We start from the raw sequence: 57,671 nt of genomic DNA, 5'->3' as shown, positions 1-57,671 counted from the left end.
GGCAGAAATAATCTCTGCTCTTGCGGCTTGTAATGCCGTGTCAGAAAGGTTTACCGAGTCAGTACGCATATAGGTAATGCGTCCGGCCTCGTATAAGCGTTGTGCCACCTGCATGGTACGCGCTACAGAGAAGCCCAGCTTTCTACTGGCCTCTTGTTGCAGGGTTGAGGTCGTAAAAGGCGCTGCCGGTGTTCTTTTTGAAGGCTTTGTTTCTAAACTTGAAACTTCAAAACCAGCATTTATACAATCTTTTAGGAATTGGGCAGCTTCTTCCGAGGTGTTAAAGCGTTGTGGTAGCTCTGCTTTAAACTGTTCACGGCCTTTTCCGGTTAAGAAAATGGCCACTACTTTAAAGGTAGCTTCCGGTTCGAAGCGATTAATATCGCGCTCGCGCTCCACAATTAAGCGAACCGCGACCGACTGCACCCGACCTGCCGATAAGGAAGGCTTCACTTTACGCCATAATACTGGGGAAAGCTCGAAACCTACCAATCTATCTAATACGCGGCGTGCTTGTTGCGCATTTACTAAGTTAAAATCTATTTTCCGAGGGGCTTCAATCGCCTTTAGGATAGCTGGTTTTGTGATTTCATGAAAGACAATGCGTTTGGTGTTTTCATCTTTCAAGCCCAGGGTTTCATATAAATGCCAAGAAATAGCTTCTCCCTCGCGGTCCTCATCGGATGCGAGCCATACTGTTTCTGCAGCTTTTGCTAATTTCTTCAGTTCGCTGACAATCGCCTTCTTATCAGCAGGTACTTCATACTTCTGCTTAAAGTTGTTTTCCGTATCAATTGCATCATCAGTCTTCACCAGATCTCTGATGTGACCGTAGCTGGATTTCACCAAAAAATCCTTCCCTAAATACCCCTCAATTGTTTTCGCTTTTGCCGGAGACTCGACTATCAATAGATTTTTCGCCATTTATTTTAAATAGATTTCATGCAAAGAAAATGATTTCAAAACGGAAAGCAAATTAATTTTTTATTGCTTTCCTAAAAAAGTGAGCAATTTCACGGCTTAAATAAAGCTGATGTCCAACAGGTAGAAGACCATAAAAACCACAGAGGCAATACCATTGGTGGTCATAAATGCACGGTCGACCTTGCTCAAATCTGTTGGGCTCACAATGCGGTGTTGGTAGATCAATAAACTACCATAAAATAACAGGCCTATATAATAGAACCAACCTGTAGGCATTAAGAACACAGGCAAACTAACAAAGATAAACGACAATACGTGCAGGCCCTCGGAAATACGCAGGGCTTTCACGGCGCCGTAGTTCGCCGGAATAGACTGTAGGCCTTGTTCCCGGTCGAATTCTTCGTCTTGTAAAGCATAGATAATATCGAAACCACTAACCCAGGTTAAAACGGCCAAACCGTAACAAATCGGGATGAGGTTAAACGCTCCTGTTACCGCTAGGTATGCCCCAACAGGTGCCAAGCCTAAGCCTAGGCCCAATACCAAATGGCACAATGGCGATATTCGTTTCATATAGGAATAGAATAAAACCACAAATAGGGCTACCGGCGCCAATACCAAACACATGACATTGATAAAATAACAGGCCAGCGTAAATATCACACAATTAATAATGGTAAAAGTCAGCGCCTGCTTGGCCGAAATACGCCCTGCCGGAATATCACGAACAGCCGTTCGCGGATTCAAGGCATCAATATCACGATCTAAGTACCGATTAAAAGCCATTGCCGCATTTCTGGCCGTCACCATACATACAAGCATCAGGGCAAACAAAGACCATTCAAAATGATAATCTGTTGTTTTAATGGCCAAGAAAAAACCGATAATAGCAAAGGGCAATGCAAATATACTATGTGCAAACAGCACCAAAGACATGTATTTCTTCATGACTATTCGATCGGCGACACAAATTGCTGGTTGATGGAATCAATGTTTACCAAGATGTTTTCACATCCCAATTTGGTTTCTGAAGATGTCAGAAAGAAGGGTGGCAATTCTTCAAACCATTTTTTCAAGGCGCGACGGAATTTAGCAATATTCTGATCCGACTTAACGATCGACTGCTTATCGGCTTTGGTAAATATCAGTTGAAAAGGAATACCCTGCTCCCCTAGCCAATAGACGAAGTCAAGATCTATTTTTTGGGGCTCCAACCGACTGTCAATCAGCACGAATACGCATTGTAAGTTCTCGCGATTGATGAGGTAGTCACGAATGAATTTCTCCCAGGAAGCTCTATTTTTCTTTGAGGTTTGCGCGAAGCCATAACCCGGTAAATCCACCAGATACCATACCTTATTAATAAGGAAGTGGTTGATCAATTGTGTTTTTCCAGGTTTTTGGGAGGTTTTTGCCAAACCCTTTCTACCGGTCATCGCATTGATCAGCGATGATTTTCCAACGTTGGATCTCCCAATAAACGCATACTCGGGCAAGTTTGCCGGCGGTAACTTGGCTACCTCGGTATTACTGCATATAAATTCTGCCTCTTTTACGATCATGCTACAAAGGTACAATTTCTATAAACTTTTGCCTTATAAACTCAATTTTTAAGAAAATGCATCACATTCATGCTTTTTTCTTATTTTAACGACAAAAATCAATTTTATGCTAGATATACGAAACATCGTGAAGCAATATGCTGACCATAGGGCTTTAGATGATGTGTCGATGTTTATTCCCAAGGGGAAGATCTTTGGTCTGCTGGGGCCCAATGGTGCCGGAAAAACATCACTCATACGAATTATTAACCAAATTACAGCTCCCGATTCCGGGTCCATCTTTTTTGATGGCGAGCCCTTATCGCCGAAGCATGTCGAGCGCATCGGCTACTTACCGGAGGAACGCGGCTTGTATAAGAAAATGCAGATTGGCGAACAGATGATATACCTAGCGCAGTTGAAGGGCCTTTCCAAGGAAGAGTCTAAACAACGCCTAAAGTATTGGTTTGAGCGCTTGCAGATTGAATCCTGGTGGGACAAGAAGGTAGAAGACCTGAGTAAAGGGATGCAGCAGAAAGTGCAATTTGTAGCTACGGTATTGCATGAACCTGATTTAATTATTCTGGATGAGCCTTTTTCGGGCTTCGACCCGGTAAATGCGCAGATTATTCAAGAAGAAATTCTAGCACTCAATAAAAAGGGCGCAACCATTATCTATTCCACCCACCGCATGGAATCGGTGGAAGCTTTATGTGATAATATTGCACTTATCCATAAGTCGCGCAAAATATTAGACGGATCCGTTCGCGACATCAAAGAGGCCTATAGAAACCAAACCTATACCATTTCGTACGATCCTTTGCAGGCTGGCGACCCTATTCCGCAGCAGGAAGAGCTGTATGAAATCATTAAACATGAACAGGGCGTTGAACAAAATTTAACCATTCGTATCCAAGAAGGCAAAAGCTTAAACGATGTATTGTTGTTTCTTATACCACAGGTACAGGTGCATCAGATTTTTGAAATCATCCCTTCCATGCACGATATCTTTATAGACAAAGTAACCCTTAATAATTAATTACACGACTGATTATGAACAAAATAATATTAATTATCCAAAGGGAATATTTAAGTCGGGTTAAGAAGAAATCCTTTCTATTGACCACGTTTTTGGTGCCCTTATTTTTTATTGGGCTTTATGTAGGTGTCTTTTTCCTCACCAAAAAGAGCTTTGAAGATTCCAATGCCTTAGTGTATGTATTGGATAAAACGGATTCTGTGCAGCAATTGCTGACGAACAATAAGAACATTACCTACGCCAAGTCTAACCAAGAACTGCAAGAGCAGCTCAAAACCATTAAGGAGGCCGGTGATAAAACCAACTTGCTGATTATTCCGGAAGATTTCTATACGGCTAAGAAGATTGAGTTTCTTTCCGCTGGAAAGCCGAATATCAATACGCAGAATGAAATTGAAAAGCAGCTCGAAAAGATCCTATTAAACTACGAGTACGGCCAATTGGGCATAGATGGCGAGCAAATTAAGAACATCGACCCTAAGGTAATCGTATCGGCGAAAGAGATTACCGATGCCGGCGAAACGAAGGATAGCGATACACGCATTGCCATGGGTATTGCTATGGCCTTGTCGGTATTGATATACCTGTCTCTATTCTTGTATGGCGCCCAGGTGATGCGCGGTATTATTGAAGAAAAATCTAACCGAATTGTTGAGGTTATTATTTCCTCAGTAAAGCCATTTCAATTAATGATGGGTAAAATCATCGGGATTGGCTTGGTGGGCATTACGCAGTTTATCCTGTGGATTGTCCTTACCTTCAGTTTAATCAGTATTGCCACCACGACGCTTATTGATAAGGAAGAGTTGAAGAATCAGATGGTAGAGCAGCAGCAAGCACAGGCCGGCGATTTAGCGTCGGATGCTTCCTTTGCCATGGATATACAATCGGCCTTAAACGGCGTGGATATCCCGGAATTGTTAATCTGCTTTTTCCTGTTTTTCTTAGCGGGTTATATGCTTTACAGTGCGATGTTTGCGGCCGTTGGTTCGGCGGTAGACAATGAAACCGAAGCCAATCAGTTTACCATGCCCATCACCACGCCCTTGCTGTTAGCCTATGTGCTATCCTTTGGAGTGTTGGTCAACGATCCGCATGGCACCATAGCTACCTGGTTAAGTTTCATTCCTTTTACCTCTCCTATCGCTATGTTGGTTCGTATTCCTTTTGGGGTGCCCACCTGGCAAATTATCCTGTCGTTTGTTGTCTTGGTAGCCACTTTTATTGTGACGACTTGGGCTGCGGCACGCATTTACCGCGTAGGGATATTGATGTACGGTAAAAAGGCTAGTTTCAAAGAGTTAATTAAATGGTTTAATTATAAAAGTTAATTAAACAGCTTTATACAATGAAGCACCTTTAAATCGGCTTAACCACAGGGATTTAAAGGTGCTTTTTTTTGATTTACAGCGGTTTTCTATTCGAATTTTTACAGTTTTAAAAACCTTATTTTCCCTTCCCTACCGAACTTTTCTCTATCTTTACGCCGCAAAGATCACATGTAACTGCATTTATTATAGGCATGAATAAGCTCATCAATTTAACGGTATTCAAGCGGTTTTTATCGTCCAATACCTCCGGGGGAATTTTATTGTTTTCCTGTGTTATTCTATCATTAATCATTGCTAACAGCAGCTTGGCTGAAGGATTTAATCAATTCTTCCAACAGACTGTGGGCTTTGAGAACGAGCAAATTCAGCTGAAATACACGTTAAAAGGATGGATAGATGATGGTTTGATGGCCATCTTTTTTCTTTTAGTGGGTTTAGAGATCAAGCGCGAATTGGTGGAAGGCGAACTTTCTACACCGAAGAATGCTGCCCTGCCGATATTGGCTGCTATTGGCGGTGCCATTGTTCCGGCCCTAATCTTTACGGGCTTCAACCGGGATCAGGCCACCCATCATGGCTGGGGAATCCCGATGGCCACCGATATTGCCTTTGCCTTAGCCATTATCACCATGCTAGGGAAACGCGTGCCGGCCAGCTTAAAGATATTCTTGGCGGCCTTGGCCATTGTCGATGATTTGCTTGCCATTCTGGTGATTGCCATCTTCTATTCTTCCGAATTACACTATACCTTTTTACTCTATGCGGCAGGGCTTATGGCCTTGTTAATAGCTTTTAATCGCTTTGGGGTTAAAAATATATGGTTCTATTTAGTGCCCGGTTTATTTATCTGGTATTTTATCCATCACTCGGGCATCCACGCTACCATTGCCGGGGTATTGGTTGCGATGACTTTGCCAACCACACCAGATGATAAAGAGTCGCCTTTAGAGAAACTAGAACATGCCTTGGTAAATCCGGTGAACTTCCTGATTATTCCTTTATTTGCATTAGTGAATACGAATATCACCTTGCATCAGGAAATGGTCGGCGGCCTCAGCTCGCCTTTGGGCTTAGGCATTATTTTAGGTCTATTCCTCGGGAAAACGGTCGGCATCTTCCTGACCTCCTACTTATGTGTGAAATCTAAATTGGCCAACCTGCCGGAAGAAGCAAGCTGGAAACATATGGTAGGTGTTGGTATGCTTGGTGGAATCGGCTTTACCATGTCCATTTTTATTTCCATGCTCTCCTTTAAGGATCCTTTATTTATTGAGGAAGCTAAATTTGCGGTCTTAATCGGGTCTTTATTCTCGGGTGCTTGCGGGTATATCTATCTTTCCTCTTTAAGCAAGAAAAAAGGCTAATCACCATACTTTCTTAAGGCTTAATATGGCGGTAATTTTATCGCCTATCCCCTGTTGTAGCTGTTTAAACTTGTTTTTCTAGGAAAGTCAGGTTTGTAATAAAATAATAAAGCTTGAGACAATCGGGCGATCGCTCAAGCTTTAAAAATAACCTCTTATCGAGGTAATCAACCTAAACCTAAGACAAAGGTAGATAAATTCTTTCGATATTCACAAATTTATTTTGGGATTTAGGCGCAGTACGCCCAAATAAAAATATTAACTAACTAGAAATGAGAAGATTAATTGCATAAAAAAAAGGTTTTCAAACGGGGAGAATGAAAACCTTTAATAACCAATTATAAACCTAAATTATGATACCACAAAGATAGTGTACAATTTACACATATGCAAATATTTTTTAATATTTTTTAAGAATATCGCTCTAGGGCATTAAAAAGGGATATTGTATCTTTGAATAAAACAAATAGAACAGATGTTTACAGGAATTATAGAAACAATAGGTACCGTCCATAAAATAGAAAGCGAGCAATCGAACCTGCACTTTTATATACAATCGGATATTTCCGATGCATTAAAAGTGGACCAAAGTGTAGCCCATAATGGGGTTTGTTTAACCGTGGTGGAAATGGAGCCTGGTATCCACAAGGTAACGGCTATTAAGGAGACCTTGGAAAAAAGCAATTTGGGCGAATTGAAAGAAGGTGACTGGGTAAACCTGGAGCGTTGTACGCAAATTGGAGGCCGACTTGATGGCCATATCGTTCAGGGGCATGTGGATCAAACGGCTATTTGTATTGCTGCAGAACCGCAGGATGGTAGTGTGATCTTTACTTTTGAATATGAGCCGGGGACGAAGAATATCACCGTTGAAAAAGGATCGATTACCGTAAATGGCATTAGCTTAACCGTGCTTAATTCAGCACGTAATAGCTTTTCTGTAGCTATTATACCTTTTACTTTATCGCATACCAACTTAAAAGACTTGCAGGTAGGTCAAACCGTGAATTTAGAGTTTGATATTATCGGAAAATACGTGAGTAAATTATTGGCATTAAGGGATTAATATCCCTTAATGTTAGTTATTTAGATGGAGAACCCCATAATCTCCTTTTTCTTTCTAGATTTAAAGCGCTCGGGCACAATCTGCAAGATTTCATTCTTCAACATGTTGATGGCATGTTTTTTTACATAATTGATGGGCGTCACTAAACTGATTTCCCGAACAGGTTCCGGTGCGCGGAAATAACGGATATGCTGCATTTCCTCCTCATTATTGTTTAGGATGCTCATCTCCGGTAAAATCGTGATGCCCCCATTGAGGTCTACCATTCGTTTTAAAGTTTCCACGCTGCCTGTATTGTAATCAAAGGTACCCTCAAGGCTATGGTTATGCTTATAATTACAGATGCTTAATACCTGCCCTCGCATACAATGTCCTTCATTTAACAACCAGAGTTTATCTTCCGATATTTCATCAGAACCCAAAGCTTTTTTGCCATAGAGGTTGCTACGTTCGGAAACATAGGCCACGAAGGTTTCATAGAATAAGGGCGTTTCCTGAAGGGAAGGCTCATGCAGTGGCGTTGAAAGGATACCGCAATCTAAGGTCCCCAATTTAAGTTCCTGTATAATTTGCTCGGTGGTATATTCCCAGATATGCAGCTTAAGCTTGCTGTATTTTTTCAGGAAATTCGAAATGACATTAGGCAGTAAGTAAGGGGCTACCGTGGGAATGACACCGATTTTTAAATCGCCGGTCAGCTCTCCCCTTTCGGCCATCAATATCTCATTGATTTTTTTGCTTTCCGTTAAAACGGTACGGGCTTGCTCTATGATTTTTTCGCCTACCTCCGTGGGTACAACAGGCTGCCGGCTGCGGTCAAAGATCTTTACCCCCAAGGATTCTTCCAGTTTTTGTATCTGCATGCTTAAGGTAGGTTGGGTCACAAAACACTTTTCTGCGGCGGCCACAAAACTACGATAGGTATCTACTGCAATAATATATTCTAATTGAACTAAGGTCATCCTATAAATTTTAACTATACAAATGTACAAAGGAAGATGGGAAAAGAAGACCTTTTCCCGGAAATAAGACATTAAATAAACAAAATAGGGAATGGTTTGGGGGATGGTGTTTTTACTGCTTATTTATAGGCGTAGGTCTCCCCTATTAGCACCCTTTGCAAAGGGGATTGAAAGGGGTGAGAAAGGGGTGAGAAAGGGAGGTGAATAGTATTTAGTATGGAGTATTTAGTATTTAGATGTGGCCCGTGCTGTCATCGTGAGCGGAGTCGAACGATTGGTACGTCAATACATTCAAACATACTTAAAATGCTTGTTATCACGTAGTTAATATGTTGTTTATAGATAGAGAGTTGCATTGATGTACCAGTCGTTCGTGGTTCGACTCCGCTCACCATGACAGAACGATGATAAAAAGATGATAAAAAGATGATACCTCTGCCCAAGCAACATAAAAAAAGCTGCCCAATCGGGCAGCTTCTCTTAACATTTCTCGCTATTTACTTTTCTTCCTGGTTTCTGTAACGTAGTTCCAGATCCAGGATAATATCTCTCTTTTTACCTTCGATAAGGGATAGGTCTCCGGCTACAAATACGCCTTTTTTGCCGGTATGTACATTCCTTATGCCGTATACTGTTGATTCATCGGCCGGGTCTGTCATGCCTTCGTAGCGGTACAGTTGGTCGATTTCGTAATCGGAAGCTTCCACCGTTAGTTCATCAAATTCAATATTGAAGTCTACGGTATAGCCTTGTTCTTTTAGATGATCCAGGGCTTTAGATGCTGAATCATATTTGTATGTCGATTGTTCCATAATAACGCCTGTTTTTTTACTAATAAAACAAGTACCTTTGTGTATTGTTTTACGAAAATCGGAATTGAAGATGGCATTTATCCCCCCAGTTGCAAAAAACACCCCTGCTGAAGCTTTTGAACGTTTATTATTGGTACTGAATACCCTGCGGCTGGAATGTCCATGGGACAAGAAACAAACCATGGAGAGCCTACGTCATTTAACCATTGAAGAGATGTATGAATTGGCGGACGCTATTTTGGAAGAGGACCTGCCGGAAATTAAGAAGGAACTGGGAGATATTTTGATGCACCTTGTTTTTTATGCGCGTATTGCGGAAGAGCAACATGCTTTTACCATTGTTGATGTGCTAAACGGCGTGTGTGATAAGTTAATAAGCCGTCACCCCCATATTTATGGTGATATCTCCGTTGCCGATGATGAAGAGGTGAAACAGAACTGGGAAAATCTGAAGCTTAAGGAAGGGAATAAATCGGTTTTGGCCGGTGTGCCTAAAGGGCTTCCTGCCTTAGTAAAGGCGTTCCGCATCCAAGATAAGGTGCGTGGCGTAGGCTTTGATTGGGAAGACAAGCGCCAGGTTTGGGAAAAGGTGGAAGAAGAACTGGCGGAGTTTCAGGCCGAGTTTAACCTAGACGAGGAGCAGCACGACTTAGATAAGGCGGAAGCGGAATTTGGTGATTTACTGTTCTCCCTGATCAATTATGCACGGCATATCGGTATCAATCCGGAAAATGCCTTAGAACGTACGAACAAGAAGTTTATTTTCCGTTTCAGCTATTTGGAGGAAAAAGCCAAAGAGCAGGGACTTCAATTGAAGGACATGAGCTTGGCTGAAATGGATGTGTATTGGAACGAGGCAAAAACCTTAAAATAATGTCGTTATAATAAAGGTTTTTAATATCTTTAGCGTAAAGCAAGTTTACGATTCATGAAATACTTCCTTCGGTTTTTAAAATGGTTTGCTGCAATACTTGCGGTTATTGTAATTGGTATGTACATCTTTGGCGTAGGTTACATTTTCAAAGGTATTTATGTGATCTATATGCAGGGCCATGAAACCGCTTACCTGGATGATTACCGTTACTTTGATAACCATGAAGTTAAGACCGGCACGTCGCAACCTTGGGCTGTTTCCAAAGCTTATAATTCGGTGCCGATTACCGATAGTTTGAAGCGTATTCATGAGCGCTGGGGTACGGTAGCTTACGTTATTATTCATCAAGATAGTGTGTGGTTTGAGCAGTACTATGATGGCTATTCGGATAGCGCTCGCTCTAATTCTTTTTCGATGGCCAAGAGCATTACGGCAGCCCTTTTGGGGAAAGCAATTGCCGATGGGCAAATCAGCAGTATAAAGCAAAAGGTGAAAGAACTCGTTCCGGAAATTAAAGGATCTTTTGCTGAAGCATTAACGATTGAAGATTTAGTGTCGATGAGCTCGGGTATGCAATGGGATGAGAGCTATTATAATCCGTTCTCCATAACTACCCGTTTATATTTTGACCAGGATATTCAAGGCGCTTTAGATGCCTTACCTATAACCAAACAACCAGGACAGCGTTTTATATATCAAAGTGGCGATACGCAATTATTGGGTATTGCTCTGCAAAGGGCTACTAACTCTAGCTTAAGCGATTTATTGAGTAATCATTTCTGGCAACCTATGGGTGCGGAGCATTCGGCTTTATGGCAGGTGGATAGTGAGAAGCATGGGATCGAGAAGGCCTATTGCTGTGTAGCCAGTAATGCGAAGGATTTTGCCCGTTTTGGTAAGCTCTACTTAAACCATGGCCGTTGGAATGGGCAGCAGCTGTTAGATTCGGCCTATGTGTCCAAGTCTATTCAACCTCGGTTTGCCGATTCGCCTCAATATGGCTATGGCTGGTGGATGGGCAATTATAAAGAAAAGCCTTATTTTTATATGGATGGTCATTTAGGCCAATATGTAATTGTGGTGCCGGAGGATGATTTAATTGTGGTGCGTTTAGGGCATTCCATCGATAAGATTGGTCGGCAAAAACCAGAGTCTGCATTTTATAATTTCATTGATCAAGCTTACCAAATGCTTGGTGATCGGATAAATGAGGCTAAGGTTCAGCCTGAAACAGAAGTCCCTGTTCTTCAAGATTAAGGGCTCCCTTTTCCATTCCTTTTTTCTTAAATTTGCAGCAATGAAAAAATTTGCAGCAATCTTTGATATGGACGGCGTTATTGCCCATACCAATCCCTATCATGCTAAAGCCTTTGAGGTATTCTTCGATCGACACGCTATTTCTTACAGCCCTAAAGAATTTGAACAACACATGTATGGCAAGCATAACAGCTATATTTTTACGCATTTCTTTAAGCGGAAGGTGCTTGGCGAAGAGCTTTTGCGCTTGGAAGCGGAAAAGGAAGGCTTGTTTCGGGAGATCTATAAAAGTGAAGCGAAGCCGCTTCCATACCTTCAGGATTTCCTGTCTGACTTAAAAGCGCATGATTTTCAGATTGCTGTGGCCACCTCTGCCCCACGTGCTAATATGGATTTAATTTTAGATGCCCTAGCAATTCGCGACTTCTTTCAATCGACCTTAGGTAGCGAGAATGTAAGCCTTCACAAGCCGCATCCGGAAGTGTATTTAAAATCGGCAGAAAACCTACAGGTGCAACCTGAGCAATGTATGGTTTTTGAGGATTCTTTCTCTGGGGTTACTGCCGGGCTAAATGCCGGGATGCAGGTGGTTGGGGTATTGAGCACCCATACGAAGGAAGAACTGCCCGTATGCAGCGATTACATCAAGAATTATAAGGATATTACGGCCAAGCAGGTGTCTCGCATGATTCAGCAAAATGTGGGATAATGCTATTGCGCTAATCCCCTCGCCTATGGGCTGGCTGCTGTATTTTTTCTGCGCCATGCTAATAGGTACTTCCAAAACAGGAATTCAAAATGTGGGCACCCTAGCTGTGCCCTTATTTGCCTTATTATTCGGGGCCAAATACTCCACCGGTATTGTATTGATATTGCTCTGCATTGCCGACCTCATTGCGGTGATATACTATCGGAAACAATTTAATTGGCAGGAAGTTAAGAAGCTGCTGCCCTTTGCAATTATAGGGTTACTGATTGGTTTATTTACCGGCGAGCATATCGATGATCGGATCTTTAAAATGTTGATGGGTGCCTGTATTATTTTAGGGGTCGCCATTATGCTGTGGGGACAACGTGTTGCGAAAAAACAAAGTGGGCTTGATTTGACTAAAAAATGGTGGTACTCCCCTGTTTTCGGATTGATTACGGGTTTTTCTACGATGATCGGTAATGCTGCGGGTCCTACCCTTACGGTTTATCTTTTTTCTAAGAAGCTGGATAAATTTACCCTGGTAGCAACCGGCGCTTGGTTTATCATGATCTTAAACTTTAGTAAAATTCCCCTGCAGTTATTTGTATGGAAGAATCTTTCCTGGGAAGGGTTTATCCTTAACCTCCTCGCGGTTCCCTTTATCCTCTTGGGTGGTTTTATCGGGATTAAGCTGGTTAAGATATTACCAGAACGGGAGTTCCGGATTATTATATTGAGCTTGGTAGTGCTATCGGCTCTTTTATTAATCCTTCTTTAATGGGCTGTTCAGCTTAAAAAAGACACTAATAATAAGCTTAATAATAAACATTAAATAAGCTAAATAATAAACATAATAATAACCCATAATAAAACCCCAAGGATGATTCCCTTGGGGTTTTATTATTCTATATGCCTTCTATGTTTAGAAAGAAGTGCTATCGCCTGTGGCTGGGGCATCGGTTGTTTCCGGTGCTTTATCGATCAATTCCATGAACTGATCTAACTTAGGCGTAATGATAATCTGTGTTCTCCGGTTTCTTGCTTTTCCTTCTGCTGTGGCATTGCTGGCAATAGGGTTGTATTGACCACGACCACCTGCTGTTAAGCGTTTAGGATCTACGCCGTAATTGTTCTGTAAGGCTTGAACTACGGAAGATGCACGCAAGGTACTTAAATCCCAGTTGTTGCGGATATTCGTTTTCGCAATAGGATCTGTATCGGTATTACCTTCGATTAAGACTTCATAATCTTTGTAGTCTTGGATAATCTTGGCAATTTTCGATAAGGTTTCACCTGCGCGATCAGAGATTTCATAGCTTCCTGATTTGTACAGCATATTATCAGATAAGGAGATGTAAACTACCCCTTTTAATACTTGTACATCCACATCTTTCATCTCTTCGCGGCTCAAGGAGCGGGTCAAGTTGTTGGTTAATACCATATTCAACGAGTCGCTCTTCGCTTTGGTATTTACTAAATGCTGGATGTATTTATTGGAAGCGTTAATTTCATCAACGAGTTTTGAAATATTGGCGTTTCCTTGTGATGTATTACTGATACTGTTATCTAATGTTGCTTGTAAGCGTGCTAAGGCTTCTTTTAAACCAGCATTATTCTTACGTTCCTGCTCTAGTTGATCCTCCAGGCTTTTCACCCTAGAGCGACTTTCGGCAAGTTCAACCTGACTTTTCTGATAGAGCTCACCTAAATCGCGATGTTGTTGCTCTAAAGCTTGGTGGGTTTTCTTACTTACTCCACAGGAAGAAATAAAAATAACCGACATCAAGATTAATGGAATACTGATACGTTTTATCATAATATGATATTTAATAGTTCTTATTTATGTTCTAAGATAAGCAAAAGCGATGCCTTTTATGTTGAAACGCGAAAAAATATTTTATAAGTTACAGATTGTTAGTTTGTTAGGGGCTGTTGTTTTGGGTTTTGGGAATGGTTGGTTTTGAGATATTATGGAAAATGAGTTTGAAGAATTTTTTAATGGTATTTGGGAAGAAATATGGCGAAATAAATTAATTGGGCTCATTTTCAGGGCTGTACTAAATAAGTTTTGGAGAGCAAATAAAAATTTCTACTTTTGTCGCGGAGAGTTGGCAGAGTGGTCGAATGCGGCGGTCTTGAAAACCGTTAACTGTCACAGGTTCGGGGGTTCGAATCCCTCACTCTCCGCTGAAAAAGCCTTCATCGTACGATGAAGGCTTTTTTGTGTTTTTTTGGCGGGCTTGGGTGCATCCAAGCGGCTTGATCTAACGGATCATGTACAAAAGTTGTGGAGAGGACAAAAAATAATCGGATATTCGTGTTTTGAAATTTTAGCAGATGCACGATTCCTTTAAAGCCCTAATGCCCCTTATTATTCCACAGGGAGTTTCCGATTATTTTGAGATGACCCATTATACGCAAGAAGCGGGTCGGTTGGATATTTTCTTGGAAGAGATGAATGTCATTCCTGAAGAATTTCAAAAGAATAAACTGATATCCAAAGGCTTCTTTGAACCTGTTACCCTTCAGGATTTCCCTATTCGTGGACAACAAGTTTACTTACATGTCAAGCGTCGCAGATGGCTCAATCAAGACAGCAATAAAGTAGTTAGTAGGAATTGGGAGTTAGTAGCCAAAGGGACGCGTATCACACAGGATTTCGCGGCTTTTTTAAAAGGTATCAGCGGACAACCAGGCTCATAGCATCCAAACGATCAGTTCCTTCTATGGTATATCAGCCAGTAAGTTAAGGCGTTACTACCGAAATAAGCTGAGTGGCTTTCAGGATTGGGAACACCGGGAGAACGCTCGTGAAGGCCTTGTTTTTCCAGAGAACATTGGCAGCCATATTTCCATTGATGAGACTTGTCTGTCGCAGGGAGAGCTCTATACCGTGGTCACCAACAAGGGTGCTCGCGGCAAAAGAGGAACTATTATCGCCATACTGAACGGCACCAAATCGGAGAATATCATTCCCATCCTTCAAAGCATCCCGGAAAGATTACGTAAAAAGGTATCGGAGATAACGCTGGATCTTGCAGGGAATATGGGGCTTATCGCCAAGAAATGCTTTCCACTGGCAGTTCAGGTAACAGATCGATTCCATGTTCAGCAATTGGCTACGGAGGCACTTCAGGAAATCAGAATAAAGCATCGGTGGAAGGCTATAGATGATGAAAACCAGGCCATTGAGAAGGGTCGTAAGCTCCAGAAGCCCTATGCTGCAAAGATATTATCCAATGGCGATACCCTTAAGCAGCTGCTGGCAAGATCTAGGTACCTGCTCTATAAGTCCCAGCACAAATGGACTCCTGACCAGAAGGAAAGAGCCGGGATACTCTTTGGGCTCTACCCAGACCTAGAAAAGGCCTATGAATTAAGCCAGAGATTATCGTGGATCTATAACAGTATCAAGGACAAAGGAGTAGCCTATGCCAAATTGGGGCTATGGCATCAGCATGTTGAGGCCTCGGGATTCAAATCATTCAATACGGTATCTAGGACAATAAAGAACCATTATAGAACCATCCTGAACTACTTTGATAACAGAAGTACTAATGCATCAGCAGAATCGTTCAATGCTAAGATAAAGGCGTTCAGAAGTCAATTCAGAGGTGTAGGAGATGTCAACTTTTTCTTATTTAGATTGACCAAATTATTTGCTTAATCCACAGGTTTTGAAACTGATCCGATCTAACACCTCCCCTTTTTGTAACTTAGATAGCGCACAAAACAATTAATAAAATCCTGTTTTGACGATTTTAGCTGTCCTTATCAATAGTTTTATTGCCTCTTTAGTATGATCAACTTTAGGCTTTGGCGAGGCATTTAATGCCAAATCGTTTAGTTCATAACCAAAAGGCTTGTCAATTTCATCGGTAATAGCTTCGAAAATACATCCGCTTGCAATAACCTAAATTATCGACCAATTTTTCTAAATTTTGATCCATTCTTATGAATTGAATGGAGTCTATCCTACCGGCAGCTTGCAGATGTTCGCCAATTAACTACATGATGATGGTCGATTTATACCTTGCCTGCATCATTAGGTCTAATGTATTTTAATCGAGGCGATGCGACACTTCAGCACTAGGATCGGTATCCCAAAGCTGGTGTATTAAGTGTTATTACTTGCTTAGATAAGGACCCGGCCGTATTCAATAATTCGTCCCACAGTTTACTTCATTCTCAAATCTACTCATCGTTCATATTATTTTTAAAGCCTAAAAACAAGGCGAATACGAAGCCAAATAAGGCTATGTTTTTAACTTATATAGTAAGCCATAGTTTATATTTATTTAATTGAATATTGTTGTAAACAATAAATTGAAAAAAATTATTTCGCAATAATATATTCTTATTTAGATTAATTAAAAATAATAACCTACATTTATACGGTTTCACATAAGCTATAATTATATTCAACTTCTATGCTTAGGACAGTTTTGAGAATTGGGTGCATATATACAATAATGCAATTTAACAACAGTTTATCCGCTCAAGAGCAAAAATATATTGTAAAGATTGTAGATGAGAATTCTAAAAAACCTATTGCAGGCGCAACTATAAGTGTTAATAAAAAACCAATAAACAGGTCAAACTTAGAAGGTATATTTTCTTTCAATTGGAAAAATAATCCTCACGTAACGCTTACACACATCAATTATTGTGATACCTCAATTACACTCCAACAGGATTTTCAAGTGATTTTTTTGACTCCTAAAACCACCTCGCTTTCAGAGGTTGTAGTAAGAAGAAACAATATAAACGATGTGGATATCCGTAATCTTGCAGGATCCGTAGTTACCGTTGATATTACAAAATTAAGTGAGCGATCAGAACTTGATATGGGACGTTTATTTGAGGGACAAGTTCCAGGTCTTACAATTTCTTATTCTGGGGAGCTAGGAACCAAGCCGCAAATTCGACTAAGAGGAAATTCTTCACTCTTGTATAAAGGAAATGCTAACGCACCATTGTTTGTAATGGATGGGGTTGTGATTAGTACAGAAACATTTTTAACACTTAGCCCTAATGACTTTCAAACAATTAAAGTACTAAAAGATGCACCTGCGACAGCTTTATATGGTATCAAAGCGGCGAATGGTGTAATTGAATTAACGTCAAAAAAAGGTTTTTCAGGTAAACCATTAGTGTCTTTTTATATGAAACAGGGCATTACCTTACGAGGTGAACGCAGTGTTCTAATGATGGGTACTGATGAAAAGCTGCGATTCGAGGAGAAAATGGAAAGAAGTGACCTTCCCGGATACTTATATTCAGAACGCTATATTCGAAAACTATACGAAGGGGCATCTGATCTACATGAAAAAATAAGGATGGGACAGAGAATCTTAGATTCATTACGAAGTTTCGAAACAGATTGGTTCAAAGAACTAATTAAAATGAATCATTTTCAATCTCATGTTATAAACATTAGGGGAGGCAATAACCACAGCAACTATTTCTATTCTGCAAATTACAGCTCCCAAGGTGGTAGAATACCCGGAAACTCCATTGAACAGCTGACAGCACGCGCAAATTTTGATTATCCTTTGAGTGATATTCTAAACCTTTCCTTCAACAATAGCATCGGTATAGCAACCTCAAAAACTGAAAATGGAATGAATAATGACCCAACAGCATTGGCATTTTCCCTCAATCCATATGAAACTAAACAATCTGAATCATTGACAAGTTATCCGGGGAGGTCTTATCAAGATCTTATCAAACAGTACCGAAAAAGAAATACGTCAAAGCGGCTAAATAGTACTTTAATCGGACATTGGGACATTCTAAAAGGAATAAGTTTGTCTGGTGTTATTGGTATTGACTATAGCTTAGCCGAGCTTTATCAACGGATCTATAGTACTGCTTATAGCCAACGGGAAGCTCCTATAAACGCAATGGGATATCTAAATGAGAGTGATAGTAAGGACTTGGGTTTTACTTCTAATTTCAGGCTCAATTACCAGCGACAGTTTGCTAAACATGACCTCTATTGGGGCATTAATACAGACTATTATCAAGCGAATGTAAATACGATAGGAGCTGCTGGTTTTGGTATTCCTGATGAGCTTGAGAGTCTGAGTGGAATAAACCAAGGTCTAACCAAATCTTATGCCCCTACCATCTCTGGTATAAAGTCGCAAAATAAGCAGCTAGGATTTGGTGCTGCATTAGGATATTCCTATGACAACACCTATGATTTCTATGCCAGTTTAAAAAGGGATGGCTCGTCATTGCTGCCAAACAATGCAAGATGGAATGATGCCTGGTCTGCAGGTATCGGCTGGAATCCTTCTTCGTACTCATTTTTAAACAAGCAAGATATCATATCCCATCTCAAGGTAAAAGCTTCTGTTGGCTACACTGCAAGTATGGTTGGAATTACTGCTAAAGATATCAGGACAACATTTAATAATAGCAGCCATAGTTTTTATGGACAAAATCGTCTTTTAGAGCTCATGGCTCTTCCCAATCGAAATTTGCGTCCCCAACAGACCTATTCTACCAATTTGAGTATCGATGTTGGCCTGGACAAACGAGTTAATCTATTATTAACCTGGTATAATAATATGACCAAACAAGCGATTGTTAATACGCCAGTTGCGAGTAGCAATGGATTCAAAACATATGCTCAGAATATCGGTGAGCTTCAAAATAGTGGATTGGAAACAACAATTAGCGGTGATTTACTACGCTTTGGAGTCTTTAGCTGGAACAGTTCAATCTCACTCTCCTATAACAGAAATCTTGTTAAAAAACTTTATGGAACTGACAGACTTTTTCTGACAGATGAATCTTTTATACCTGAATATGAGGTTGGTAAACCATTGGGAGTAATGTATGGCCTAATCAGTAATGGCATCCATCCTTTGAAGGGAATACCAGAATATCTTCAGCCTGATGGAAATGTTATTGATTTAAAAGCCCCCTTACGTGCATCTTACTTTCAGCATTTAGGATATGCAATAGCACCATACCATGGATTTTTTAATAATTATATATCATTTAAAAACTGGTCCTTAAATATAAATTTCAATTATGGCTTTGGTGGAATAAATCGATATAGCAACTCCTATGTTAGGGAATCAAGAGATGCTCATTTCAATGCTATAAAAGGGCAATTGGATAACATGTGGTTCGATGTTGGAGATGAGAATAAAATCTATCCAGCCAAAAACCTGCCGACTATACTATATGATTTATTAAAAAATTATGCCAATACAACAACTATATACAAATCTGATTATATAAAACTGAACTATGTGCAATTGAGTTACAATTGGTTTCCGAACGAAAAAACAATTAAGTATGTTAAATCTGCCCGTTTTAGCGTGCAGGCAGATAATATTTCCACATACAGGAGACAGAAAGATATTGGAGGTTTAAATGTTGTACACCAGCCGGTTGTTACCTTATCACTTTATTTAAAATTTTGATGAAACTCTATTTTTACACCCTTATTATACTATGTTATGCCTGTAGTCTTGATGTTATTTCAGAGACTGAAATCTCGGGAGATGGCATTATCAACACAACAACAAGGGCTAATTCAGTGTTGTCGAAGGCTTTCCATTCGTTTCGTATATCTCCAGACTATTTCACACCGCTTACCGAAGATTTACAGCCCTCCTATTTAATATCCTACAATCAAGATCTTCTAAGGTATTATAACTGGAATGACAGACTTATACAAACGCGTTCCGCCCATTTATGGGAAACTTATTATAATATTATTGCGCAATTAAATGTATTACTGGAGAGCGAAAAAGACATCATCAATAAAGGAGCTGAATGGAATTATATAAAAGGCAATGCACTAGTATTTAAAGCCTATTTATATTTTGATTTGCTTCAATTGTATTGTAATCGTAATGATGGCCAGGCGCCTGGTATAATTGCAAAGCAGAGCAGCAAAATGGCAACAGCAGAACGCTTGAATCAAACGCAAAGTGTTACTTTGATCCGCGAAATTTTGAGTGAAGGAATTAGTTTAATGGCTAAATATCCCATGCCAACCCCCTTCTTTTTAAATGAGAATTCCGCAAAGATACTTCAGCTGCAGGTCGAGTTGTATAAAAAAGAGTATTTAAAAGTTGAAACCCTAGCCAAAGAGTTACTTCCATTAATGGGACAACTTCAGATCACGGCTAACATTTATGAGAATCTTTGGAGAAACAATACCGATAAAGAAACAGCTGCTATTATCTGGTCAATTGACTATAAAGACAACCCTAACAAATTCCTTATTTATGATAAGCCAAATGAAGGGGATTACCTGTACGTTTCTAATAAATACATATACCATCACGATGACATTCGCTATCGAAGCTTTCAGTTTTCACATGTAATGAAATCACTTGGCGGAATACCAATTGAGCGCCGGCTTTTAGGCAAATATAGGAATAGCATACAAGACCAGAAAGCATATAATTTGGTAATGTACCGTAGCGCCGATCCCTATTTTATTTTGATTGAAAGCCTTCTAGGACAGCATAAAGATATGGAGGCTTTGGAACTCCTAAACGGATTTCTAGGCAAAGTCAATAGCAGGAAAATAGACTACACGCATGATCATGAATCCTTACTGACCATTTTTCGGACAGAAAAACAAAAAGAGTTCATTGGAGAGAAGATTAATTATTTTGACTTGAAACGCTGGAACACTGGTATAGTAAGATATACAGCGGACAGTGACAACGTATCGATAAAAATAGATAAGGACGATTATCGATGGACTTGGCCGATTCCGCTTTCAGAACTGAGGTATAATAAAAATATCAGCCAAAACTCAGGTTGGTTCACAATACAATAAATTCACTAAAACAATAATCAATACATGAAAAATTACTTAAAAAGGGCATTAAGCCTTTCTGCCGTAACTAGCACTATCTTAATCAGCATTTTGGGATGTAGTAAAGACAACGATATTAATTCATACCAAGGGAACAATCATATTGTACTAAAAGCTAATTCCAGCCAATTTATAAAGAATGACGGTGTTGATGAGATTTTGATTGATGTACTACTGGTAAAAACAGTTAATAAGGATATTGAATTGGAGTTTAAACTTGAAAACAATTTAATTGATGGACAGGAGCAGCTCGAAATTCGCGACTCGAAAGTCGTTTTTAAAGCAGGTGAAAAGAAAGCGCAGCTTACAATCAAGAGTAAAGCGAAGGCTACAATTGGTGAGAAAAAAGATATTTTACTGAATTTACTCCGCAATAATAGTCAGATAAGCCTCGAGTCTCCTCTGACAATCACCTTGCAACCTCTTCAAAAATTTGAGCAGTTGACAGGTGAGCAGATCAAACTTTTAGATACCTATAAGAGCAAGGGGTTGAATCTTTATCCTTTAATGGGCGAGGTTTCGCTAGAAGGAACGGTAATATACTTTGGAAATGGATCACTTGAAACGATGTACAATCGTAAGGTTTCAACGATTAAGGGAGTTAGTGTTTTTACCCTAAGTGAAAAAGCCACAGCAGAAAAACCTGTTCTAAAAATGGTTTCCAACGCAATGGGATTAGAAAGCTATTTATACACCTTATTTAGACAGCTAACTATTGAAGATAAAGAATATTGGAATAATGAAGGCCAAAATGCACCACCCGCTCCTAAAAAGATTATGGAATTAATCGGTCTTAGCCCGTCTTCGGCAGAGTCATTTCAACTTTCATTAGATAATATAGAGATTGATTTAGAAATTAAAACGATTTCCTTTATTGAACCCTCAAGTTATAACAATGAAATAAATATTGTCAATTTTACTTATACTTATTCTGCGTGGGAACGACTAAAAAAACTCATAGAAGCTAATAATCCCATTGCAATCGAAAATAGTGAACAGGGTGGTACAGTGAATCCTGCTGAATACCTCAATACTGATAATATTCTTGAAGATGTGTATCCCGGAAATCAAAGTATATGGAAAGCATCTACAGCAAAGCTGTCCGACCAATCTCTTTCGTTCGATTTTCTTATGGGGCACTCAGGTGCTGGCAACTACATTACAGTATCTGTCAAATACGTATTTTAATGGGTAGAATAATCAAAAGGTTTATTTTTTGGTTAGTTTTTAGTTTTCCTTTCATCTGCTATTCGCAACATACAGATAATTTGTCGAAAGACGAGAAGGCAGCATTCGGGAGGCTCGATAATGGCCTCCATTATATTTTGCAGCCAACAGTTGGTGTAAGAACTGAATACCGGCTTGTTTTAAACGTAGGTTCTCTTCAAGAAAGAGAGGATGAACGGGCGTATGCACATTTTCTTGAGCATGCTGTTTTTAATCATGCCATAGATTTTCCTAATAGAAAAATAATTGATACCCTATCTAATTTAGGGTATCAGTTTGGTAGAGACATAAATGCGTATACCACCTATGACCGCACGGTCTTTTCGTTATCTATTTTAGACTCAAGCTTAGAGAAGCTATCATTAAACATCTTATTAAACATCTTGTCGAAAGCAGTTTTCAGAGATGAGGATATTGAGAAAGAAAAAAATATTGTATTTCAGGAGATCAAAGATTATAAGCAGCAAATTTTTTCTGAGCAAAAGCTATTAGCAAGTTCATATGAAAATAGATTACCAATTGGCCAGATAAAGGATGTTGAGCTGATCGAAATACCAAAGCTTATTTCATTTTATAGAAATTGGTACCGACCTGACCTAGCGACATTAATTATTACCGGAAAACTCGATACAGCACAAACTATTTTAAATATAAATAAGACTTTTGGAAAGGTTTTCACACCGAATAGGACTGTTCAGCGGCAACAGAATTATTATAGTTTTAATCCTGTTTCGGATGGGAAACTATATAAAAACAAGGATTCGTCATTGAAGGTCAACAAATTAGAGATTATCCGTTTCACCGAATCTGGTTTGATGAAAACAAAACAGGACTTTAGGCGGCATCTGGTAGAAGATCTTTACAAAAAATATTTGGTATCCAAGTTAAGGCAGGCAAATACTATGATTCAATATGAATCAATTTGGTATTTACCCCACCAAAATGAAAATGCTTTGACTATTAAATCCATGAGTGAAGATGAGCAAATAAACAGGCTACAAAGTGCAGCTTCTGTAATTGGCGCAATAAACCGACAAGGTATCGCGGTAGACGACCTGGAAATAATCAAAAAAGATTTTTTAAAACATTACCCCTCCAATGCCTACCCAATAGAGGCAAAGAATTTAGCAGATGCTTATGTGGATGAAGTTGCAGTTGGCCACAACTATCTTTCTAAGACACATAAAGACAGCCTAACGCTACATTTTTTATCGCAAATAAATCAAGAAGATATAAATAGAGAACACAATAAAATATGGTTTTTGAATAAAAAAAATGTATCCTATTTTTTTGAATACAATTCAGCATTGTTTGATATTAATGCCTCGGTTTTAGATAGTATCTGGAACACAGCTTTGAATTCCCCTTTGCTATTGAGCAATCTAACTGAAAAGAAAGAAAACCATACCTCAAAACTAATATTTAACTGGAATGAATTACCCAAAGTAAAACATGATGGTAATGGCCTTTCAGCTATATTAGAAGAAAGTTTTTATGCCGGAATTGGAGTGACGGAATTTGTATTGAAAAATGGCATTCGCCTTGCCGTTAAACCTATTCCGAATGTCAAGGAGACGATCTTTTCATTTACTGTTAAAGCTGGACTAAATCAATTGCTTGAATCGGAATATCCTTATTATCAAGATGCTTCTTATTTTATTGGAGAGTCTAAAATTTCTGGTTTAAGCACGGATATATACAATTCAATGCTTATTGAAAGAGGCCTCTCTATTTTAACGTACATGTCAGAGGATGCAACAACATTGAACGCAGTTAGTTTAGAAGGTAATCTAGAAGATCTATACGAACTAACTTTTCGGAAGCTATATGCCTATTCAATGCCAGTAGAAGACTTTGAAACATATCGAAAAGAACAAATTCAACAATTAGGAAGAGAGCAATTATCCTCACCTTTTGATCAGTATTCCAGTATGCGCTTAAAGAAGAGAATTTCATTTTATCAAAGCGGTGATCCAAGCTTCGAATACAGATTAAAAACTAAGGAGGACTGGGCTAAAGTCAATTTAAACAACATGTTTAGATTGTTTGATCTTTCTGCAAGAAATCTTGATTCTGCATACATACTCATATCTGGAAATGTCAATATTGAGGAAGCCAGGAATAATTTTGTCGATTACTTTAGCCATTTAAAGGCGGATTCCTTATCAATAGCCAAAGGAGTATTTAGGAAAAGTCAGACGGTCAGCATCCAGAATAACAATCCGGAACTCGCCGACAGTACTCGTGTTGAAGCCGCAATTGTTTTTCTTTGTCAGATGAATGGCACTCTGAAAGATAATGTTATCCTAAATATAATCAACTCTTTGATTAACGCTGAGTTTTTATCTTTTTCTAGAGAACAAGAGGGATTAAGTTATTCTCCCTATACAAATCTCAATATGATGGGTTCAAAGAAACCTAAAGCATCTATTACAATTGGTTTTTCAACTGAAAAAAGAAATCTAGAGCGTATGGAAAAGTATTCAATTGAATTGATTAAGCGAATCTGTAATAATACTATTAGTAAAGCCAAATTGAAGAGCCTAAAAAATACCATCGTTAATAATAAAAAAAGCCATTTGGCAATGGCAACCCCCCAAATGTGGGTAGAGCAACTTAGGACATACTATTTACGCTATGGAACTATTTCCTCGCTGGAGAAATATGAAGTTTTATTGAACTCAATTACAGCTAGTGATATACAGTTAGCCGCCAAAAGATTACTTTCAGAGAAAAATTACAAACTTTTCTATGAACCATATGATTAGCTGCGTTTAAAAATCGCTAAGAAACATCTGAATTAGTCTTTTCATAGCCATGTCCATATATACCTAAAAGCATGGCTATGAAAAAATCAACAAAAATATTTAAATCAAGCTTTAATCAATTATCTCCTTGCCAACCTTCCTTCCCTTTTCCACTTCCTTCCCTGCCATTTCAAATATCGTTTCTTCAATAGTTTCAGCCATTGCATTTAATGCCAAGTCGTTTGGTTCATTTCCAAAGGGCTCTTCAATTTCATCGGCAATAGCTTCGAAAGCCACAAAAGTATAGGCAATAAATACCACGAGTATCGGCATAAACCAGCCTAAGGAATCTACCAATCCGAAAGGCATCATGGCACAATAAATATAGACAGTTCGATGCAGAAGAACGCCGTAGCTATACGGAATTAAGGTATTATGAATCCGTTCACAACCACCTAAAATATCGGCTAGTTTATCTAAATTCTGATCCATTCTTGCGAATTGAATGGAATCTATCCGGCCTACAGCTTGTGCAGCTTGCAGGCGTTCGGCAATTAACTTCATGATAATAGCCGGTTTATACTTAGCCGCCATCACCAGAGCCAGGGTCTTTTCATCCATGCGTTCCGACAATTCAGCCCGCGGATCGGTATCCCGAAGCTGATGCTTCAAGGCCAATACAAAGGAGCTAATTAAGGCCACCATCTCCAAGGTAAAGGCTTTATCTTCCCCGGTATTATTAAGTGTTATTACTTGCCTGGTCAGGGACCTGGAGGTATTCAGCAATTCGCCCCACAGTTTTCTGCCTTCCCAAAACCGCTCATAGCTTGCATTATTTCTAAACCCTAGGAACAAGGCCAGCACGAAGCCAAATAAAGTCAATGGTGCCGGATTTAAAGGCACCTTAAAGGAGAGTATTGTTCCGTGAAAATAGACAACAGCAATAGAGAATATTAATAGTAGTACGAGTCTAGGTACCAAGGAAGGCAGCACCGAACCACGCCACACAAAAAGCATTCTAAACCAATGCTCCTTCTTTCTGATAATCATAATAATCGAATATAGCCCTTCAACTTAAGCAAACTTCCTGTAGGATGCAATAATGAAGGAAAAAAAATCCCCCCCGCCTCACCTATTCTTCTTCCGTATTGCCTCAATAATCACCTCATGCACATTCTCCGGGAAAACATTCGGTTGTCCATACCAGAAAAAGGAATCCTCCCCTTCGTAAATCCTCGCTTTGATATGTCTGCTTGTTGGCAAATAGCTGGAAACATCATTGCTATATCCAGCCACGCTCACCATTTTACCTGGCCACAATTGCTTCACGGCCAGGCTATATTCCGTGGTAGTTTCGCGCGAAATGCCCAGCAACTTCCAATTACCGATGTTCAGCGTTTGGATATAGACCGGCATTTCACGAGGCATGGTCCCCGTTTCATAATAAGAAAGCATCAAATTCGCCCAGCGCACGCGCGATTCCGCATACAGATCCCCGACGAGTTTTTCCTTTTCGGCTTTCAAGGCCAGGAGATCCTCCTTTGGCCAGGGTCGTGTTGGAAAGTTGATGGTATCCATGCCATAGTTAATATCGCCATGAATCTCTTGCAGCTTATCTCCATCTAAAATCCCTTTCACCGCATTCGCCAGCCTTCTCCCCGTCACCTTATAATCAAGATCTACGGGATTGATATCGCCGCCACAGCCCTGCAAAAATATAGGTCGCCGAACCTGCGAATGATGAACAAGCTGCTCCCGAGCTTCACCCGGATAATTCGCGCTAAGTTTGTAAAAGTCCATTTCATTCGACGTAAATACAGGGTGGCACCCCGCAAGAAACAACACATCGGAAGCTTCTTGATTTTTATAGGCAATCTGAACCACATCTACAGCATCATCATATGGCAAGTTATCACCGCGCAGATTTCGGTTTCGACCGATCTGCACCGTATCTCTACCAAAATATAAATTGGCTTCTTTTTCGCTTTTAATAGCAGCCTTCGCCACGTCTAATATCCCCTGCTTCACAGTTGTCCGTAAATACAAACTATCCGGACGCTGGCAATGCTCGCCCCAGGTTGTCCAGCGCTGTGTAACGGGTGCAAAATGTGTATGCGAGGAATTAATCAATACCGCTTGTTTAGGCAGCTTATAGCTTGCCGCAAGCTCCTCTTTCAGCAGGTTCACAAAATCTCCATCCAGACCACAGACATCCAGGCTCACAATTAGCACCCGTTCTGCCCCTTTTTTAATGGAAACGGCAGAGGCTGTTAAATTCCCGTCCGTATGTTGTCCGGCTTTATAGAAGTTTCCGCGCCCATCAAAGCCAAAAACAATACCTTGATCGGCCCCGATGAGCTTAATCTCTTCCGGCAGATTCTTATCGTTACGTATCGCTTTACGCATCCAATTCCCATCCGGCTCCAAATACAATAATTCAGTATCTGTTAAGGCATACAAACGTCCAGCATGAACCAATAGATCGATAATACCCGGTCTAACGGCCAGCTGCTGTAGCTTGTAGTCTCGTCCTGTCGGCAAGGCTTCCCAAACCACACCCGCTCGATCCGCAATAATGAAATTCTTTCCATCTTTCACGATAGCCACCGGATCATCCACAGGAAGTTTAAATCCTGCCGATTTCCATCGCATCTTATTTTTCAACTTCGCAATAAAAACTTCCTTATCGTTCCGCAAGCCATATAGCTGTTTGTCATCTGAAGTCAGTAAGGATAAACCTTCCAGGTTTCCAATTGTTGATACTTCAAGCTTGCCATTCTTGTCATATTTGCGAACCTCCCCATTGGTTATGATAAAGAGTTTATCTTTCGTGAAGGTCATATCGGCTACTTGAAGCATGGAATCTCCGATCTTCTCCCAGCGCAAGGAAAAGCGCCCATCGCGAGGGCCGCCATAGCCAGCCAAGGATAAAGAGATGATGTTTGACCCAGGCTCCAAACTAGTAGACCCACTGCCTACTTGATAATGGTAAACTTGCCCCAGCAGAGCAACCGGCAGGAACCCTAACGATACCACGAAAAATAAGGCAACAAAAACAAGCTTAAACTGCTTCATAAAGTGATTTTTAACTTTTATTTGCGTTGATTAAGGTATCTAGCGCCTTGCGGACTCCACCATGGGCTAATACCAATCTTTTGGCTGACTCGTAATCATCCATGTGCGATTTTTCCATAAACATCCGCACAGCACGGTCTACAGCCTTATCGTTCATTAACGCCATATTCACCATGCTATTATCTTCCACCCGCCCTAACCGAATCATAACCGTTGTACTAATCATATCAAACAGCATCTTCTGCGCTGTTCCACTTTTCATCCGCGTACTTCCAGTAATAAACTCTGGACCCGTAATCACCTCCACCGGATAATCCGCAAATTGCGCAATCGGTGAATCCGGATTGCTCACGATGCAGCCCGTAGGGATAGCATGTTCACGACAATTTTTCAATGCTGCCAGCACAAAAGGCGTTGTGCCACTGGCAGATATACCAACCACTATATCGGCTGTACTAATTCCAGCTGCCTCCAATTCATGCCATCCTTCTAATATATCGTCTTCTTTCTCCTCTAAGGCTTCCACTAAATTATGAACACCACCTGCTAAAACGACATTCATCAAATCCTTAGACACACCAAACGTATTTGGTATTTCAATCACATCCAACACCGAGAGTCTTCCCCCACTGCCTGCGCCTATATAAAATAAGCGTCCCCCTTGCTCCAGCTTCTCCACGATGGCCGTAATTAAGGTGCTTACTTGCGGCAAAGCCTCTTGAATGCGCAGTGCCACCTGCTGATCCTCCTGGTTAATCCATTTGACCAGCGTATCCACATCCTGCTGTTCCAGGTGGCGATAATGCGATGATTTTTCTGTTATTCTCATGGTAATTTGTTTCTTATTGATAGATTAAACGGCTTTTTTTATGGCTGCGGCGTGTTTCTGAATTTTGCGGATAGCCTCGGCAATCTGCTCCATATCTTTTCGTGTACCCAGTAGCATATTTTGCATAAACCAGGCCGCTTGCTCGCCACATAGAATATCATTCTGGGGGCAGGCATTGCTCTCTAACCATTGCTTCATCCGTGGTTTCCCATAAATCTTCTGGTAATGGCGGTTCTCCGCTAAGCTTTGCACATATTCACTTCGGTTTAGCGGGCCATATCCCGGCGAACAGGCCAAACCTTCAGCCGCCAGGGCTTTAATAAACTGGTCGCGGCTCATGTTTGCAAAATGCTCCTTCAAATACCTAAACATATAAATATGGTAGGCACTTCGCGTGGTTCCCTCATATTGCTTTGCAGGCACAATACCTGGAATGGTACGCAATAAACTATCTAAGTAAAATGCATTTTCTTGACGTCGTTGCACTTGATCTTGGAGGCGTGTCATTTGCGATAACAAAATGCTACTCTGAAATTCAGTAATCCGTAAGTTCGTTGAACGCGTGCCAACACGATCTTTAAAAGATTTATCGATACCTTCTTGCACTTGATGATGAAAGGAGGAACAGGCCTTATAGAAATTTCCGTCATTGGTTACAACCGCCCCACCTTCGCCACAATTAAGGTTTTTAGAGGATTGAAAACTAAAGGCGCCGGCAAGACCATGGTTACCCACCTTAACACCGCGCCACTCCGCCATATGGGCCTGACAAGCATCTTCGATGAAAGGAATGCCAGTTCGTTTCGTAATTTCTATAAACTTATCAATGTCTACTGGCGTACCACCTAAATGAACAGGCATAATAGCTCGGGTATTGGTGGTAATGGCAGCATCCACCTTCGTGGCATCAATCTGCGAGGAGCTAAGGTCCGTATCCACAAAAATGGGAAGCGCATGGTTCAACACCACCGCATTATAGGTAGCCACAAAGGTATAAGGCGGAATAATTACTTCATCGCCCGGACCAATATCCAATGCGCCCATAATGGCAGTCAAGGCCGATGTGCCACTATTGACCGCAAGCACATGTTGTGCCCCCAATAAGTCAGCATAAGCACGCTCAAAATTCCCGGTAACCGATCCATTTAAACGCCCCCATAGCCCACTCTGCAATACCTTTTGCAAGCCATCGCCTTCCACTTGCCCAAAGATGGGCCAGGCAGAACCTGCACCGGTAAAGGCTTTCTTGCCGCCTAAAATCGCCGGCTTCCCATCTTGCCAAGAAGCTAATGAAAAATGAGGGAAACTACTTATCGCAAATCCAGAGCCCAGGATGGCTGCATTTTGCAGGAACTTTCTTCTATTTAGGTTATTATCCATATGAATTGAAATTAATGAGGTTTAATTTTTGTGTTTAACAGGATATTGCATAAACGATGTTGCGCGAGATGGCAGCAACATTGAATTGGTTAGTTTAGCATCTATAATGCAAGATAAATAAAAAAAATAATTACTTGCAAGTATTTTGCATTATTTTTTCTGTTATTATGCTGTTTTAGCTTTGCGATGCGTAAAAAATGCTGATTACAGCAAGTAACTACGTAAAAATGTATCAGAACAATCGCTCTTAAAAAGCGAAATCCCCCAGCCTGCACATTCCTTCTCTGAAATGCTGCAAGCTGGGGGATAGCTATAACCCGCTAAGGCAGAAAGAATTGCCTATAGCACGTTAATGTTCTTTTGCACGAAACTAGCTAATTGCGGATCAGTAGGATCTAACTCCGTAATCAGGTAATCAATCTCCTCAATCCCACATATCTTCAACCATTTTTGCGTATTTACCTTCTCCGAAATACAAACCACTACCACCTTTTTAGCCGCCCGTATCAAGGCCTTTTTCACTTGTACCACTTCCCAATCGGCATCGGTAAGCCCTGCTTCCGAAGAAAAGGCATTCGCCCCCAGGATACAATAATCAGCACGTAAATTCGATAATTGCTCCACCACGCTGGAACCAATATAAAGGTTGCCATTTTCAATAAGCTTGCCGCCAATGCCAATAACATCTAGGTTGCCATGCTGCGCAAGCACAATACCTACCTGCGGACTAATAGTAATAAAAGTTGCCTTTAATTGACTGGGAATCAATTTCGCCATCTCCAATATCGTGGTCCCCCCCTCGGTTAAAATAACCATATCATTTTTAAACAAAGACAAGGCCTTTTTTGCGATAAGCTGCTTTTCTTCAGCCGCATAGGTTATATTATCGGAATTAAAAGGGGAAACAAAAGATTTGCTAATGGCTCCACCATGCACCTTGGAAATAAGACCCTGTTCGTCCAATTCCGCGATATCTCTTCGGATGGTGTCATTTGAAACTTGCAAAAGCTCACTCAATTCTACCGAATGAACTTTATTATGCAAAGATATTTCCTTCAGGATAATCTCTTGACGCTTATTCTTTTTCATCTGTACAGTTAATTTGCTCAGGTTACTAGCATTCGTTATTGGGCTGAATTTACATTCAAGCATACAATATTAATCAAATAAATAGCAAAACCACGCAAATTAATGCAATATTTTTGCGTTTTATTTGCAAGTTATCGCTAAGCAACCCTTTCATTTTAATGGCTAATACAAAAATTACATCGCATTCCTAAGGCTACGCAGCGCCCTGCCAAAGGGGTTAAATACTTCATCAGCGATTGCTGTGGTCGGGCTTCCATATTCAACAAGTTATTCCCCGACACATAGCTCAGCAGCTTATAGCCTTTCCATGTAAACTGCATTTCCAGTCTTGCGGCAACAAGCGTGTAGGCAGGCATCGCCGGCTCCGGATTAATCTGTTTTCCCAGATACTTTTGTTTGAGGTACTTATCGACACTTATTTGCAGTAATAGCTTATGATATGCGGCTTGCGCCGAAACACCATAGCGACTGCTAGGTAGGTTTGGCATATAATCACCATCAGACCATCTTCGCATGGCATTGGAATCGGAATTGATGTTCTTTACCAAATCCATAAAGCCGGAAATTTGCCAAGGCTGCTGCTTCAACCAAGTTGATTGATAGGTTATTTCGGCTTCCATCCCTTTTAGTGTAGTTGCTGCTGCTCGCCACTCCTTAATCGGAAAGCCCCCAGAACGAGCCATCCCCGTATGCCCTAAATACAAGTAATCCTGATAGTTATTGAGATACACATTGCTGGCTAAGCTAAGTTGCCCAACTGCAGCACCTAGGGCGAGCTCGTAAGCCCTTAAACGTTCCGGATTCAACTTATCATTTCCATTTTCTTCAATCATTAATGCAAAATGATCGTTTCCTGCATACAGCTCATTGAGCGCAGGCGCACGCTCGGCATGGCTATACTTTCCTTTGATATAGGCTTTCTCAAAGCAGGTATAACTTATTTCTGAGGAAAACTGTTGCAGGCTAAAGTTGCGCTTATTTAAGTTGCCACCGGCCAGTCCGCGACCAGGTTGATAGCCATCCGCCTTTAGCACCTTCCGGGCTAGCCAATCGTGTCGATAGCCCAAATCAAGAGACAGGTTCTTCCATTGCAAATGCTGCATCGAAAAAATTCCCGTCTCTCGGCTATGGGCACTTGGCAAATACCGTTTTACACCGTCGGATAGTAAGTTTAATGCTGTCTCCTCCCAACCAAATTTAACCTGCCAAAACACCAAGGGTTGCAGGTTAATTTCCGTGCGTAAAGCCTGCTGATGGCTGTTGAATTTATTGACCCGATAAATACCCAGCAACTCCCGATCATCGCCATAATGATAAGCATAGCGGATCAACACCTCCTTAAGCAGCTTGTCCTCCTGAATATAGCTCGCATCTGCTTGCAGCCTATGGGCTAAAGCCTGACTATTGATCGGGTCATAATGTAGTGCCGGCATGGAGCCATTATGATTATGGGAATGCTCTAGTTTCTTTAGCATAGCAACTCCCGGAATGCCGTAATCACCCTCATTTGCCTGATAGCCAAACCCAAACCTAATAGGCTTGAGAAAATAACTGAAACCAGCGTGAATAGCACGGCTACTGGCATGGTTATTCGGCATTTTTCCTTTTTCTACCGGCACATAATCATGAATCCCATACACAACTCGATGAGATAAGGGTAAATTTCCATCTTGCCCCGCTATATAGTCTTTATTAACAGGGTTTTCATAAGCCTTTCCGGCCAGCATATAATAGCGATCGAAGGTATAAACATCATCTGCCGTAAGGCCCCATTTCGGATCATCCAAGCGTTCCATCGCCAATTTACTGAGGTATGGAAATAGAGATTTATCCAATACCCAATGGGCATCCACATGTACCTGCGCGGCAACTTCCGTCATGGCATCGATATCCGATTGATATACGAATGCAGGCTTACTATCCCCCGGAATACGCACAAGCGCTTGTTGCTGATTAAAGCCCCCCAGGTTCCATGCCCAGCGTTTCCCCATATTCCCGCTTACGGAAAGGGTCTGCCGATGCCCCCAATGGTTATTCATCTCTGCTCCCACGGTTAATCGTGTCTTTTCTGGAAGCAAGTGTGCAGGTATGCTTTGCTCCCGTAGGTTTACAGCGCCACCTATCGCCTGTCCACCATACAGCACTGTTGAACTGCCCTTATGCATCTCAATGGAAGCCATATTGCCTAAATCAACAGCAATAGAAAAGTTAGGGCTGATGCCACTTAGCTCGTGAAAAGAAAGACCATTTTGCAATATCTTCACCCGATTACCCGACAAACTACGGATCATAGGAGCAGAAGATGTAGCCCCATAGGCGGTTTGTTGAACGCCGGGCATTCGGTTTAAAGCAGCCCCTAAACTAGAGGCTTGACTGCCTGTTAATGTATTTGCATTCAAAGTCGATTGCCCCAATTGTTGACGAACAGTTTCTTGTATAATAATTTCAGTTAATTTTATTTCTTTTAAACTATCTTTCAAATTTTTATCTTGCGCAAAAATTACAGCCCCATTAAGTATGGAAACTAGTATACAAAAGGAAGATAGCAAAGTTTTAAGTAGCATTAACAGTGATTTTAGTAAATGCAAAAATATAAAATTAAAATAATTATTGCAACATAGTTGCATTATATAGCTATATTGTTTTATCTTTGCGTTAAATAAATTACACCTTAATGAAATTAAAAAATTACCCTGCCCTCCTAGCTAGCCTTGGCTTGTTTAGCAGCTTATTACAGTTCTCCTCTTGCAACAAAGCCGAACCCTTTCCTGAACAAATTGAATTTGAAGCCCCAAAAAGTTTTGAACTAAAATTTGGAACGGATACCCTTATCGATTTCTCAAAACAACTCGTAAAATACAAATCCATAAATGTTCAATTAGATTTTAAGGATAACCCCGATTTATTGGTCAACAGCTCCTACCGCTTGCAACAATTGCTAGCAAAAGCCATCACATTTGATCATAAAACCTTAAAACTGCATATTAACAGCAGTCTGCTCTATCCCAACGGGAGTAAAAACCACAGCCGCGATATCAGCATTCCGGAAAACTTTAGCGTAAAAATGACCTTGAATACCTTCTCCGGTACTTTACCTGCACAGCAACAATTTAACTTCAAAGTTTTACCCCTTGATTTGGCAATTAAAGGTGCTACAAAAGATCATAATCATCAATTCAGCTATGCACTTTACAGCGCTGAAGAAACAGCATTTCCATTGGAAGCGGCGGAATGGCTAAACCAAGGTGCTTATTGGCACCTGCCAGAACCTCATGACAAGCAAGTGAGCCTAAAGGATAATAAGATTGTATTTGCAGGCACCGAGGGTAACCTAACGAATCAAGAAGAAAAAACTTATAATGTAGCCCCGGAATTATTAAAAGACGATTTCCCGATTGCCAAGCTTCAATTCCGCAGTATTTTTATCCCGAAAATTCAATTTGTATTCGGCACCTATTACCCCGAATATAACTTCAGCGTGAAATACAATTACCTCATTGTCAATTTAAATGAAGGATATACCTCGCAGGCACCTTCTCTTTATCCGGAAAAATACAAGTCGAAATTTGAACTCGTTAAGATTGAAAAAGACGGACAAGCCTTTAGCGATTCCGATAAGATCTTTTCCATTAATACAGAAAACGGAGTTGTTTCCACGAAAGAAAAGAATAACCTGAAGCCAGGAAGTTATAAACTGACCGTAAAAGCAATTACAAGCACCGGAATTGCCTTAGAAACGACCTTAACCCTCGTATTAGAAAAATAGCATACTTTTTCTCCCTTATATAAAAAAGGCCATCTTCTCTCCGGAAAAGATGGCCTTCATTGTTAAACTAAAAATTATTTTTTCACTTCCTCCACTTTTATCGGAGGTAAGGGTTTTCTAAAATGATTCTCGATAAAGAGCTCCTGCCCTTTTGAATTGCTGATCTCTACATCGTTATACCGACCTCTTAAGCGAATGTTTAAGGTTTCACCATCGCCATTTTCCATGGCAAAACTCTGCCGGCTATGCACAATAAAGGTTTTCTTCTGCTCCTTCCCTTCCATTACCCGAAAAATGCCCGACTTCTCTTTGATGATAGTGACTTGCCGCCCCTCATTATCCGATATCACCACATTTCCACTTAATTTCCTGCTGTATTTCAGCTTATACCCATCTTCCGCTTTAATTTCCAACCGTTCGTTCAAACTTGGTTTCGTCTGCATAATATATTGATGGCCCTTGTTGGTGGTATATTTAACACTCCATATGCCTTGGGTGCCTGCTCTTACCCAAACCCCATTACTGGTTTCCATCGTCAATCGATCATCATAATCTTTGGCAAAGGATATAAAATTGCCGACTTCATCCGACAACTCAAAACCGCCGGAGCGATGGTTTTCCAGCATCAATAAACTGTTGTCGTGAATGGCCGACCAGGTATCATCCGTAAACACTTGAAACCATTGAACGGCCATATAGGTATCCAAACCGAAAAGCTCCAGGTAAACAACAGATAATAACTCTTGATCTACGGCTCGGTTAAAAAAGGCCTCATGCGCTGACAGCGTACTATCGGTAGCGAGCATTTGGAAGACTGCAGGTTTTGTTGATTGCGCTGCCGCTTGATGAACAGGAAGCAAAAAACACATAAAACATAAAAGGGATAATAATTTCATAATAAGATACGATCTATAGATTATTCATAGTTGCTTGGGTCTTCGTTTGCCCGCGCTATACATAAAAGACCGTAATAATGTGCAAACGTTTAATTGATTAGAAAATATTTTAACACACTGAAAGCCACCCATTTATTGTCTTTATATAAGCAAGAAGGCCTAAAATTTAAAAATTTCAGGCCTTCATTTTATCCCATTCGGGTAAAGAATCGACTAATCAGCATTGATAATTACTTTCATACTGTTTTCCTTGGCAGCATTTAAAAATACCTCGTAAGCCTTTTCTATTTCACTTAATTTAAAATAATGGGTCACCAATCTTTTCAGCGGCAACTTTTTCGTGGCTACGGCTTTTAATAGCATCGGGGTGGTGTTGGTATTCACCAATCCGGTGGTAATGGTGAGGTTTTTAATCCATAAGTCTTGGATTTGAAAATCTACCTTTTGGCCATGTACACCTACATTGGCAATATTTCCACCGGGTTTTACGATGTCTTGGCAAAGGTCCCAAGTTTGAGGAATCCCCACGGCTTCAATAGCCACATCAACGCCTTCTTTGCCAACAATAGCCAGCACAGCATCCTTAGGATTTACTTTTCCAGAATTTATGGTATGGGTGGCACCAAATTGTTTCGCCATCTCCAGGCGATTATCATCCATATCGATGACAATAATAATTCCCGGCGAATAGAATTGAGCCGTTAGTAATACGGACATCCCCACCGGACCAGCACCAACGATCGCAATGCTATCCCCCGGCTTCACATTTCCATATTGTACCCCAATTTCATGGCCTGTAGGAAGAATATCACTAATCATAACCGCTACATCATCATCAATGGTATCGGGAATGCGATGTAAACTATTGTCAGCATGTGGTACCCGCACATATTCGGCCTGCACCCCATCGATCATATGGCCTAATATCCATCCGCCATCCTCACAATGTGCATATAATTGTTTTTTACAATACGAGCAAGATCCACAGGAGGTAATGCAGGAAATAATAACCTTATCCCCCACTTTAAATTGAGAAACACTGTTCCCAATTTCCTCAATAACCCCGATGCCTTCATGCCCCAAGGTGGTACCCTCTTTCATATACAAGTTTTTACCCTTGTAAATACCCAGATCGGTTCCGCATATAGTTGTTTTCACCACCCTAACGATGGCATCAGTTGGTTTTAGGATGACAGGTTTTGATTTTTCTTCCAGGGAAATTTTATGATCCCCACGATAAACTAGAGCTTTCATATTATAATAATTTAATTATTAAATATAATAGAAAGCTTAGGCTCATAAAATGATAATCATCATATATTTTAAGCCATTAACAGTGGTAACCAACTGTTAGTCAGCCATTTCAATACATTGTTTAGGCGAACATACCCTTTTCTGACAGGAAAGAAAAATTAGGATTTCAGCATATTCATCTGCTTCATTGTCATATTTATCCAGGCATTTTTTTCTTCAAAAGTACTCAATCCATGATCTTCCAATGCTTCCAAATAATTCTTTAATATTTCCTTAATATGCGGTAAGTTCAGTTGTTCACCTAGGAAAATAACATCTTCGTCTTCCCATTCATTCTCAATCCATTCCGTCACTTCATTCAGAAAAAGGCCTTCCCAAGTCTTTACTTGCAGATTGTCCATATCCCCTTCCAGGTAATAGGATACAAAACCATCCTTTTCCTTATCGTAAGCAAATATTTCGGAACCGTTTAATTCTAAAAATGGAATATAGCGAGCAGTTTGATAAGTCTGTTGTTCATTCCCATTCAGGGCGAGTATGCTATAAGGTTTTGCATAATTATAGCCAATGAGCTCTGCCACCTGCTCATCTTTCACCTGTTCGTCAAAAAGATCTAAAATAACCTTTGGCAAGCCTAATTTTATGACCAGCTCGCGCATGTCTTGTTCTGTTACTGCTTTATTTTCCATTGTACGTGCAAATTATGTTTTATTTCTAGTTTATGTGCTTTAAAGCATCCGGCTATGTCTTGGCTTCTTAACGCTTCACCTCGCCCAATAGCTTTCCACTTTCATGTATTAACTGTAAATGCAAATTCTGTGCCTTAGCCTTTAGACTGATGATGGTTCTGTTCCCTTCCTTGGGGCCGCCGCCAATCACGATGGGGAAATTGTGCTTTCCCGCAACTGCCGGATGCACTTTCGGTTGATGGGTATGGCCACAAATCATTACCGAAATGCCTGATTTATTTAAGATATCACCCCACAGTCCGAAGGAATGTGTCGCCGCATGAATGGGCGAGCTCGCATAAAATGGAGGGATATGGGTAATCACGATTCGGTGTTTGGCTTGTTTAAATTCCGGTTTTTCAACCTCCTGCTGCAGCCAACGTGCTTGGGCTTCCCGGTAGGCATCAAATTCTATTAATCCCCAATTTACAGGATCGGAATCCGGCCGTGCCTCGCCAGAGTCCAGGATAAGGAAATAGGCAGGCCCTTGGCGAAAGCCATAATAAAAAGGATGCGGATCATCCAATAAATAGTCGGTAATATGCCGCGCATACCAATTCCAGGTTTCGTGGTTTCCCCGCGAGTAGAGCACCGGAACTGAGGACGCACTAAGAGCCGCCATAGGCGCTAATACATTGCTAATAAAATGATCTTCCGACCGCATATTGCTCACCATATCTCCATTGAGCACATAGAAATCAGGCTGTGCCGCAGGAACCAGCTTCCGCAATAATCCAAAGGATTCGGGGGTTTCATGGATATCGTTATAGATAAGGCAATAGGCCTCCTGCCCATTCGGATTCACAGCATGCAGGCTCGCTTCCGGCGTCAGTTCTTTGGTTCCGAAAACAGCATCTTTACGTTCCAATTTCTCTACGGGCGTCGCTTCAATTTGATAATGGCAGGTCTGTCCGGGGGATAAATCAGTCAGCTTAAAATGATGGATAGTTCCTACATGGGCCATGCCGTTTCTTACTTCCCTGGTTTTGCGGTCTAGCTGCTTGGCTGTAGTTCCATAGCTTAACCAACAAGCTGTGGGCTCCTTGGTAACCACAACAAGCTGCATACTGTTTTCGCCAGCACGTAATACCAAGGGTTTGCACTTAAACAGGCTATCTTCTGCTAGGGTCGCTGTGTCAATCGCTCCAAAAGCAGAGGTCGAGGATAATCCCCAGGTGCCAATCAGCAAACCCGCTGTTTTTAAAAATGATCTTCGGTTAAAGGATGTAGGTTGATCTATCTCTTTCATACTGTTTTTAGTTTATGGGGAACAACAGAGGCTCAAGGCCTTATGCAGTATTAAAAATAAAACTTATGTTTCGGAATATTGTAAAAGAGTTAAAAAATCTTTATTAAGCTTTTATTAAGGAATGGGATGGATATGGGGCTTTGGAGATGCTATGCTTTCCTTTTGCAAAGGCGTAGTAAAGCCCTTTGCAAAGGGGATTGATACGGGTGAGAAAGGGGTGAGAAAGGGAAGTGAAAAGGGGGAGATCTAGAGGGGTGGGTTCGATGGGAGCTGTCATCAGTTTGTTATCAGTTTGTCATGGTGAGCGGAGTCGAACCACGAACGACTGGTACGTCAGTGCGATCAATAATGCATAAATTGTTTATTAACAGCGTTTTAAACAAACATACCGCAGTGTACTACTTATGTTTTAATTATTTAATTGATTGATAAAAAAGAAAATTATGTTTGTCGATTGCACTGACGTACCAGTCGTTCGTGGTTCGACTCCGCTCACCATGACAAATTGATGCCAAAATGATGACAAATTGATGACAGCACGATGACAGGCCACAACCCAGTATAAACGCCCAAAAAAAAAGCAATTTCCCCTACCCTTCTTTCCTCAAGCTTTCTATCGATTCAAAGACGCCGCTGTTCTTCAATAACCACATGCCGAGTTTTTCTTCGGCTATGCCTTCCGTTATTTTATAGGTAAAAATTGGCATTCCGTTTTCATCATTATCGATGACCATTTTGCGGAAATCGACGAGCGGGCAATCTTTAAGTTTTTCGGAGAGTTCTGTAATATGGGAGGAGACGATGACATATGGGCCGTCGAGTTTGGCCAGCTTATCCATGACTTCCAGGATGGCGTGGGAGGCGTCGCTGTGGTTGGTGCCTTTGAATAATTCATCGAGAATAATTAGGGCATTGCTGTCGGGGCGCAGCTGATCGATGATCTCCTTCAAGCGGATGGCTTCTACATAGAAATGGCTATAGCCCAGCTCCAGGTTATCTTGCAGGTTGATGCTGGTAAATAAACCGTCGAGGATATCGGTTTTTAGACCATCGGCGGGTACCGGGAAGCCAATATGCGTTAAATACAAGGCCGTAGCAATGGATTTGATTATAGAAGATTTTCCGGCCATATTCGCTCCGGTTAAGAACCAGAGTTTTTTATTTTGATAAATCGTCAGGTCGTTTTTCACGGGTTTGCGGTGGAAGATGTGGTACACACCTTGCATGTTGATCTGTCCGGTTTCATTTTTCTGAAATAACTCCGGGTAGCAGAATTCATGCTGATGGGCCACCTTGGCCACCGCCAAGTAAGCATCAATTTCATAGAAAAAACGAATGATCTTGCGCATATTGGCAGCCAGGTCATAACGGATCAGGCGATCGTAATATTCGATATTGAAGATATTGACCCGTAGCTTATCGGCATCCGGGGTTTTATTCTTAAAAAACTTACGTAGGCATTCCTCGCTTAAGGCAATCATTTCCTCCATATCGGGATATACCTTCAGCGCATTAACCTTCTTATAAAAGTGAACACTGTTGATCAGAAATTCGCAGGCTTCAATAATAGATCGCTTGCGGTAATAATAAATCGGCGAGCGTACGCCGATGAAATCTAGAAAGGTTAACGAGGCCATGCGGCCGGAGTGGGAAGCATTGACATACTTTTCCAAGTCCTTTAAGATCACCCGAAAGAAGGGGAAATCCTCCTGAACAACGGGTGCCAAGCGATGGATCTTGGTTTGTCGATCCATAATGGCGTCCTTATCGGTTAGTGGCGTATAAAAAATATAGCGCAGGAACTCCTGCCCGCCTTCCGTAATGGCTTGATCAAAAAAATCTAAGAGGTTCCGGCCGGTGCGGTCGCGTAGCTGAAGATCTTGTAAGGTTTGTTGGTCAATTAGAAATTGTGTCGTCATATGCTAAGCCTAATATACAATAAAATCACATTAACTAGCTGGAAACGCGCTGCTTGAATAAAAAAAAATTGCTTTTACGGAGCATAATCCGTTAAAAAAGGGGAAACATTTAGTATGTTTGCCTTCCTTAGAATTTCTACCTGTTGGATTTAAGGCTATATGGCAAGGACAAACTATAGCATATTTAGTGATACGGAATTAATGGCGTTGGTACGAGAGAACGATGAACGTGCGTTTCAGGAGATTTACCAGCGTTTTTTTCCAGTACTTTATATGCATACCCAAAAGCGTATTGCCGATGCGGAGCTGGTTAAAGATTTGTTACAAGATATCTTTACCTCGATTTGGAAAAATCGGAAAACCCTGCACATCGAGCAATCTGTTTCGGCCTATATCTATGCAGCCGTCCGGTTTAAAGTCATCAATATTTATCAGCAACAACAACACCTAACTAAGTACTTGGATAGTCTGGAGGACTTTATGAACCGGGAGGAGCCTGTACAAGCAGATTTCCTGGTTCGGCAGAAGGATCTCAGCAGCTTAATCGAGCAAGAAGTTGCGCAATTGCCTCCCGGCATGCGCCGCATCTTTATGATGAGTCGCTTTGAGCAGCTGAGCCATAAAGAAATTGCCGCAAGCCTAGAGCTCTCCGAACAAACTGTAAAAACTCAGGTAAAGAAGGCTTTACGTATTTTACGAAAGCGCCTGCCCCTGTTCAGTTTTCTGTTTTTATTGCTACGCTAAAAAATATTTTTTTTTCGATACCCCCAAGCCCCTACTCGATTGACTTATACTTTGGGACGGCAATAAACGCCCCGCAGCACCGGTATGGATAATAAAAAAGCACGTGCCTTACTAGAAAAATATAAACAAGGAACCTGTTCGGAAGACGAGCTGGCCATGTTGGAGACTTGGTATAACCAGATGCAGCCCCCAGCAGTGGAGCCGCAACCGGAGGCCGCCTTGGCGCAAGCACAAGCAGAGGTTTGGAGCCGTATGCAGCCCGACCTCCAAAAGCGGACCTGGCCCTGGAAATCTATGGCTGCCGCTGCAGCCGTTCTGTTACTTGGTTTTTCGGGTTATTGGTTGGCTCAACAGCCGATGGAAACAGCGAAGCCTGTTTATCAGGCTGGAAAGCCCGGACAGTACACCGCCATTATGACTTCTGCCGATGGGCAGCGCTTTAAGCTGACCAAGCGCATGCAGGAACTGGCGCATTTGACCAAAGATTCCGAATCGGGAATGGATTTGTATACGATGGCCAATTTGGACTACAGCCTCACGCTGGCAAACCGGGCAAACTTTGTCTTGTTAAATGACATTAATACCGTGGAAACCCCCATGGGTGGTAATGTGCAGGTATTGCTAGCCGATGGCACCAAGGTTTGGTTAAACGCCGGATCTACGCTTAGCTATCCGATTAATTTTGATCGCTATGCGAAACGGGAAGTCTGCTTAATTGGGGAGGCTTATTTTGAAGTGGAGAAAAACCCGAAGAAAACATTTACCGTAAAATCGGAAAACCAGGAAGTCAATGTATTGGGCACCAAGTTTAATGTACATGCCTATCCGAATCAAGAAGATCGTAAAGTGACCCTATTGGAAGGGTCGGTGGAAGTGGTGAGTTATCATCCGAAAGAGGCTACCGAAAGCCGGGTAATCTTAAAACCTTCAGAGGAGTTGGAAATTCGGAAAAATAAAGCCGATAAACACCTGAGCGATGTGCAGAAAACCCTAGCCTGGAAAGAAGGTCAGTTTATTTTCAATGATGATAGCCTTCGGGATATTATGGCGCAAATAGCCCGTTGGTATGCCGTAGATGTGGATTTTAAGAGCTTACCGGAGAGCCATTACCACGGTCAAATCAGCAAACAGGCCAGCTTAACGGAAGTGTTATCCATGTTGGAAATAACCGGCGATATTGGCTTTAAAGTAGAGAACAATCAGATAATAGCGTTTAAAAAATAGAATCAGAACGGTATAAATGGAAAAAAGCTAGCAGTGCGGGAACACTACTAGCCCAAAAGTCAACCATTATACTACTGCATAATAATTAACCCTAATCAGAATCAAATTTATGAATTTACACAAACTAAATCAACGTGTAAAGGGAAAGGATGTGCCCTGGCTATCCGCTTCCATTTTTCGCGTTAACCCTGCAACAACTATGAAGCTTGCTACCGCTCTTTTAACTTTTGCCTCCTTGCAACTTAGTGCAACGAGTTATTCCCAACAAGTTACGTTATCGAAAAAAAACAGTAGCCTGAACCATGTATTACATGAAATCCGCCAGCAAAGCGGCTACAATGTATTATACAACAGCGACCTGATTAACAGTAAAGGAAAGATTGATGTACAATTAAAAAATGCCTCGCTAGATGAGGCCTTGAGTCAAAGCCTGGAAGGTTCGGGCCTGACCTATACCATTCAAGATAAAACCATTCTTATTCGTCCTAGAACGGATAATAACGGGTTAAACACAAGCCAACAAGATAGCCGCCCGGTAAAAGGTCGCGTGCTATCTACTGATAAGCAGCCGATGGCCGGTGTGGTTATTTCGGAGCTTGGCAGCAACAATAAAACGCAAACCGACGGCAAAGGATACTTTGAATTGAAAGGCGTAAAACGCTCGACGACTGCTTTAGTAGCCTCCTATGTTGGTTATGAGACGCAACAATTGCCATTGAGCAGCAACCAAAATGAGCTTAACTTCAATTTAGCTGTTCAGCAAAATCAGCTGGAAGAAGTGGATGTAGTGGTATCTACCGGTTATCAAAACCTACCGAAAGAACGTGCTACCGGATCTTTTTCTTTTGTAAATGAAGAGAAATTAAAATTGACCAACCTGGGATCGACCAATTTTGCAAAAGGATTGGAAGGTGTGGTACCGGGATTATTAGTAGGGCAAAACGGTTCCATGGAAATTCGTGGGGCTTCCTCCCTCCGCTCGGCCACCAGAAACGTATTGATTGTTGTGGATGGTTTTCCGGTGGAGAGTGGAAACTTCACCATTAACCCGAACGACATCCAAAGCATATCGGTGTTAAAAGATGCTGCTGCCGCCTCCATTTGGGGTGTTCGCGCGTCCAATGGTGTGGTTGTCATCGTGACGAAAAGTGGTATGGCGACCGAAGGTCGTGCTGTATTCGAGGTTTCCTCAAACTTAGCCATCGAGGAGCAGCCTGATTTCACCTATATGAATCCAGCAAGCAGCAGCGATTATATTGACTTTGAGGTGGAAACCATCAAGCGTGGCTGGATCAACTTCAGCAACCTAGGGAACTCCCATTATTCTCCTGTTGCCGAATTATTCTACAAAAAACACTTAGGAAAATTGACGGATGCCGAAGTGGAAGCCGGATTGGATAAACTGCGCAGCGTAAATAGCCTGAGTCAGCAAGACCTATTTTACCGAAAAGCGGTACAGAAACAATTGAACCTTTCCGTACGCGGTGGTACAGAGAAATACAACTTCTTTATTTCTTCTTTCTACACCAATCAATTAACTAATCTTCAAGGCAATAAGAACGACAACTTTAACTTGAACTTCAAGAATGATTTGCAGGTATTGCCGAAGTTGAACCTGAACCTTGGTGTGAACAGCACCTTTGTGAAGAACATCATGCCGAACGATGGCTACAGCTTTATTGATAGCCGCCCTTACCTCCTTTTCTTAGACGATGAAGATCAGTATGTATCGCATTCTGCCCGTGTGGGGAACCATTTATTAGGCGATTACTACAACAAGGGCTATTACAACTGGGAATATAATCCACTACAAAACGTTCGTGGTACAACCTACAATCAGAATAGCTTTGCCACGAGAATTAACGTGGGTGCAAACTACCAGATTATGGAAGGTTTGAAATTCCAGTCGCAGTACCAAACGGAGCTTCGCTTTATCAATGGCGATAAATTGCAGAATATGGATACGTATTTCGTGCGTAACTTGGCCAATACCTGGCGGGTATATGACGCGAATAAGGGCACTTATGAGCAAAAATTACCGGCAGGGCCAATCTTCGATAAAGATAAAAGCAGACAGGACAGCTGGACGTTCCGAAACTCCTTAACATTAGACCGTCAGTTTGGTGCTGATCATACCGTTTCTGCCATTGCCGGGGTAGAGTTACGCTCTATTGGCTTAAAAAGCAATTCAGAACGTTATTACAACTATAACTCCCAAGCATTAACGCAAGATATTTTCAATGCCTTGGCGATTTCCAACTTTACGTTAAATGCACTGGGTGAATACAGCAGCTATACCTGGAATCCAAACTTTGTGGAAACCAAGAATAGATTCTTCTCGGCCTTTGCCAATGCTGCCTATACTTATTTATCAAAATATACCCTATCTGGAAGTATCCGTACAGATCAATCGAATTTATTCGGTACCGATCCGAAATACAGATACCGCCCATTATGGAGTGCCGGTGCGAGTTGGAACATCCGCAAGGAGAACTTCATGCAGGACGCTACATTCTTAAATCAATTGATTTTACGCGCAACCTACGGTTTGAATGGTAATATCGGAAACTCGAGCCCATACCCTATTGCGACAACCGGGAAGAGCTTTGCTACGCAAGAGAATATGTTGACCTTTAGCAATCCGGAGAATCAGTTCTTACGTCCGGAAAAAACGGCAACCACCAACTTCGGGGTTGACTTTGCCTTGTTCGAGCATCGCATCAGCGGTAGCTTAGATTACTATAACCGCAAGAGCTATGATCTATTAGCGAAAAGCTTATTGGATGCAACCACAGGATTCCTTTCTGCCGACCGGAATACAGCCATCATGAACAACCATGGTATCGACTTGAATTTAACAGGTCGCGTATTAACCGGGGAGTTTAAAGTGGATGTTGACCTGAACTTGGGCTACAACAAAAACAAAGTAACCGATGTGATTGCACCAAATAAAACGGCCACAGTTTATATCGCAGGAAATGAACCGATTAAAGACTTGCCGTTAAGCTATTTATATAGCTACAATTGGGCAGGCTTATCGGATAAAGGGGAACCACAAATTTATGATGCCGATGGAAATATCCATTCTTGGTCTAAATCGCGTTTAACCGATGTGAATGCCTTGGTTTATAATGGAACCATGGTTCCTCCATTCTATGGTGGTGCCTTTATTCACTTTAACTACAAAGGCTTTACCTTAAGTCCGCAATTTACATTTAAGGCTGGCCACAAAATGCGTACGGCATCCCCACGTATGGATGGATACCCGCGTATTACAGGCGATATTGCTAATCGTTGGAGAAATCCGGGTGATGAAGCCCATACGGATATTCCACGTGTATTTGACCGCGTAACAGTGAGCCAGGTTTGGAGTGATTATTACCAAAAGTCTAGCCATTGGATTGCCGATGCATCGTTTATCCGTTTAAGATCCGTAACCTTAAATTATAGATTACCGAACGCCTTCATTAAAAACGTATTTAATGAAGCCAATGTCTCGGTACAGGCTAATAACTTCCTATTATGGTCGGCCAATGAGCAGGGCGTAGATCCTGATTACGTTAGCTTGAGCACAGGTGCTGTAAACATGCCACCGGCAAAGAACTTTATCTTTTCCCTTAACCTTAAATTCTAATTCGCTATCATGTTGATTAAAAATATATTCAAATTCGCTGCCATCCCGATGTTGTTTACCTTGGGATCTTGCGACAATTTCTTGGATGTGGTGCCAAAAGGCGTTGTTATTCCGCAAAAACTGGAAGACTATGAAGCATTGCTAAGCGCGCCATTGGTGGTGACCAGAACAGCCAATAACTCGGTTTATGAAACCGATGAGATTATCCTTCCGGATGCACACCGCGCCGGAGCAGGTGGTTACCCGGGTCGCCATGCCGTAAATGCCTATGACTTTTTGCCCGAGCATTATGATGTAAGTGAAAACGATGAAGATTGGAATATTGCCTACAAAGCGATTTACACCTACAACTCGGTTATTGAAGGCGTAGCCGCCAATACGGAAGCAGACCTGAACAGAAAGAACCGCTTGAAGGGTGAGGCTTTGGTGCACCGTGCCTTTACGTACTTAACCTTGGTAAACCAATATGCTAAGCATTATAGCGAATCGGCCAGCAGTGACTTAGGTGTTCCTTTGCCTTTAAAACCAGATATCAACGCATTAATGTCGCGTAGTACAGTGCAGGAGGTTTATGCGCAAATCGAAAAGGATTTATTGGAGGGGCTTCCATTGCTTCCGGATGTGGCGACTTATTCCTACCGCCCAAGCAAAGGTGCCGCTTATGGTACTTTAGCACGCATGTACCTTTTCCAAGGAAAATGGGAAAAGGCTTTCGATAATGCCGATAAAGCATTGGCAATAAATAGCTTTGTTTATGACTATAATACCTTTGCTTATGCCGATCCGAACAACCGTAGAGGTACGTTGACCGGCTACCCAAGTGTGCAAAAGGAAAAGAAGCATATTGTATACAATAAATACATGACCAAGGTTGGTGCTTATGACTTTCAATTCTTAATTGCGCCAGAACAATATGCCTTGTATAAAGCAGGCGATTTACGCGAGTTATTTGGCACATCGCCAAAAGGTTATACTTCGGCCTTATTGCCAGCACCGGGTGTTTTGGAAATGAACGGTGCCTATGACTACAACAATGGCGGTATCACCACCCAAGAGTTAGTGTTGGTTCGTGCCGAAGCAGCAGCACGCTTAGGCAATGTGGCCAAGGCTTTAGCAGATTTAAACCTGCTTCGTTCTAAACGCTTTACAACAGCAAGCTTTGTGAAATTGGAAAGCACCGATAAAAATGAAGTGCTAAACTGGGTGTTGAATGAGCGCCGTATTGAATTGGCCTTTCTTGGCCATCGTTTGGCAGACATCAAGCGTTTGACCCTAGAAGGTCGCAAGTTTCAGATTAAGCGTGGCGATAAAACCTACGAAGGCAATAGCCCTTTATTGGTGTATCCAATTCCAGCGAAGAACATGTCTGTGAATCCGAATTTAGTACAAAATCCTAGGTAATACCTATACCCATCAGGAGAGCGACCATGCTCTCCTGCTTTGTTAAATTTATATATGATGAAACAATTCCTATTCAGCTGTTTAGCCCTCTTTCTATTTCAATTTGGCATGGCACAATCGATGGTTACAGGCACTTTGCCCCAAAGTGAGGGCCGTACATACCATATTTACCTGAAACCAATCGAGGGTCTTGCCGAATTTGGCGAGACGATGGACGTGGAAGCCGATGCGCAACAGCGCTTTGCTTTTGAGCTTCCGATTCAGGAAGCGGGTTTCTACCAACTTTCTATTATCAGCATGTTTGCTGATGGTAATAAGGCGAACTACAATGCCGTGATCTATATGAAACCAAAGGCTAAGCTGTTTGTTCCTTTTCTTCCAAAAGAAGCCTACGGCCTGGCCAGCGATGCCAAGCAAGTAAAAGATGGGAATAACCGCTTATTGTTGGAAGCACAGGAAAGCAATTTAAACCAGGTACGGGCCTTATTCATGGCAGACTTTGAACCGCAAGCCTCCAAGCAACAATTGCAGGCTTTCTACAGCATTGCAGATAGCCTGACCAAGAAAAGCAAAGCGCAACGTGTAGTAAAGGATTATGTGCAGCTGATGGCCTTTAATGAATATAATGCGAATATGTATCGCATGGGCATGGCCTTGAAAGACCCGAAAGACCCACAGTATGCGGCATTCTATCAGCAGCCACGCCACCCGAAAGCTTATTTCAATAATCCGGCTATTTTGAGCCTCTATACCGGCATTTCAAGTATGGTCAACTACTTAGACCTTGCGGTTGGAATTCGTCCCTATAGCCGCCGGAAAGACCTAAACCTCCTACAAAAACAGGTAGCAATCTTAAAACAAACGGTTACTCATGCAGAAGTTGTCGATCAAGTGGTTAAACGCATGTTGGAAAATTACATCAGCGGCTACAGAGCGAGCGATTCTTTTGAGGCGGACTTGCAGGCTTTCCAAGGTATTGCCAATCAACTACAGCAGGAAGAGTTGCGCCATCAGGTGGTTGCTGACTTTGAGAACTTACGTTTTACCTTGAAAGGTGCCGATTGGGTGAATCTTGAATTTGTACAAGCCGATCTATCCAAACTTAAGTTGGATGACCTGAAAGGAAAATATGTGTTTATTGACGTATGGGCTTCTTGGTGTGTGCCTTGTATTAAAATGATTCCGCATTTGAAGGAATTAGAAAAAGCCTACGAAGGAAAGAACATTACGTTTGTCGCGCTTTCCATTGATGAGGATCAAGAAAAATGGGCGAAGAAACGCGATGAATTGGGGCTACATGGCTATCAGCTGTGGGATGCCTCCAATACCTTTGCAAAACTGATGAATATTACCGGAATTCCGCATTACCTCTTGTATGATCCGGCAGGTAAGCTTATTCATTACCAAGCACCGGCGCCCAATTCTGCGGAGATCCGAAAAGAATTGGATAAGCTGCTGGCTAATTAGCGATCCTTCACGCATCTATCTATAAAACCAAAAGGGATAACGGATTCTACCGCTTATCCCTTTTTTTATGCAGCAGGCTGAAATAACGCCAATGGCAGCTGATTAATTACCAGCATATAACAAGCATTAAACGTACCTTTGCTTGATGAAGATTGCTATTCTATCTGATATCCATGGCAACCTGCCTGCTCTGCAAGTGGTGCTTGCCGATATTTACAGCCGGGACATTCAACAGATTTATTGCCTGGGCGACTTGACGGATTTTGCGCCCTGGGATAATGAGGTCATCGCGCTGATCAGGAATCTGAATATTCCCTGCGTTTTAGGGAATCATGATGAACGCATCGGTTTTGATCAGGAGGTGATCCCCTTGAAAAAGCATAACGATGCAGAGAATGCCGCCAGAATAGCGGCCATTGAGGTATCGAAGGCGGAAACTTCTCCCGCGCATAAGCAATACCTGCGACAGCTGCCCTTTAGTATGCGCCTGGAATATGCGATTGCTGGCAGAAAATATAAACTGCTGTTGGTTCATGCGCATCCGGATAGTAATGAAAAGTATATTTATGCCGAGGATACTACCGAAATGGAAGCCCTCCTTGCCCGAGAACAGGTTGATGTGCTATTCTCCGGCCATACCCACCTCTCCTATTGTAAAGCAGTCTCGCAGGGTTGGGCGATCAATCCGGGATCGGTAGGTAGATCTAAAGAAGCCCATAGAAAAGCAAGTTATGCCATCCTGGAGATTACAGCGCAAGGCTTAAGACCGGAGATTGTTCAATTGGAATTCGACCGCAAGAAAGTGATGGCTGCAATTCGGAAAAGTGCAATCCCTGATTTCTATGCCGACTTCTGGGACTTGCATAGCGATATTCTTGATGGGAAATAGCATAGGGAATTGAAGGTTTAAAGGAAGTATTTTATTCATTTAAAAGGTTTGCTATCGTGTATTAATTAGAAAATCCTTATTTTTAACTAGTTCAGGCTTATGCACTTGAACGTTTTAATTCTAAACCTATTCATACATGAAACAATCTTTTATTTTGGCCTTCTTATTGGCGGCCAGCACTTGCAGCTTATCTGCACAAGAATGGAAACCCGCGGGCGATAAGCTCATGACCCCTTGGGCAGCCCAAGTAAACCCACAGCAACCACACCCTGAATACCCAAGACCCCAATTTATTAGAAAGAACAACTGGCAAAATCTAAATGGCCTTTGGAAGTATGCTATTTTAGCCAAAGATCATCAACAGATTCCAAACCATTGGGATGGGGATATCTTGGTGCCTTTCGCTGTAGAATCGGCACTATCCGGAGTGGGCAAGCCCTTAAACAAGGACCAATCCCTTTGGTACCAAACAGAGATTAGCCTATCCAAAAAACTAAATAAAGGAAAAACCCTCCTTCATTTTGGAGCCGTGGATTGGCAATGCGAGGTCTTTGTAAATGGTAAATCTGTAGGAACACATGAGGGCGGTTTTGATGCCTTCAGCATAGATATTAGTGATGCCTTAAAGAAAGGTGCTAAACAACAAATTACCCTTCGGGTTTGGGATCCGACCAGCGATGGGCCACAACCTCGGGGAAAGCAAATTAACAATCCGCATGGTATTTGGTATACCCCGGTATCTGGAATATGGCAAACTGTATGGTTAGAATCTGTACCGAAGAGCTATATAAGCAGTACCCAACAAACCCCTAACGTTGACCAGTCGGTTTTAAAAGTAGCTGCTGCGATTGAAGGTGCACAAGCGCAAGATCAAATTCAATTGATTGCTTATGATAATGGCCAAAAAATAGCAGAATCTACCGCTGCAGCAGGTCAAGAACAAGATCTTAAGCTCAGCAATATCCAATTATGGAGTCCTTCCCATCCAAAGCTATATGATTTGGAGGTAAAATTGCTTCGCAAAGGGAAAGTGGTCGATCAGGCGCAAAGTTATTTTGCCATGCGGAAGATCAGTAAAAAGACCGATGGCAAAGGAATTGAACGGATGTATCTGAATGATGAATTCCTATTTCACTACGGCCCTTTAGATCAAGGTTGGTGGCCGGATGGTTTGCATACAGCCCCAAGTGATGAAGCCCTAAAATTCGACATCGAAAAGACCAAAGAAATGGGCTTCAATATGATCCGTAAGCATATTAAAGTGGAACCCGCCCGATGGTACAGGCATTGCGATAGTATCGGTATTATGGTGTGGCAGGATATGCCGTCCGGAGATTTAGGGGGAAATATATGGGATATGCATCCAGGGAAATTCCGCTTCGGCAAACACGATAAGATCAGAACGGCAGCATCGGAAGCCATCTATCGGAAAGAATGGGATCGTATTATGACGAATCTGCATAACTTCCCTAGTATCGTCATCTGGGTGCCGTTTAATGAAGCTTGGGGTCAATTTAAAACCAAGGAAATCGTACAATGGACGAAGCAAAAGGATCCTTCGCGATTAGTGAATGGAGCCAGTGGCGGTAACTTCATCGAGCCTGCGGATATCCTGGATCTGCATAACTATCCAGATCCTGCGATTCCAGATCCTGCACGCTTTGGAAAAGATTACATCTTAGCCGTTGGGGAATTTGGTGGCTTAGGATTGCCTATTGAAGGCCATACCTGGCAGCAGAAAGACAATTGGGGATACCAAAGTTTTAAAACAAAAGAGGAGCTAAAAGCACGCTACAGTCAATTGATTACGGAGCTTAGCGAATTGATAAAGTTGGGCTTATCTGCCGGTGTCTATACCCAAACTACCGATGTAGAAATCGAAACAAATGGGCTGATGACGTATGACCGGAAGGTTATTAAAATTCCAATTGAGGAACTGCATCAGATTCATCAGAAATTATACGATAAGAATTTAATCAATTAAATAAGAAGGCCTGTGGATTTGCACAGGCCTTCTTATTTAACACTGCTTTTGAAGCTTGTTTTACTACCATCTACCGCCTGCTCCTCCACCACCAGATGATCCGCCGCCGAAGCTGCCACCACCGCCTCCGCCTCCTGAGGAACCTCCCGACCCTGATCCGCCAGAGCTACTCGAGCTCCTTGTTTTGATAGGAATGATGTAAGTGTCCAACAATAAATAGTAATCACAGTTCATGCAATCGTCTGCCAGCTCACCCTTACCTGATATCGTATAGGTTGAATCTTTAATGGTTTTCCTGTGATTCTTAACCAAGGTATAGTAATGGCATTGGGGACATTCCGAAAACTTCTTTTTTATATCCCAAGGAATGAGTTTCACTTCTTTGGTTCTTTTGTTTTCCCATATTTCATATTGCCGGCTACCCAGCTTTTCCTCTTTAAAATGACCTTCATCCATAAAAGCCTTAGCTCCCTTGTTTCGCTTGTCTCGCGGAATCCTGTGCCAATCTCCCGAAGGATCAGGCGCTAGGAAACGGCCTTTATCTTTCAAATTTCTCCGTAAAATAACCGATATGTCAATCCATGCTAAGGGCGATAATAACATCGGGATCAAGGATAGCATGAAGAACTTATTGGTGGCTTTGGCCCTTTCTTGTGTATCTGCATAGCTTTTTAATATACTTGTTCGAGCTACCGTGATCTTCATAGCAAGGATAAGTCCGCCCAAAACAGCCGCAAAATAAGGCAGGTTCTTCCGTTGATACACCTCTTCTACATTATGCAAAAGAAAGGCAAAGAGAAAAATAGTTAAAAACATCAGCAAGCCCATACAGCCAATCCCCATAAAGATGGGGGCGAATAAGCTCTTCTTAATAGGTTTCCTAATGAGTGATGCAGCTACAACATGTACATATAAATAGAGCAGCATAAAGAATCCCAATACGATTAAGGCATTTTTTAAATATACATTGCGCATACTGAAAAATGGCGTTGCTTCTGGCATCCTTGCTTCCAGTTCCGCGCGCACATTTGGAGATTGCAGCACCTCAGCAATAAAGTTAGCGGCCTCCCATATGCCTACCTCATAATTGCCGGCTTGAAAATTGGGCACCAAGTATTTTTCACCTATTCGTTTTAAATACGCGTCCGGTAATACGGCCTCCATACCGTAGCCTGTAATAAAACGGTATTCATGCCTGGAGACAGCCACAAATAATAGGAGCCCATTGTCAGCACCCTTCTTCCCTATTCCCCAATGATTAAACAAATCTAGGGCGAATTGGAAGTCACTATCCCCGACGTAATCATTAGCTATGACGATTGAAAACTCCACACCTGCTAAAGTATCCAATCGCTGGGACAGTAAATTCAGTTGCGCCTTGCTATCTGCAGAAAGAATGTGATCCGGATCGCTTATATAAACCCCTTGTCCATTCGTTTTTGGATTCGGCAAACTTTGGACCGTATAAGGATCCTGCAACATAGCGTTCGCAGAAACAGCCGGAAATAGCATCCAGAAGCTGCTTAGGAAAAAGAAAGTTAAAAAGGAGAAATAGCGTGAATTTTTAAGGCTTAGCTGCATATATAGTCTCGTAGATTAGCATTAAATTTAGGAATTAATTTGGAACAAAATACAGGATCACTCGGTTTACTACTTAGCATAATCGGAAAATATGGCAGTTTATTCCTTTGGGATGTAAATACTTAGTTACGCAAATAAGCTTTACAGCAACTTAATCGTCAAATAACATATTAAACGCATAATGGTCTATTATTTGACTAAATACACATATGATGACAAAACTAGTAAAGACACTCCTATTCCTTGGCATCCTAGGTTTATTAGGATGGTTAGTATGGAGCAATATGAAGCCGAAGACGCAACGTATCAGCAGCCATCAGATATTATTGGAGCGAATTGAATCGATGGGAAAATTGGAACTGGTGAAATACCGCCTATCGGATGTTATTGAACATAAAGAACTATCGACATTTTTACCGGAGGCCAGTGTTTTATTGATTATTAAAGCTGATGCCGTAGGCTGTGTTGATTTGAGTAAGCTGCAAGCTGGTGATGTAAAGGTAATCGAAGATTCCGTACATATTTCCTTGCCGAATCCGGAAATCTGCTATGTTAAGATTGACCACAAAGACTCTAAAGTATACGATACGAAGATGGCCTTTTTTAGGGAAGCGAGCTTGGTAGATGAAGCCTTTAAAAATGCAGAAGAAGAAATTACCAAGCAAGTAAAGAAATCTGATATCTTGGAACAAACGAAGAAAAATGCTGAGCACGTATTTAAGCCCTTATTGGAAGGCTTAGGCTATAAAAAATACAGTATCTCGTTTGAGTAAATAGCACATGCTATGGCTGAAAAAAAGAATATATTTAATACCTACAATAAGATTGCCGATTGGTTTGCGGAGAACCGCTCGACACATTTGATGGAAGAAGCCTATCTTCAGGATATAATCCAACGTATCCCTGCCGATGGGCATCTCTTGGATATAGGCTGTGGAACCGGACTTCCCATTTACGGATATTTTTATGAAAAAGGCTATAGCATTAAAGGTGTCGATGCCAGCGTAGAGATGTTAAGGCATGCGCATGCTAACTTTCCTGATGGAGATTTCGTGCAAGCCGATATGCGTTTATTAAGTCTACCCGAGCAATTCGACGCCCTACTAGCCTGGCATAGTTTCTTCCACCTGCCTGCTGAAGATCAGCGGGAGATGTTTCCTATATTTCGAAAACATCTCAAGGATGATGGCATATTGTTGTTTACTACTGGTCCTGCGGAATCTGAAGCATGGGCCGATAATGCTGGAGAACTGCTGTACCATGCCTCATTAGCGGAACAAGACTATAAAAGCCTGCTCGCCGAAAACGGCTTCCAAATCCTGAAGCATCAGGTGGAAGATCCAAGCTGTGGCGGAGCAACCGTATGGCTAGCGCAGTATAAATCCGCTATTCGCTAGGTTTATATCCAATTTTCTTCATATCGGGTAGAAAATAAGCTACCACACCCAATAAAGGAAGGTAAGAACATACCAAATAAATTACTTCTAAAGAAGTTTGATCGGCAAACCAACCAAGTATGGCCGCCCCTAAGCCCCCCATTCCAAAGGCAAAACCGTAAAACAGCCCCGATACCATACCTATTTTCTTAGGTAGTAATTCTTGAGCATAGACCAAGATGGAAGGAAACGCTGAAGCCATAATTAACCCGATAACAGAAACCAAGATTCCTGTCCAGAATTCATTGGCATAGGGCAGCAACATGGTAAAAGGCGCACAACCTAATACGGATAACCAGATGATGTATTTCCGACCGATAATATCGCCTAAAAACCCGCCAAACAAAGTACCTAGTGCAATGGCTATTAGGAAGTAAAACAGATAAACCTGTGCTGAAATCTCGGATATCGCGAATTTATCCATTAAGTAAAATTGTAGGTAGCTGGTAATGCTTGCTACATATACATATTTAGAAAAAATAAGAATCAACAGCACGATAATAGCTCCTACGATTCTTCCTTGTGATAAATCGGGCAATTGAATTGCTTTCTTCGCCTGGGTTCTGGAATAGGCCAATACCTGAACATACCACCTAGCGATATAGCCAAGAATAAGCTGTGCTATCAATACCACGGCAATGAACCAAAGGATACTGAGCTGACCTTTCGGCAAGACCACCCAGGCCATTAATAAAGGAGCTAAGGCTGTTCCCGTATTCCCGCCGATCTGGAAGATGGACTGGGCAAAGCTACGCTTACCACCGGAGGATAAATAGGCAACCCGTGAAGATTCCGGGTGAAAGATCGATGAACCTATCCCCACCATCGTCACAGCAAATAATACCGCGTAGTAGCTATGGGCAACCGATAAAGCGATGATGCCGACAAAAGAAAACAACATCCCGATAATTTGGGAATAAGGCTGCGGATGCTTATCGGTATAATGTCCGACAACCGGTTGTAATAAGGAAGAAGCTAATTGAAAACAAAAAGTAATGACACCAATCTGCGCGAATGTTAAGTGGAAATTCTCCTTCAATAAGGGGTAAGATGCAGGAATAACAGCTTGCACCAGGTCGTTGGCGAGATGTGCAAAACAGATGGCAATCAGAATGGGATATGATGTTTTATCGGGTTGATAAGTCGCAGCTTTTTTAAAAATCATGACGCTAGTAGATCGTTTCTAAGATATTAATGACCTACACGAAAAGTAGGCCGGCAGCAAATGTAAAGCTTAATTTGAACTAAACGAATTCTATAGCTAGGAATTCCCGCATAATGCAGCTTAGTAAACTGAATTTTACAATAGAAAAGTAAATCGAACGTTATTAGCATAGTTCGTATCCTAAGCTATGCTATGAAGTAAGCTGGCATACGAATTGCGAGAATTAGTTAAAACCTGTGCATGAACCAATTTATTGAAAAAGCCTTTCATCTCGTTTTATCACAATGGTATTATACTAGCCTTTTCTTTTTTCTATTTTTCAGTCTATTATATTTTTTAGGTGCCTTTTTAACCGAATGGATTATCAACAGGAAGAATCCACCCTTAGCTAAAATCGTGCTGGCCGAAAAACAGGGACAGCGGAGAAAGGAAGTCCTGAATTCATTAAGCTCCATCTTAGTCTTTAGCTTGCAAGCTATTGCATTTCAATATTTGTTTGCAAAGGGAATATTTAAAGTTGCTTTTGATCAACCATGGGCCTGCATCTTGGAAATACCGGTTTTGTTTCTATGGAATGAGCTACACTTCTACGCCATGCATTGGCTTTTACACCGCAGATGGCTTTTGAGGCATGTCCACCGGGTACACCATTGGTCAGTAGAGCCCAGCGCCTATTCCATTTACAGTTTCCATTGGTTTGAAGCCTTTCTATTGGGCACTGTAATCTTCTTTCCTTTGTTTTTCCATACCTTCCAGGCCTATTCATTGCTCAGCTTACCATTGCTTAGTGTGATAGTCAACTTGTTAGGCCATTGCAATCATGAGCTAAGCGAGGCCAATAATCCGGCGGCTTTTTCTAAATATACCTTTCGGCATAGCATGCATCATAAATATGGCAAAGGCAACTTTGGTTTTATGCTTCCTTGGCTAGACCAACTATTTGGCACACAACTCCCTAAGAAAAATACATAAATGAGAAAAGAATTACGGACAGTCTATATTAATGCAATAGGAGCACATTTACCCAATGAACCTATTGACAATACGGAAATGGAAGATTTCCTCGGCCTTATTGGCGGTAAACCATCGCGAAGCAAAGAGCGTATGCTGCAGCAAAACGGAATAAAAACACGTTATTATGCCTTAAATAAGCAACAAGAGGCTACAGACTCTGTTTCAGGCATGGCAGCTAAGGCTATAACAGATTGCCTAGAGAAAGCCAAGCTTGCTAAATCGCAAATAGACTTTCTTGCGGCCGGTACTACG

45 protein-coding genes and 1 tRNA gene (2 of these 46 cut by a window edge) are annotated in these 57,671 nt (G+C 41.5%); 27 read left to right on the top strand and 19 right to left on the bottom strand.

Annotated elements, in window-relative coordinates; translation table 11 throughout:
• The 3 genes from topA to yihA form a co-directional block, all read right to left on the bottom strand.
• Window positions 1–924 carry the 5' end (the start) of a type I DNA topoisomerase gene (gene topA, locus GQF63_RS11870; RefSeq protein ID WP_160369447.1) on the bottom strand. It extends 1,425 nt beyond the left edge of the window, so 924 of the gene's 2,349 nt are visible here — the first part of the coding sequence; the start codon lies at window positions 922–924; its stop codon lies off the left edge, out of view.
• 96 nt (window positions 925–1,020) lie between these two features.
• Window positions 1,021–1,872 carry a UbiA-like polyprenyltransferase gene (locus GQF63_RS11865; protein WP_160369446.1) on the bottom strand — a complete coding sequence of 284 codons (852 nt, stop codon included), beginning with the start codon at window positions 1,870–1,872 and terminating at the stop codon, window positions 1,021–1,023.
• 2 nt (window positions 1,873–1,874) lie between these two features.
• Window positions 1,875–2,486 (bottom strand): ribosome biogenesis GTP-binding protein YihA/YsxC, encoded by a 612-nt coding sequence (gene yihA, locus GQF63_RS11860; RefSeq protein WP_160369445.1) that lies wholly within the window; start codon window positions 2,484–2,486, stop codon window positions 1,875–1,877.
• 106 nt (window positions 2,487–2,592) lie between these two features.
• On the opposite strand from yihA, the gene GQF63_RS11855 reads away from it, so the two are divergent.
• The 4 genes from GQF63_RS11855 to GQF63_RS11840 all read left to right on the top strand — a co-directional run bounded on the left by GQF63_RS11855 (window position 2,593) and on the right by GQF63_RS11840 (window position 7,265).
• Window positions 2,593–3,504: an ABC transporter ATP-binding protein gene (locus GQF63_RS11855; protein WP_160369444.1), complete on the top strand. Its 912-nt coding sequence runs from the start codon at window positions 2,593–2,595 to the stop codon at window positions 3,502–3,504.
• A 14-nt stretch (window positions 3,505–3,518) separates the two neighbouring features.
• Window positions 3,519–4,835, top strand: a complete 1,317-nt coding sequence (locus GQF63_RS11850; protein ID WP_160369443.1) for an ABC transporter permease — start codon at window positions 3,519–3,521, stop codon at window positions 4,833–4,835.
• A gap of 191 nt (window positions 4,836–5,026) precedes the next feature.
• Window positions 5,027–6,199 carry a Na+/H+ antiporter NhaA gene (nhaA, locus tag GQF63_RS11845; protein WP_160369442.1) on the top strand — a complete coding sequence of 391 codons (1,173 nt, stop codon included), beginning with the start codon at window positions 5,027–5,029 and terminating at the stop codon, window positions 6,197–6,199.
• Window positions 6,200–6,674: 475 nt separating this feature from the next.
• Window positions 6,675–7,265, top strand: coding sequence for a riboflavin synthase (locus GQF63_RS11840; RefSeq protein WP_160369441.1), 591 nt, complete (start codon window positions 6,675–6,677; stop codon window positions 7,263–7,265).
• Between the two features lie 20 nt (window positions 7,266–7,285).
• Here the strand turns inward: GQF63_RS11840 and GQF63_RS11835 are convergent, their stop codons facing one another.
• Both GQF63_RS11835 and GQF63_RS11830 read right to left on the bottom strand, forming a co-directional pair.
• A complete protein-coding gene (locus GQF63_RS11835) occupies window positions 7,286–8,227 on the bottom strand; it encodes a hydrogen peroxide-inducible genes activator (RefSeq protein ID WP_160369440.1) in 942 nt (313 codons plus the stop codon).
• Window positions 8,228–8,724: 497 nt separating this feature from the next.
• The gene (locus GQF63_RS11830) at window positions 8,725–9,039 is read right to left on the bottom strand and encodes a hypothetical protein (protein WP_160369439.1); all 315 of its coding nucleotides are present in this window, start codon (window positions 9,037–9,039) and stop codon (window positions 8,725–8,727) included.
• 70 nt (window positions 9,040–9,109) lie between these two features.
• Between GQF63_RS11830 and mazG the strand changes: the two genes are divergently transcribed.
• From mazG to GQF63_RS11810, 4 genes are read left to right on the top strand one after another with little or no spacing between them, the layout of a single operon-like run.
• Window positions 9,110–9,913, top strand: a complete 804-nt coding sequence (mazG, locus tag GQF63_RS11825; protein ID WP_160369438.1) for a nucleoside triphosphate pyrophosphohydrolase — start codon at window positions 9,110–9,112, stop codon at window positions 9,911–9,913.
• A gap of 54 nt (window positions 9,914–9,967) precedes the next feature.
• Window positions 9,968–11,170, top strand: a complete 1,203-nt coding sequence (locus GQF63_RS11820) for a serine hydrolase domain-containing protein (protein ID WP_160369437.1) — start codon at window positions 9,968–9,970, stop codon at window positions 11,168–11,170.
• A 40-nt stretch (window positions 11,171–11,210) separates the two neighbouring features.
• A complete protein-coding gene (locus tag GQF63_RS11815; protein ID WP_160369436.1) occupies window positions 11,211–11,879 on the top strand; it encodes an HAD family hydrolase in 669 nt (222 codons plus the stop codon).
• Between the two features lie 25 nt (window positions 11,880–11,904).
• Window positions 11,905–12,639 (top strand): sulfite exporter TauE/SafE family protein, encoded by a 735-nt coding sequence (locus tag GQF63_RS11810; RefSeq protein WP_246163501.1) that lies wholly within the window; start codon window positions 11,905–11,907, stop codon window positions 12,637–12,639.
• Window positions 12,640–12,783: 144 nt separating this feature from the next.
• Here the strand turns inward: GQF63_RS11810 and GQF63_RS11805 are convergent, their stop codons facing one another.
• A complete protein-coding gene (locus GQF63_RS11805; protein ID WP_160369434.1) occupies window positions 12,784–13,677 on the bottom strand; it encodes an OmpA family protein in 894 nt (297 codons plus the stop codon).
• Between the two features lie 286 nt (window positions 13,678–13,963).
• On the opposite strand from GQF63_RS11805, the gene GQF63_RS11800 reads away from it, so the two are divergent.
• The 7 genes from GQF63_RS11800 (at window position 13,964) to GQF63_RS11770 (ending at window position 24,716) form a co-directional block, all read left to right on the top strand.
• A tRNA-Ser gene (locus GQF63_RS11800) sits at window positions 13,964–14,048 on the top strand.
• Window positions 14,049–14,198: 150 nt separating this feature from the next.
• Complete coding sequence (locus GQF63_RS11795) at window positions 14,199–14,564, top strand: ISAon1 family transposase N-terminal region protein (RefSeq protein WP_212592559.1); 366 nt, start codon at window positions 14,199–14,201, stop codon at window positions 14,562–14,564.
• A 1-nt stretch (window position 14,565) separates the two neighbouring features.
• Window positions 14,566–15,528: an ISAon1 family transposase gene (locus GQF63_RS11790; RefSeq protein ID WP_425500394.1), complete on the top strand. Its 963-nt coding sequence runs from the start codon at window positions 14,566–14,568 to the stop codon at window positions 15,526–15,528.
• A gap of 805 nt (window positions 15,529–16,333) precedes the next feature.
• Complete coding sequence (locus tag GQF63_RS11785; RefSeq protein ID WP_160369433.1) at window positions 16,334–19,306, top strand: SusC/RagA family TonB-linked outer membrane protein; 2,973 nt, start codon at window positions 16,334–16,336, stop codon at window positions 19,304–19,306.
• Entirely contained in the window at window positions 19,306–20,682 is a 1,377-nt protein-coding gene (locus GQF63_RS11780) for a RagB/SusD family nutrient uptake outer membrane protein (RefSeq protein WP_246163506.1), read from the top strand. The genes GQF63_RS11785 and GQF63_RS11780 overlap by 1 nt, the downstream gene beginning before the upstream one ends.
• A 24-nt stretch (window positions 20,683–20,706) precedes the next feature.
• Window positions 20,707–21,909, top strand: a complete 1,203-nt coding sequence (locus GQF63_RS11775) for a DUF4929 family protein (RefSeq protein ID WP_160369431.1) — start codon at window positions 20,707–20,709, stop codon at window positions 21,907–21,909.
• Complete coding sequence (locus GQF63_RS11770; protein WP_160369430.1) at window positions 21,909–24,716, top strand: M16 family metallopeptidase; 2,808 nt, start codon at window positions 21,909–21,911, stop codon at window positions 24,714–24,716. Before GQF63_RS11775 ends, GQF63_RS11770 begins: the two co-directional genes overlap by 1 nt.
• A 111-nt stretch (window positions 24,717–24,827) precedes the next feature.
• Here GQF63_RS11770 and GQF63_RS11765 read toward each other — a convergent pair whose 3' ends face one another.
• The 6 genes from GQF63_RS11765 to GQF63_RS11740 form a co-directional block, all read right to left on the bottom strand.
• Window positions 24,828–25,745 (bottom strand): bestrophin family protein, encoded by a 918-nt coding sequence (locus GQF63_RS11765; protein ID WP_160369429.1) that lies wholly within the window; start codon window positions 25,743–25,745, stop codon window positions 24,828–24,830.
• Between the two features lie 78 nt (window positions 25,746–25,823).
• Complete coding sequence (locus GQF63_RS11760; RefSeq protein WP_160369428.1) at window positions 25,824–27,770, bottom strand: hypothetical protein; 1,947 nt, start codon at window positions 27,768–27,770, stop codon at window positions 25,824–25,826.
• A gap of 10 nt (window positions 27,771–27,780) precedes the next feature.
• Window positions 27,781–28,599: an N-acetylmuramic acid 6-phosphate etherase gene (locus GQF63_RS11755; protein WP_160369427.1), complete on the bottom strand. Its 819-nt coding sequence runs from the start codon at window positions 28,597–28,599 to the stop codon at window positions 27,781–27,783.
• A 24-nt stretch (window positions 28,600–28,623) separates the two neighbouring features.
• Complete coding sequence (locus tag GQF63_RS11750) at window positions 28,624–29,979, bottom strand: DegT/DnrJ/EryC1/StrS family aminotransferase (protein ID WP_160369426.1); 1,356 nt, start codon at window positions 29,977–29,979, stop codon at window positions 28,624–28,626.
• A 339-nt stretch (window positions 29,980–30,318) separates the two neighbouring features.
• Complete coding sequence (locus tag GQF63_RS11745) at window positions 30,319–31,068, bottom strand: DeoR/GlpR family DNA-binding transcription regulator (RefSeq protein ID WP_160369425.1); 750 nt, start codon at window positions 31,066–31,068, stop codon at window positions 30,319–30,321.
• Window positions 31,069–31,223: 155 nt separating this feature from the next.
• Entirely contained in the window at window positions 31,224–33,548 is a 2,325-nt protein-coding gene (locus GQF63_RS11740) for a TonB-dependent receptor (protein ID WP_160369424.1), read from the bottom strand.
• A gap of 194 nt (window positions 33,549–33,742) precedes the next feature.
• Between GQF63_RS11740 and GQF63_RS11735 the strand changes: the two genes are divergently transcribed.
• Window positions 33,743–34,834, top strand: coding sequence for a cadherin repeat domain-containing protein (locus tag GQF63_RS11735; protein WP_160369423.1), 1,092 nt, complete (start codon window positions 33,743–33,745; stop codon window positions 34,832–34,834).
• 74 nt (window positions 34,835–34,908) lie between these two features.
• Here the strand turns inward: GQF63_RS11735 and GQF63_RS11730 are convergent, their stop codons facing one another.
• The 5 genes from GQF63_RS11730 to GQF63_RS11710 all read right to left on the bottom strand — a co-directional run bounded on the left by GQF63_RS11730 (window position 34,909) and on the right by GQF63_RS11710 (window position 40,880).
• Entirely contained in the window at window positions 34,909–35,730 is an 822-nt protein-coding gene (locus GQF63_RS11730) for a hypothetical protein (protein ID WP_160369422.1), read from the bottom strand.
• A 213-nt stretch (window positions 35,731–35,943) separates the two neighbouring features.
• On the bottom strand, window positions 35,944–36,984 hold the full coding sequence (locus GQF63_RS11725; RefSeq protein WP_160369421.1) for a zinc-dependent alcohol dehydrogenase family protein: 1,041 nt from the start codon (window positions 36,982–36,984) through the stop codon (window positions 35,944–35,946).
• A 158-nt stretch (window positions 36,985–37,142) separates the two neighbouring features.
• Window positions 37,143–37,673, bottom strand: coding sequence for a hypothetical protein (locus GQF63_RS11720; RefSeq protein WP_160369420.1), 531 nt, complete (start codon window positions 37,671–37,673; stop codon window positions 37,143–37,145).
• Window positions 37,674–37,740: 67 nt separating this feature from the next.
• The gene (locus tag GQF63_RS11715; protein ID WP_160369419.1) at window positions 37,741–38,961 is read right to left on the bottom strand and encodes a purple acid phosphatase family protein; all 1,221 of its coding nucleotides are present in this window, start codon (window positions 38,959–38,961) and stop codon (window positions 37,741–37,743) included.
• A gap of 590 nt (window positions 38,962–39,551) precedes the next feature.
• Window positions 39,552–40,880, bottom strand: coding sequence for a MutS-related protein (locus tag GQF63_RS11710; RefSeq protein WP_160369418.1), 1,329 nt, complete (start codon window positions 40,878–40,880; stop codon window positions 39,552–39,554).
• 159 nt (window positions 40,881–41,039) lie between these two features.
• Between GQF63_RS11710 and GQF63_RS11705 the strand changes: the two genes are divergently transcribed.
• The 7 genes from GQF63_RS11705 to GQF63_RS11675 all read left to right on the top strand — a co-directional run bounded on the left by GQF63_RS11705 (window position 41,040) and on the right by GQF63_RS11675 (window position 52,223).
• Window positions 41,040–41,624, top strand: a complete 585-nt coding sequence (locus GQF63_RS11705) for an RNA polymerase sigma factor (protein ID WP_160369417.1) — start codon at window positions 41,040–41,042, stop codon at window positions 41,622–41,624.
• Window positions 41,625–41,708: 84 nt separating this feature from the next.
• Window positions 41,709–42,848 carry a FecR family protein gene (locus tag GQF63_RS11700; protein WP_160369416.1) on the top strand — a complete coding sequence of 380 codons (1,140 nt, stop codon included), beginning with the start codon at window positions 41,709–41,711 and terminating at the stop codon, window positions 42,846–42,848.
• A 109-nt stretch (window positions 42,849–42,957) separates the two neighbouring features.
• Window positions 42,958–46,482 (top strand): SusC/RagA family TonB-linked outer membrane protein, encoded by a 3,525-nt coding sequence (locus tag GQF63_RS11695; RefSeq protein ID WP_160369415.1) that lies wholly within the window; start codon window positions 42,958–42,960, stop codon window positions 46,480–46,482.
• A gap of 9 nt (window positions 46,483–46,491) precedes the next feature.
• On the top strand, window positions 46,492–47,883 hold the full coding sequence (locus tag GQF63_RS11690; protein ID WP_160369414.1) for a RagB/SusD family nutrient uptake outer membrane protein: 1,392 nt from the start codon (window positions 46,492–46,494) through the stop codon (window positions 47,881–47,883).
• 54 nt (window positions 47,884–47,937) lie between these two features.
• Window positions 47,938–49,350 carry a TlpA family protein disulfide reductase gene (locus GQF63_RS11685; protein WP_160369413.1) on the top strand — a complete coding sequence of 471 codons (1,413 nt, stop codon included), beginning with the start codon at window positions 47,938–47,940 and terminating at the stop codon, window positions 49,348–49,350.
• Window positions 49,351–49,495: 145 nt separating this feature from the next.
• Window positions 49,496–50,239, top strand: coding sequence for a metallophosphoesterase family protein (locus GQF63_RS11680; protein ID WP_246163500.1), 744 nt, complete (start codon window positions 49,496–49,498; stop codon window positions 50,237–50,239).
• Window positions 50,240–50,375: 136 nt separating this feature from the next.
• Window positions 50,376–52,223, top strand: coding sequence for a glycoside hydrolase family 2 protein (locus GQF63_RS11675; RefSeq protein WP_160369411.1), 1,848 nt, complete (start codon window positions 50,376–50,378; stop codon window positions 52,221–52,223).
• Window positions 52,224–52,286: 63 nt separating this feature from the next.
• Here the strand turns inward: GQF63_RS11675 and GQF63_RS19585 are convergent, their stop codons facing one another.
• Window positions 52,287–53,804 (bottom strand): TPM domain-containing protein, encoded by a 1,518-nt coding sequence (locus GQF63_RS19585; RefSeq protein ID WP_170292233.1) that lies wholly within the window; start codon window positions 53,802–53,804, stop codon window positions 52,287–52,289.
• A gap of 209 nt (window positions 53,805–54,013) precedes the next feature.
• Between GQF63_RS19585 and GQF63_RS11665 the strand changes: the two genes are divergently transcribed.
• Both GQF63_RS11665 and GQF63_RS11660 read left to right on the top strand, forming a co-directional pair.
• Window positions 54,014–54,577, top strand: coding sequence for a DUF4230 domain-containing protein (locus GQF63_RS11665; RefSeq protein ID WP_246163497.1), 564 nt, complete (start codon window positions 54,014–54,016; stop codon window positions 54,575–54,577).
• 12 nt (window positions 54,578–54,589) lie between these two features.
• On the top strand, window positions 54,590–55,201 hold the full coding sequence (locus GQF63_RS11660) for a class I SAM-dependent DNA methyltransferase (RefSeq protein ID WP_160369410.1): 612 nt from the start codon (window positions 54,590–54,592) through the stop codon (window positions 55,199–55,201).
• Here GQF63_RS11660 and GQF63_RS11655 read toward each other — a convergent pair.
• Window positions 55,191–56,405 carry an MFS transporter gene (locus tag GQF63_RS11655; protein WP_160369409.1) on the bottom strand — a complete coding sequence of 405 codons (1,215 nt, stop codon included), beginning with the start codon at window positions 56,403–56,405 and terminating at the stop codon, window positions 55,191–55,193. The genes GQF63_RS11660 and GQF63_RS11655 overlap by 11 nt on opposite strands.
• A 240-nt stretch (window positions 56,406–56,645) precedes the next feature.
• Here GQF63_RS11655 and GQF63_RS11650 point away from each other — a divergent pair, with 240 nt between their 5' ends.
• Complete coding sequence (locus GQF63_RS11650) at window positions 56,646–57,377, top strand: sterol desaturase family protein (RefSeq protein WP_160369408.1); 732 nt, start codon at window positions 56,646–56,648, stop codon at window positions 57,375–57,377.
• Window positions 57,378–57,671: the 5' end (the start) of a beta-ketoacyl-ACP synthase III gene (locus tag GQF63_RS11645; protein WP_160369407.1), read on the top strand. It continues 1,593 nt past the right edge of the window; the window shows 294 of its 1,887 coding nt (coding positions 1–294); its start codon is at window positions 57,378–57,380; its stop codon lies beyond the right edge, outside the window. It begins immediately after the preceding gene.

Origin of the sequence: Sphingobacterium humi, from assembly GCF_009768885.1 — a bacterium.
GTDB lineage: Bacteria > Bacteroidota > Bacteroidia > Sphingobacteriales > Sphingobacteriaceae > Sphingobacterium > Sphingobacterium humi.
Note: the sequence above shows the minus strand (reverse complement) of the source record. Positions and strands in the feature narration are given on the sequence as shown.

What these genes read in the sequence shown, in the direction of transcription:
- GQF63_RS11865 (WP_160369446.1), bottom strand. Translation starts at nt 1,872, where the DNA reads ATGAAGAAATACATGTCTTTGGTGCTGTTTGCACATAGTATATTTGCA.
- yihA (WP_160369445.1), bottom strand. Translation starts at nt 2,486, where the DNA reads ATGATCGTAAAAGAGGCAGAATTTATATGCAGTAATACCGAGGTAGCC.
- GQF63_RS11855 (WP_160369444.1), top strand. Translation starts at nt 2,593, where the DNA reads ATGCTAGATATACGAAACATCGTGAAGCAATATGCTGACCATAGGGCT.
- GQF63_RS11850 (WP_160369443.1), top strand. Translation starts at nt 3,519, where the DNA reads ATGAACAAAATAATATTAATTATCCAAAGGGAATATTTAAGTCGGGTT.
- nhaA (WP_160369442.1), top strand. Translation starts at nt 5,027, where the DNA reads ATGAATAAGCTCATCAATTTAACGGTATTCAAGCGGTTTTTATCGTCC.
- GQF63_RS11840 (WP_160369441.1), top strand. Translation starts at nt 6,675, where the DNA reads ATGTTTACAGGAATTATAGAAACAATAGGTACCGTCCATAAAATAGAA.
- GQF63_RS11835 (WP_160369440.1), bottom strand. Translation starts at nt 8,227, where the DNA reads ATGACCTTAGTTCAATTAGAATATATTATTGCAGTAGATACCTATCGT.
- GQF63_RS11830 (WP_160369439.1), bottom strand. Translation starts at nt 9,039, where the DNA reads ATGGAACAATCGACATACAAATATGATTCAGCATCTAAAGCCCTGGAT.
- mazG (WP_160369438.1), top strand. Translation starts at nt 9,110, where the DNA reads ATGGCATTTATCCCCCCAGTTGCAAAAAACACCCCTGCTGAAGCTTTT.
- GQF63_RS11820 (WP_160369437.1), top strand. Translation starts at nt 9,968, where the DNA reads ATGAAATACTTCCTTCGGTTTTTAAAATGGTTTGCTGCAATACTTGCG.
- GQF63_RS11815 (WP_160369436.1), top strand. Translation starts at nt 11,211, where the DNA reads ATGAAAAAATTTGCAGCAATCTTTGATATGGACGGCGTTATTGCCCAT.
- GQF63_RS11810 (WP_246163501.1), top strand. Translation starts at nt 11,905, where the DNA reads ATGGGCTGGCTGCTGTATTTTTTCTGCGCCATGCTAATAGGTACTTCC.
- GQF63_RS11805 (WP_160369434.1), bottom strand. Translation starts at nt 13,677, where the DNA reads ATGATAAAACGTATCAGTATTCCATTAATCTTGATGTCGGTTATTTTT.
- GQF63_RS11795 (WP_212592559.1), top strand. Translation starts at nt 14,199, where the DNA reads ATGCACGATTCCTTTAAAGCCCTAATGCCCCTTATTATTCCACAGGGA.
- GQF63_RS11785 (WP_160369433.1), top strand. Translation starts at nt 16,334, where the DNA reads ATGCAATTTAACAACAGTTTATCCGCTCAAGAGCAAAAATATATTGTA.
- GQF63_RS11780 (WP_246163506.1), top strand. Translation starts at nt 19,306, where the DNA reads ATGAAACTCTATTTTTACACCCTTATTATACTATGTTATGCCTGTAGT.
- GQF63_RS11775 (WP_160369431.1), top strand. Translation starts at nt 20,707, where the DNA reads ATGAAAAATTACTTAAAAAGGGCATTAAGCCTTTCTGCCGTAACTAGC.
- GQF63_RS11770 (WP_160369430.1), top strand. Translation starts at nt 21,909, where the DNA reads ATGGGTAGAATAATCAAAAGGTTTATTTTTTGGTTAGTTTTTAGTTTT.
- GQF63_RS11765 (WP_160369429.1), bottom strand. Translation starts at nt 25,745, where the DNA reads ATGATTATCAGAAAGAAGGAGCATTGGTTTAGAATGCTTTTTGTGTGG.
- GQF63_RS11760 (WP_160369428.1), bottom strand. Translation starts at nt 27,770, where the DNA reads ATGAAGCAGTTTAAGCTTGTTTTTGTTGCCTTATTTTTCGTGGTATCG.
- GQF63_RS11755 (WP_160369427.1), bottom strand. Translation starts at nt 28,599, where the DNA reads ATGAGAATAACAGAAAAATCATCGCATTATCGCCACCTGGAACAGCAG.
- GQF63_RS11750 (WP_160369426.1), bottom strand. Translation starts at nt 29,979, where the DNA reads ATGGATAATAACCTAAATAGAAGAAAGTTCCTGCAAAATGCAGCCATC.
- GQF63_RS11745 (WP_160369425.1), bottom strand. Translation starts at nt 31,068, where the DNA reads ATGAAAAAGAATAAGCGTCAAGAGATTATCCTGAAGGAAATATCTTTG.
- GQF63_RS11735 (WP_160369423.1), top strand. Translation starts at nt 33,743, where the DNA reads ATGAAATTAAAAAATTACCCTGCCCTCCTAGCTAGCCTTGGCTTGTTT.
- GQF63_RS11730 (WP_160369422.1), bottom strand. Translation starts at nt 35,730, where the DNA reads ATGAAATTATTATCCCTTTTATGTTTTATGTGTTTTTTGCTTCCTGTT.
- GQF63_RS11725 (WP_160369421.1), bottom strand. Translation starts at nt 36,984, where the DNA reads ATGAAAGCTCTAGTTTATCGTGGGGATCATAAAATTTCCCTGGAAGAA.
- GQF63_RS11720 (WP_160369420.1), bottom strand. Translation starts at nt 37,673, where the DNA reads ATGGAAAATAAAGCAGTAACAGAACAAGACATGCGCGAGCTGGTCATA.
- GQF63_RS11715 (WP_160369419.1), bottom strand. Translation starts at nt 38,961, where the DNA reads ATGAAAGAGATAGATCAACCTACATCCTTTAACCGAAGATCATTTTTA.
- GQF63_RS11710 (WP_160369418.1), bottom strand. Translation starts at nt 40,880, where the DNA reads ATGACGACACAATTTCTAATTGACCAACAAACCTTACAAGATCTTCAG.
- GQF63_RS11705 (WP_160369417.1), top strand. Translation starts at nt 41,040, where the DNA reads ATGGCAAGGACAAACTATAGCATATTTAGTGATACGGAATTAATGGCG.
- GQF63_RS11700 (WP_160369416.1), top strand. Translation starts at nt 41,709, where the DNA reads ATGGATAATAAAAAAGCACGTGCCTTACTAGAAAAATATAAACAAGGA.
- GQF63_RS11695 (WP_160369415.1), top strand. Translation starts at nt 42,958, where the DNA reads ATGAATTTACACAAACTAAATCAACGTGTAAAGGGAAAGGATGTGCCC.
- GQF63_RS11690 (WP_160369414.1), top strand. Translation starts at nt 46,492, where the DNA reads ATGTTGATTAAAAATATATTCAAATTCGCTGCCATCCCGATGTTGTTT.
- GQF63_RS11685 (WP_160369413.1), top strand. Translation starts at nt 47,938, where the DNA reads ATGATGAAACAATTCCTATTCAGCTGTTTAGCCCTCTTTCTATTTCAA.
- GQF63_RS11680 (WP_246163500.1), top strand. Translation starts at nt 49,496, where the DNA reads ATGAAGATTGCTATTCTATCTGATATCCATGGCAACCTGCCTGCTCTG.
- GQF63_RS11675 (WP_160369411.1), top strand. Translation starts at nt 50,376, where the DNA reads ATGAAACAATCTTTTATTTTGGCCTTCTTATTGGCGGCCAGCACTTGC.
- GQF63_RS19585 (WP_170292233.1), bottom strand. Translation starts at nt 53,804, where the DNA reads ATGCAGCTAAGCCTTAAAAATTCACGCTATTTCTCCTTTTTAACTTTC.
- GQF63_RS11665 (WP_246163497.1), top strand. Translation starts at nt 54,014, where the DNA reads ATGATGACAAAACTAGTAAAGACACTCCTATTCCTTGGCATCCTAGGT.
- GQF63_RS11660 (WP_160369410.1), top strand. Translation starts at nt 54,590, where the DNA reads ATGGCTGAAAAAAAGAATATATTTAATACCTACAATAAGATTGCCGAT.
- GQF63_RS11655 (WP_160369409.1), bottom strand. Translation starts at nt 56,405, where the DNA reads ATGATTTTTAAAAAAGCTGCGACTTATCAACCCGATAAAACATCATAT.
- GQF63_RS11650 (WP_160369408.1), top strand. Translation starts at nt 56,646, where the DNA reads ATGAACCAATTTATTGAAAAAGCCTTTCATCTCGTTTTATCACAATGG.